The following is a 56,945-nucleotide window of genomic DNA, read 5'->3' as shown; positions in this document are numbered from 1 at the left end:
TTGATGTAAGAACTTGAATAATCATAAATTGAGTTTGAGGGCTTGTTGTACTCCTTCACTTCAACACTTGGTTTCCCATACTTTAAATCGGTCTGTTGTTCAATCTCGGCCTTGTTACTTACTACTAATTGGTCACCAACCTTCAATTTCATCGGGTCAGCATCATACTGCGGGTTCAAATCAAGTAACTGTTTCGCCGACAAACCATATTGCCCTGCAATGGTTCCCCATGATTCCCGTTGGTTGGTTTTAGAGTCAGCCTCAACGATATGCGTCTCTGGTTTGGTCTCTGCTTTATCTGTTTCCACAGGTTGAGTGGTTTGCCTTTCCACGACAGGCTGTTTGGGTGTAGCAAGCAGTTCGTTGATATCAAGTTTGATACCATGTTGCGCCAACCAATCCTCATTAAGACTATCAAGTTCTTCTCGGGTAATTTGCTTTTCTAAGTAAATCAGATGTTGGTTATCAATCTCTTTGCCTTCGAGCTTCCAGTAAACCAGAATGGCACTTTGGTAGACGTTGTAACCCTGCTCGTCATTCAATCGTTCATGAGTGGAGCATGTAGCATAGAACGCCCACTTGCCCTCACCAAGCAGCCTGTATTCTTGAACTAATCGGTCGTTATGAAAATGGTAATAGTAACCTTCCGTTGGCAGTCCTAAACGCTCCCCTAGCTGCACTGATGGGATGACTGGAATAAAAGCCTCCCTCACTAGACCTGAGCCTATCGGCTTGACCTGCACACTTTCAGGCACACTAATACCCATTGAGCTGTCTGCCACTTTAGCAAACAATTTTTTCGGCTCATCAAAGGCAGTATGAGCGATGTATTTAGTACCGTATTCTGTGGGCTCCGTCTGCCAGCGACCAATCATGGCTTCTTGCTTAGTCTTGCCCAGTTGAAACGCACACCCTACGCTTTTTCTAAACGTCTCATCCGAACAAGCCACTTCAAAGCAACATTCGTATTGCAGTTTTAGTGGTGCATCTAAGGTATCAGGTTTTACGGGCTCAGGAACATAGGTCTCTTCAATGTTAGGCGCATAACCAGCGGCGCTTTGAGTGGGCGCAGCACTGCCCGCAGCACCAACAGACATCTTCGTTCTTGAAAGGTAGGCACTTTTCGCTTCTGGCGATAACGCCTCTTGTCCTTCAGCCGACAAGCTCCACGATTTGCTCATACTATCTCGGAGCATCACAGGCTTAGATGGAGTGTCTGTCAGCAATGCTAACTCACCGCTTTTGAGCTTCTCCACAAAACGAGAGAAACTCATTCCATGAGGCAGTACAGAGCCTAAAGATCGCTCATTTAGCTTTTTTATATCCCCTTCGACTTGCCCGAACTCATATGTCATCAGTTCGGTTAACCGTACCACTCGATAACCCACAGTTAAATCCATCCGCTACTTTCAATGGATGTATTCTACCTAACCAGCGGGAGTTGCAGGATTTATAACCATAAGTTCGGTCTACCAATTGCAGACATTGTGATTTTCACCCACTGAAACCAAACCCATTGATAATGACTTAATCATTAACCAACTTAGCCCAAACTATAAATTCTTGTATTAGTCGGCTTCCGCTGCTTCAACCGCCAACAGGTCAGCTCTTTCATTCCCTTCAATACCCGAATGTGCTTTGACCTTAAATACCTCGACATACTTCCTAGAACTCAGCTCATCCACTTGTTGCCAAAGCTGGCGGTTTTTAACTGGTTTCTTATCCGCACGGCGCTAACCTCGGTCTTTCCAATCGTCCATCCAGATGTTGAAACCTTTTACACAGTAAGCACTATCTGAGTAAATAACGTCCCCATCTTCTGCGTACTCCAACGCCTCAACCAAGGCCAGTAGCTCAAGCTCAGCACTATTAGTTTTGCGGTCAATAGTGATGCTCTCTTCATGCACAATCTCATTGTCTTCATCCATGACCACCAGCCCGATGCCACCTCGTGTACAAACGTGTTGATTGTTTGGGGCTGCGCCGTCTACGTAAATTGAATAACTCATTTTTTATCTCTCATTGAAAAAGGGCGCATGACTTTGCTTAGTCAGCGCCCCGTTGATGGTGTGATTGATGTTTGTGTTACTGAAAGAATTCTGTGTTGTCTCGCATGCTCAGACGCGATTCCATCCATTCCTCGATTTCACTTTCTACCCAAGCTACAGCCCGTCCGCCGAGTGGTACACTTTTAGGAAAGTCGGTTTCATCAGCCATGAACTTGTAAATAGTTGAACGGCCTAACCCTGTTAGTGACATCACGTCTTTAAGTCGTAGAAATCTCATGGGAATTGTCTCCTGTATTTTGTATATACCCATGTGATAAGCCGCCACTGTAAAAAAATGCAGTCGTTCACTCTGCACTAGAGCCAAAGAAGTAACGCACTTCTTTCCATGCTTCAGCAAGACTACTCATGCGATGAAAGACAGTGCGTTTGATGTTCGTATCCTGCTCCCTACAGCGTGTCCCCAAGCCATAATTGCCTCGGTCATTGAAAAACACCAATGAGCGCGCTTCGCCGCTGTAGTGCTTTTCTATAGCTTCTTGCCAAGCCGTATTAAGGTGCCCGACCAATTCATTGCGCTTGTCCCAACAAATAGCGGGACCAAAGTGCTGGCTATAGTCAGTAAACAGCACCACTCGATAGTTGTGTGACGGCACCTTGTCTTCTCGCTTGCGCCATACATAGAACAGTGAATCCGTCTCAAGCTTTTGTTTAAGCAGATTAAAGTAATCGTTGAGGATACTGAGGTCGGTATCTTGATGGTCTTCTAGCAAGAACAAATCCAAACGTGTGGCGAGAGCGACTTCAAACTGACTGAGTGCCTATTCAAAGACATCGACCATCGAGGTCAATGCTGACTCATATAACCCCTTGTCACTGAAAAACACTGGGTAGTCGTTGAACGTTTTTGAATGGGTAATGTTAGGAAGGTGAGTGTTGTTTGACATGAGTAGTTTCTCTGAATCTGTGAATGACATAGAAATTGCTCACGCTGTATTTTTTAAGAGGAGTCATGACTGCAACCAAAACTCATGCTGCGATTATAGATGTGTTTGGTGACTAGGTGCCTCTGAACGACTATGAGTAGCGCTGATATGATTAAGCATTCTAGTTCTGTGGTCTGTTGTTCATCCCACAGGGACTGTGACTACCGATACTTTTTAGCTGACTAACAGCTAGTGCCAAAGTTTCTCGCGTTTCCCTCGTGAACCTTTGAGTAAGGTTTAGCGAAATAGCACACTCTTTTGAATAACTCATTCTTCGAACTCTGAACATCAGATGAGTTACGATTTAGGTAGTACACGCCATTCTTGCAGAAATGGACTAGTGCAGGTTTATCCTGTTTGATAGCACTACACCAAGCTTGCTTCATTAGAGCAGCTAAACACCCTTCTGATGCACCTACGTCACCGAGTCGATGATAAATGTCTTTATTCAAGAAAATAGCCACATGGTAGTGATACTGCTCAGAGGTATTCTTCTCTTTTGCCCATACGTAACTGGTCTTGTTACTTAAGCTCCTTCCCCAGCTTTTCTCTTTGCGTTTGATATCCACAGCCAGTTTGGCATTTAGAGATTTGAAGAATCGAGTAATGACTTTCGAATCTGCATCATCGAAATCTTCGGGTAAGTGTAGGTCTATCCGAAACACGGATAGCCTAGAGTGATACTTCAAAGCTTTCTCTATCAATTGAGAAATCTTGTAGAGGTGAAACTTGCGGTAGAGGAATCGTTGCTTTCGTTTCGTTGGTTGAGGTAGGTCGTAGTTGTTGAACTTGTCTTCAGATGTGTACTTGTCATTCATGGTGTTGTTATCCCTATTCGTGTCTCTCTCATACACACAGGGAGTAACGTTAATTTTAATGGTGAGAAGATTAAGTATATTACCAATACCGACAATCTAACTTTTAGCCATTACCCTCACAATGTCACAAGCACGCCCATGGACCAACTAAAGTAACTTTAATCACCCTACCCCTCGCATTTTTCACTCCAAAAAAACGTTAAATCATTCTATTTTTCCACTCGAAAGTTATAACCTTCCTTAACCCTCTACTAAGAAGCAAAAATATCACCTAACAGCACTGCTATATATAGCTTTTTCACACCACCCCACAAATTTTAAAGAACTTTTTTACTACAATATAGATACTTTAATTAGTCTATATAGCTATTTTTGTTATACATTTATCTCAAGGATAGTAGCTCACAACATAAGGTGATAATAAAGTGTTATCGATACAGCAAAAACTCACAGATATGGGGTTAATAAAAGCCGGAAATAGTCGATATTTACGCTTCTACCTTTCTTACCTTGTAACGCATTTTGATGTTGCATTCAGTGTTGAAAGCCAAGACAAGGAAGAGCTACAACTTAAGGTTTATCGCGCTCTCATTACACATCTGGATTCACAGCAGAAAGAGCTTAGAGTTAATGAGCTGAACAAGTGCGTATTGGAGCACCTACTGCCTAATAACTCTTTTGATTGGATTGATAAAAATGAAGATAGGATCGTCTATTTTGTCTGGTCAATGCTAAGGCTCATGACGACAACCAAAATGAACATTGACGATAACCAACATGACCTCAACTACACATTTAGGCTTAGCGAATGCCTCGAATTCATGAATAAAGGACAACGAAACCTGTATCAACGAGTGGGTGTAAACAAGCTCCCTCTGCATCGTTCGGAGGCGTTGATCGCCATTTATGATTTCTTTGATCAATGGAAAGCAAATGCGGCTGCCAAAGAGCGCCTAATGAATATTCTAAAGGAGAAGTGGTTGTACATCGCAACAGAGATACGACCAGACTATTCATGGCTAGAGAGCAGAAACAAACAACAGAATATTTGGTTGAATCACTACATCAAATCAAAGCTGGAGTATCTTCCCCACATGCCACCACCGGTATCAGCAACGCAATATCACAACGTCAATATTGCTTTAATTGATACCCTCTTCACTCTAAAAAAGGGCGTGATTAGAAACCCCATAGAAGAGTCTAAGAAGGAAAAAGCCACTACTATAAATAAACCTTATCAAGAGTATTTAACTTGCCACGAGGTACTACACAACATGATGAAAGCTTGGAAACAAAAATTGTATAGGAAGAACCATAGCAAACGCTCAAGTAAGTCTTAGTGACTGTTTTGATAACTACATCCTTCCCACTCAATATTTCTAAGCCATATTAGCTGAGGGTAATGGATGCACATTGGCTTGCATCAACGATTGCAACTTGTTGCCCCATGCCTCCAGAACCTTCAATTGCTCATCGATATAATCATGATGGTTATAGACTCTGAGCATACCTGGAAGCTGGTGGCCGACTGTCTTTTCAATCGCTACGATATCTAACCCCATTTCACTACAACGACTGATAAAGGTACGGCGCAAGTCGTGAGGTGAAAAGCGCTCAAAATCGATAGGTAGATTACGTTTGATCAATGCTCGTACTGCCGCAGGTTCTTGCACTTTATCGACCATTAGCTGAGGCCATACCAACTTCCACTTACTTGGCACGCTGTCACGCTGCTCTTTTAGAAGTGTAAGCAAATAGCCACTTAAAGGCACTTTACGTGCATCTTGGCTTTTAGTGTGTCGTTCTTCTGAGCTGGCTGGTAACAGCCAAGTTCCCTCTTCAAAATCTAACTCACTCCAACGCATTTCTAGTACAGCACTAATTCGCTGTCCACAACCAAGTAAGAACTGCATTAAACGAATGTTAGAGGGATCTGTACGCCATGACGGCATACTCATTAACAGAATCTTTAACTCTGAAAAGCTTAAATTACGTTTTGTTACTTTAGAGCCGCCGCCAACGTCTTTTGCTTTCAACTGTGGTGCAGGATGAGTATCAAGCATATTTAGTGCTAGGGCATGGTTAATCACTTGATTGATGATTTTATGACAAACCCCAATAGCACCCGCCATACGCTTACCGTCTTTATCGACCTTCGCATCAAAGACCCGGTTAAGGTCATATATGCTCAAATCAGCCAATTTGATGCTACCGAGAATCGGCTTGATATCTCGATAGTAAATGGTCCTCGACTGGTCACCACGAAGCTGTTTTGAAAGACGTTTTTCATCGAAGCTAATAAACGCATCGTCAAAGGTCTTCGCCTCATCTTGCGCTCGTTTCTCGATATCCAACTCAACCTTTGGGTTCTTACCATTCTCCAACCAACTACGATAACGACCCGCTTCCTTTCGCGCCTGATCCAATGTCATCCCGCGCTCTGGTTTGATCTTAATGTATCGACCCATAGAGATTTTTTCGTGTTTCTTCCCTACTTGAAAACGAAAGATCCAAGTCATTGTGCCTGTTGGACGAACTCGAATGTTCAATCCTTCGACCTTCTTATCGGGGATCGAGTATTCCTTATCCTGTGGCTTCAATGCTTGCAACGTTGCATTGGTACTGATTCGTTTCGTCATCGTTGGAAAACCTCTACATTTCTGGGTACGGCGTGGGGTACGGCAAACGTCGAGTTTCTATTGTACGGCTTTGGACTCCACCGGACAATACGATTACAAAAATCAATAAAAATCATCAATTTAAGTTCAAAAAATATAACTCTATAGACTTTGGCGGATTAAAGGTTCGATTTACCCACCATATGGAAGCGGGCGTGTTGCTAGAACGCAAAGCGTAACTACTCAAAACAAAAAACGTCAAAACAAAAAAACGAGCCATTTGGCTCGTTTTTTATTTCTGCGTTTTAAAGCTTAAGATTGTGCTTTTTCAGAAGATGGGGTTAAGAAACCTAATTTCTTTGCCACCCACACCAGTAAGCCTAGAGTGATAAAGATGGCTAACATATTTGAGCCAGCGTCTGGGTGCTGCGCCTTGATAAAGGCAGAATGGCCAAAGGCACCAACAAAGAAACACGCTAGGCCAACGAGCGGAATATCTTCAGATACTGGGTTGTTTAGGTATTCTTGATAAAGAGCTTGTACTGATAGAACAAGCGCAATCAGTGGAAAAATAGAGAAAGAAACTTCGCTCATTGTCAGCCAAGACAACATTGCATCACCACACATACCCGCAACCAGTGCCAGTACGAGCGTTTTTTTCTCAGAACCACGATTAACTTGGTTTATTTCATTCGACATTAATCTATCCCACCTTTTAATCGGTTACGTTCACGTTCTTTGCGATACCAGAAAGCCCCTTTGGCTATCATTCGCAATTGCATTATTAGGCGCTCGGCAAGTTCATCTCGCTCATGCCCACCAAGATCCAACGCTTCCGCGCCAGAACTGAAAACTAAAGTGACTGACGCTTCCGCTTGGGTAAACGCTTCATCACGAGCCATACCTGTACTGATCAGGTATTCGGTCATCTCGGCCACAAAGTGCTGCATTTCTCTTGCAACCGCAGTACGAAATTCAAATGAAGTACCCGAGCGCTCACGTAATAATAGTCGGAACACGTTAGGGCTACTTTCAATAAACTCCATAAACGTTTCAACCGAAGTACGAATCACACTGCCCTCTTTGACAATGCGTTGGCGAGCTTGGCGCATCAACTGACGCAGCAACAAACCACCTTCATCTACCATGGTCAAACCTAGCTCATCCATATCCTTAAAGTGGCGATAAAATGAGGTAGGAGCAATGCCAGCTTCACGCGCAACTTCACGTAAACTTAAGTTGGAGAAACTTCTATCGGCACTGAGTTGGCTGAACGCAGCATCAATCAAAGAACGACGTGTTTTCTCTTTCTGCTGTGCTCGGATTCCCATGGATTTCATATTCGTTTTCTACTTCGTACTTCGATGGTCATTAATATACAACGATTGACTTAAGGAGATAACCCAAAATCTCTCGCTTTGACGCTCGAGAGGCAATTAAACCGAGTTCCGTTGATTTTTCAATCTTTTCGCTCTTAATTAGAGACATACGACATACCCTTTAATCTATTTGCTTGATTCTACGTGATCCCGCCGACTCTCCTAGTGTGCTTTTGGTGTACGCTGCAGCGGAATCAGTTAAAATCTCGCTACAGCAATGTTAAGACAATATAACAAGGAAGAAGCTATGGTGGAGAGTAACCACTTTGATGTAATCGTTATTGGTAGTGGCCCAGGTGGTGAAGGGGCAGCGATGGGATTAACCAAAGCGGGGCTAAATGTCGCCATTGTGGAAAAAGAGAGCAGCGTCGGTGGTGGTTGTACTCACTGGGGTACCATACCTTCAAAAGCACTTCGCCACGCGGTTAGTCGTATTATCGAGTTCAATAACAACCCTCTGTTCTGTCATAACAATACCAGCCTACATTCAACCTTCTCGAACATCCTTGGTCATGCCAAATCTGTCATCGATAAACAAACTCGTCTACGCCAAGGCTTCTATGATCGTAACCAGTGCTCACTGATTTTTGGTGCGGCGCGTTTTATTGATAAGTACACCATTGCTGTCATGCAAAGCGATGGTACTGAAGAGACGTACAGCGCAGACCGTTTTGTCATTGCTACTGGTTCGCGTCCATATCAACCTGAAGGCGTTGATTTCACCCACGAACGTATCTACGACAGCGACTCGATCTTGAGCCTTAAACACGACCCTCGACATATCATTATCTATGGTGCGGGCGTCATCGGTTGTGAATACGCTTCTATCTTCCGTGGTTTAGGGGTCAAAACAGACCTGATCAATACCCGTGACCGTCTACTGGCGTTCTTAGATAACGAAGTGTCAGATGCACTTTCCTATCACTTCTGGAACAGTGGTGTGGTGATTCGTAATGATGAAACGTTTGAGAAGATTGAAGGCACTGAAGATGGTGTGATTGTTCACCTAGAATCTGGCAAGAAAATGCGTGCCGACTGTATTCTTTACGCCAATGGCCGTACTGGTAACACAGATAAACTAAACCTAGCAGCTGTCGGCCTAGAAGCAGACTCGCGTGGCCAGCTAAAAGTCGATGGCAACTATCAAACTGAAGTTGACCATGTCTACGCAGTGGGCGATGTGATTGGCTACCCTAGCCTTGCAAGTGCCGCTTATGACCAAGGTCGATTTGTTGCTCAGGCAATTAACAAAGGCCAAGCTGAAGGCCATCTTATTGAAGATATTCCAACCGGCATCTACACCATTCCAGAAATCAGCTCAGTGGGTAAAACGGAACAGGAACTAACCGCAGCGAAAGTGCCTTACGAAGTTGGCCGTTCTTCATTTAAACACCTTGCTCGTGCACAGATTGCCGGCAAAGACATTGGCAGCTTGAAGATTCTATTCCACCGTGAAACCAAAGAGATTCTTGGTATTCACTGTTTCGGTGAGCGTGCCGCTGAGATCATTCACATTGGTCAGGCGATCATGGAGCAAAAAGGCGAAGCGAATACCATCGAGTACTTCGTTAACACCACGTTCAACTACCCAACTATGGCGGAAGCGTACCGTGTTGCGGCGTTGAATGGCTTAAATCGCCTGTTCTAAATATTGTCACAAACCAAAAAAGCCGCACTTTATTCAGTGCGGCTTTTTATTATCTATAAGTACGTTAATGACTATGGCCTTGAGAGAGGTTAATCAATACAACTCCAGCGGCAATCAGTAACATACCGACCCAGACAGTAGTATCAAGATGTTGGCGATAAACAAAGGTCGAGATTAAGCTAACGGTGACAATCGCCAATCCAGCCCATAATGAATGGACAATACCAACTGGCAAATCCTTCATCGCTTGGCCTAAAAACAGAAAAGCAGCTAAGTGACCCGCAATGACCATAGCAGCAGGCAACGGCTTAGAAAGGCTAAACCCATCCGTTGCTTTTAGTGCAACGTGTGAAAGCGCTTCGGCCATCACGCCCATTAGTAAGAAAAACCAACTCATAATACGACTTCCTATTATTAATTTTACGCGGCAAGGGCTGTTTTTAGGCACAAAAAAGCCTGCACCGATTAAGCGCAGGCTCATCAATGAATTCGGGTTATTGATTTAAGTAAGCAGCGTGAAACTCTAGGTGCTCATCAATAAAGCTAGATATGAAGTAGTAGCTGTGGTCGTAACCAGGTTGAATACGAACTTCCACATCTGAGTCGTGCTCTTTTGCCGCAGCTTGAAGCATTTCAGGTTTAAGTTGCTCGACTAAGAAATTATCGGCATCACCTTGGTCAACCAAAATTGGTAGTTTTGCTTGCGCTTGTTTAAGCAATTCACTTGCGTCGTACTGCTTCCACGTTTCGAAGTCATTACCCAAGTAAGCATTAAATGCTTTTTGACCCCAAGGACATTGCATTGGGTTACTGATCGGGCTGAATGCTGAAATTGAGCGGTAACGCTGAGCATTTTTAAGACCAATGGTTAACGCACCATGACCGCCCATGCTATGACCAGAGATCGACTTAATGCGTGATACTGGGAAGTTAGCTTCGATCAGTGCTGGCAACTCTTCTGTCACGTAGTCATACATATGGTAATGGCGTGACCAAGGTTCTTGCGTCGCATTAAGGTAGAAACCCGCACCTTGACCAAGATCGTAGCCTTCATCATCAGCGACATCTTCGCCACGAGGGCTAGTGTCTGGTGCAACAATAGCAATACCCAGCTCTGCAGCTCGGCGGAAGGCTCCTGCTTTTTGCATGAAGTTTTCATCGGTACAAGTTAAACCTGATAACCAATAAAGAACCGGTACTGGCTTGGTTTTCGATGCGTTTGGCGGTAAGAAGATCGCAAAGCGCATATTGCAGTTCAGCGTTACAGAGTCATGTGTGTATTGTTTGTGCCAACCACCAGCAACTTTGGCTTGGCTAATATTTTCGATAGTCATTGAATAGGCTCCATAAAGCTGACGGTTCAATTAAAAGGCATTCACTTTGTTAAAAGCGCAGGTAAAGACACTCTTAACAAAGGGAATGTCACCACCTCCCGGGCGAAAGGTGGCGAAAAAGATGTCTGGGTGAACAGACGGTCTCTTATCGACAGGACAGTGAGCCAATAAGAGACCTAAGTGAATTACTTATCCATGTGTAGGACAGTACGGATAGATTCACCTTTGTGCATTAGTTCGAATGCTTCGTTTACGTCATCTAGGCCCATTGTGTGAGTGATGAACTCTTGTAGTCCGAACTCACCTGCCATGTAACGGTTTACGATTTCTGGAAGTTCTGAACGGCCTTTAACACCACCGAAAGCAGAACCACGCCATACACGACCAGTCACTAGTTGGAATGGACGAGTAGAGATCTCTTGACCTGCACCAGCAACACCGATGATTACAGACTCACCCCAACCTTTGTGGCAACACTCAAGTGCTTGACGCATCACGTTTACGTTACCGATACATTCGAATGAGTAGTCAACACCACCGTCAGTCATCTCAACGATAACGTCTTGGATTGGCTTGTCGAATTTCATTGGGTTGATGACGTCTGTCGCACCAAGTTGTTTCGCTAGGTCGAATTTGCTTTCGTTAATGTCGACACCGATGATGCGGCTTGCACCAGCCATACGAGCACCGATAATTGCAGAAAGACCGATACCGCCTAGACCGAATACAGCAACTGTGTCGCCTTTTTCAACTTTAGCTGTGTTAAGTACCGCACCCATACCAGTCGTCACACCACAACCTAGAAGACAAACTTCTTCAAGTGGCGCTTCTTTGTTTACTTTCGCTAGTGAGATTTCTGGTAGTACCGTGTACTCAGAGAAAGTTGAACAACCCATGTAGTGGTAAATTGGCTCACCGTTGATAGAGAAACGGCTTGTGCCATCTGGCATTAGACCTTTACCTTGAGTTTCACGCACTGCCTGACAAAGGTTAGTTTTTCCAGACTTACAGAACTTACATTCGCCACATTCTGCGGTGTAAAGTGGGATAACGTGGTCACCAACTTCAACGCTAGTCACGCCTTCACCAACCATTTCAACAATACCGCCACCTTCATGACCTAAAATCGAAGGGAAGATACCTTCTGGATCGTCACCAGATAGTGTGAAAGCGTCAGTGTGACAAACACCAGTCGCTACGATACGAACAAGAACTTCACCTGCTTTAGGTAGTTCAACATCAACCGTTTCACGCTTTAGAGGTTCGCCAGCTGCCCAAGCAACCATTGCTTTTGATTGGATATGAGTTTGACCTGGTTTGAGTTCAAGTGTCATTGGATGTTTCCTTCAAATAGGTATTTAAGATGACGTAGTAAGCGTAGTAGAGCTTTCGTCTCACTTCTGCGTCGTTTTGTTGGTTGCCATTTTAGGCGTTTCACAGTAAATGATAATCCCATCAAATCGAAAATCATTTTTACACATACGTAATAATAACCTCGATAAACAAAAAAACCGGGCCTATAGCCCGGTTCATCATTAACAATCATCTATTAAACGAGGAACTCTCCTCTGCGCCACTGGCGAGTTAATATCAAACCAAGTGTCACGCCGCGCATTGCCATAAAGCTCAGCATTGCCAACCACAGCGCATGGTTACCCCAGCCCATTGCGAAGTAAAAGATAATAAAGAAGGCGCAGGTAGAGAAAAACATACTGTTGCGCATCTCTTTGCCTTTGGTCGCGCCGACAAAAATGCCATCAAGCAGAAAGCACCACATCGAGATAAGTGGCATTGCCACCAGCCAAGGCAAATAATTGAGCGCAATGGCATGAACAGTTTCAATGTCCGTGATCAAGCTGATCAGGCTCGATCCCGCAAACGCAAAGGCGATAGTCAGTCCGATACAAATCACCAAACTCCAGAAGAAAGTACCAATCAATGATTGATTAAGTTGATTGGGGTCCTTGGCACCAATCGCTTTACCCACCATTGCTTCCATCGCGTAGGCAAAACCATCCATGCCGTAGGAGATCATCATCAAGAAGCTCATCAACACCGCATTGGCAGCGACAATCTCATCACCAAAGCTAGCACCTTGGAAGGTCATAAAGGTAAAGGTCATTTGCAGACACAGTGAGCGCAGAAAGATGTCGCGGTTAAGTTTCACAAATCGACTGAGGCCATTAGTGGTATCTTTAATTAAGCCAAGTAGTGGAGGTAAATTATCTTGATGCCACTTGCGCCATACACACCACAGACCAAAGCTCATCCCGGTATAGTCGGCAATGACGGAGGCCAGCGCCGCCCCTTCGACTTTCCAACCAAAGCCAATCACAAACAGCACATCTAGCGCTATGTTGGTCACGTTGGCAATAATCACCATCCACATTGGCGCTTTGGCATTTTGTGTCCCAAGTAGCCAGCCGAGTAGAACAAAATTGGCTAATGCCGCTGGTGCACTCCAGGCACGAATTGAGAAATATTGTTCACCGTAGTGTTTTACCTTGTCACTGGCATCACTAAAGCTAAATACCCAGTCCGCAATGGCCTGGTGGAATAAGAGAAACAACCCAGCGAAGCCCAAAGCCATCGCCATCCCTTGAGTAAAAACCAGCCCCAATTGATGCTTATTAGTCGCACCATAAGATTGCGCCGCTAGACCCGTGGTCGACATACGTAAAAAACCGAGTAGCCAAAAGGTCACACTGATCATCGTGCTTCCCAGAGCCACACCACCGAGATACCAAGCGTGGTCAAGGTGACCGATCACCGCAGCATCGACCAAGCCCAACAGCGGAACGGTAATGTTAGAGAGAACCATAGGGATCGCGAGCAGTAGCACTTGTTTGTGCACATCGCGATTGGAGAGAGTCTGAAGTATTTGCACGTTGCCACTCGAATAAAGATTGAATGGCAAGTGTAACGGGATCACCAGCGAAGCTGAACCACTACTGGTGTTAAACGTTGTTTTAAGAAGTTAACTTTGTTGAGCCAGCGCTGCCAAAGCTTCCATCGCCCGCAGTTTTGCTCTAAAGGTTGATAGGTCTTTGCCCAGCGTGCCCATGGTAAATAACCCAGCATCGCCTCACCCGGCGCGCTGTAGCCATGACCATAATGATCGGAGCCAAGTTTCTGACCTAGCTTGGTATGGGTAAGGTCGCCCGCCAACACGATGCAGGCGCGCGCACTATCAAAATGACAGCCCAAAGCCTGAATGAACTTCGCGACCTGTTTTTCTGAGCAATCGAGTAATGCATGCTCACACACGATCATCAGCGGAGTTTTTTCTGGCACTGGTAGCTGCTCAAGCCAACTTAAATCATCAACGCTACCGCAGACATGATGATAGCGTTCACTGTTGTGGAACAGTTTCTGGCGCCAAAGTAGGTTTTCCGTGACATCAAGTTCGAGCCAATGACAACGACCATTATCGACGCGGTAAAAACGGGTATCTAATCCAGCGCCAACATTAACGATCCAGCCATCTGGATTACGTTTAATAAAGTCGGAAACGTGCTGATCGCACAATTGGGTAAGGGTGGCGTGAAGGAGCTGTTTTTGGTCGATGTCACCAGAAAAGCACTCAGGTGCTAATTGGCAACGCTGACACGCGCGGGCAGCGATAGGGTCATACACCAAGCCATTATCAACCAAACTTTCACGGCTACGAAGCCATAAGGGTTTCAGTAAATTACTGGGTATTTGATAGCGATGTTTAGCTGATGTTTGATTGGCGGCCATTATCATCTTCCTTCTGTAGCCAGAAATTAGATGATAATGAATATCAATTACAAAATCAACAAGTGAGAACTTATCTCAAACAGAGATTACATCCAATCGGTGTTGCGAATAATGCCAACAGCTAAACCTTCAATCGCTAGGTGCTGACTGGTCAAATCCACTTTAATTGGTGCAAACTCTTCGTTTTCTGCATGCAGTAATACCGTTGAGCCTTTACGCTCTAAACGCTTCACCGTTACGTCATCATCAACGCGTGCAACGACAACCTGTCCATCACGAACATCTTGCGTCTTATGCACTGCAAGTAGATCGCCATCCATAATACCGATGTCTTTCATACTCTCACCGTTAACACGTAGTAAGAAGTCCGCTTGTGGTTTGAACATACTCGGATCGACTTGGTAATGAGTTTCTACGTGCTCTTGAGCCAGGATCGGCTCACCTGCGGCTACTTGACCAATCAATGGTAAACCTTCTTCATCGTTGGCCGCATCTTCTAGTAAGATACGAATACCACGAGAGGCACCAGGAATGATTTCAATCGCTTCTTTACGAGCAAGCGCTTTTAAATGTTCTTCAGCAGCATTGGCTGAACGGAAGCCGAGTTCACGTGCAATTTCAGCACGAGTTGGCGGCATACCAGTCGATTCAATTTTGTTTTTGATCAGGTCAAAAACTTGTTGTTGGCGGGGCGTTAACGGCTTCATAAGTCACCTGTCTTTTTATACAGTTAACTGTGAGTATATCCAGTAATTGGTTAAATGAAAAGCCAATTGATTGTTTTTTGGTGAGTTTAGAAAAATAGGATTTCTAGCCAGGTGTAACCCGCCAATAACATGGTCACCATAACCGCTGCGGAGCCGATATCTTTGGCTCGTCCAGATAGCGGATGGTGCTCCTCACTAACCCGATCCACCACAGCTTCAATGGCACTATTGAACAACTCCGCGATTAATACCATCACCACTGTCGCGATCAGCAGAATGCGCTCAAGCTGGCTGTCAGCAATAAAAAATGCCGCGGGAATCATCAGGGATGCGAGGATAATTTCTTCTTGAAAAGCAGGCTCATGTTTAAACGCGGCTCTTAATCCTTGGCATGAGTAGCGGGTGGCATTTCTCAGCCGTTTAAATCCATGTGTCGTTTTTGGCTTCAAGCTCTTTTCTCTATTTTATTTAGCAAACAATTCATTCAGAACAAAGATTGATGTTTTCATAATCAATTATAAGTAAAAGGTTCGACCAGTTTCTGTTATCCTTGCCGGCTATAAAAATACCCGCTTGGGTGCATTCCCACTTCTATAGTTAGAGAAATGGAAATGCGCTTATGCAAAACATCTATTTCGAGGCTAAGAACCTTATGTCTTCTGGACGAATGTTATCGCGTTCCTTACTAAAACTGCCGATGTCAGTGTTAGTGAAAGGGACCACAATTCCTTCAAACCCTATTGAAGATCATAGCATTGATATAAACAAGCCTATTGTCTACGCTTTGCCATACCGCTCAGATGTCGACTTACTCGCGCTGCAAGCTCAGGTAATGAAACTAGGTCTACCTGATCCACTTGAAGCGGTGGAAATTAATGGTAAGCAATTTAACCGCTACGTTTTCACCTCTTATCGCCAAACCGTCATGGGTAACGACCAAGACGTGCCGAGCGATTCGATCACCCAATTTTCTGATCTGCTCGAACTACACAAATTCGATAGTGAGTTGGATGTTCAAGTCATTCCAACTACTGTGCTGTGGGGGCGTAAGCCGGGTAAAGAGTCACAGCAAAAGCCATATCTGCAATCATTAAATGGGCCACAAAAAGCTAAAGCGATGCTACTGGCAGGCCGTGACTGTTTAGTGCGCATTAGCCCAGTGGTGTCACTGCGTTACATGGCGGACTCACACGGTACTGATACTTCAATTGCCCACAAGTTGGCACGCGTGGCTCGTATTCACTTCTCGCGTCAGAAGCTCGCCGCATCAGGCCCTAACTTACCAAGTCGCCAAGCTTTGTTTGATCGCTTAATGCAGTCAAAAGCGATTGAAAAAGCGATTGAAGATGAAGCAAAAGCGAAAAACATTCCGATAGAGAAAGCGCGTAAAGAAGCGCAAGCAATCATGGATGAGATTGCCGCTGACTTCTCTTACTCACTGATTAAAAATGGTGAACGTCTGCTGGGTTGGCTGTGGAACCGTATCTATCAAGGTTTGAACATCACTAACGCCGCGACTGTGCGTAAACTGGCTCAAGATGGTCATGAGATTGTCTACGTACCTTGTCACCGTAGCCACATGGACTACTTGCTGCTTTCTTATGTTCTATACCGAGAAGGCATGGTGCCACCGCATATCGCTGCGGGTATCAACCTAAACTTCTTCCCTGCTGGACCTATCTTCCGTCGTGGCGGTGCGTTCTTTATCCGTCGTAGCTTTAAAGGCAACAAACTTTACTCGACGATCTTCCGTGAGTACCTAGCTGAGCTATTTGCTAAAGGTTATTCAGTGGAATACTTCAGTGAAGGTGGTCGTTCACGTACTGGTCGTTTGCTCCAAGCGAAAACCGGCATGCTGGCGATGACGATTCAAGCGATGCTGCGTGGTCTTAACCGTCCAGTGACGCTAGTGCCTGTCTACATTGGCTATGAGCACGTGATGGAAGTCGCGACTTACGCCAAAGAGCTACGTGGTAAGCGCAAAGAGAAAGAGAACGCGAGTTTAGTACTGCGTACTATTCGTAAGCTACGTAACTTTGGTCAAGGCTACGTGAACTTCGGTGAGCCAATTCCGCTTAACCAATACCTCAATGAGCAAGCACCTGAGTGGACCAAAGATATCGACCCTATGGGCTCTAGCAAACCACAATGGTTAAACCCTGTGGTCAACGATCTTGCCACTAAGATGATGACGCACATTAATGACGCGGCAGCAACCAACGCACTAACACTGTGTGCCACTGCATTGCTTGCTTCTCGCCAACGTGCGCTCTCTCGTGACAGCTTAGTCAATCAGATCGACTGCTACCTTTCGATTCTGAAAAATGTTCCGTATTCATCGACTTATACCGTGCCGCAAGATGATGCTGAATCTTTGGTTAAGCACGCGGAGTCATTGGATAAGTTCATGCTCGAAGCGGACAGCATGGGTGATATTGTCTCTCTCGATCGTAACCAATCGATCTTGATGACTTACTATCGTAACAACATCATTCACCTACTGGCCCTGCCGTCGTTGATTGCTCAGATGCTTGTGCGTCACCAACAGCTATCACTAGCGCAGATCCAGCAGAATGTGGCGTTGGTTTACCCATTCTTGAAACAAGAACTGTTCTTGAGTGTTGAAGAAGAAAACTTAGCTCAGCTAACCGAAGCGTATATTGAAGAGCTGGCTGGCCAAGGCTTAGTGACCATCAATAGTGAACAGCAAGTGTCAATCAACACCGCTAACAGCCAAGTCCTTGTTCTGCTCGGTCGTACCATCACAGAAACTCTGCAGCGCTACTCAATTGCACTGAATCTGTTGGTAGCGAACCCAGAGCTGGGTAAATCTGACTTAGAGCTTAAGAGCCAAGATATCGCTCAGCGACTTGGTCGCCTACATGGTATTAATGCGCCTGAGTTCTTCGACAAAGGGGTATTCTCTGCTCTGTTTACCACGCTAAAACAGCAAGCCTACCTTGATGTTGATGGTAACAGTGACAGTGCTAAGAATGAGCAGCTGGCTTCGCTACTCTACTCAATGCTCTACCCTGAAGTACGCTTAACGATTGAAGAGAGCATCTACCAAGCGGTAGAAGCTAAGCAAGCGTAATAAGATTACTCGCTTTGAAAATCAAAAAGGGCATCCAATGGATGCCCTTTTTTTATTACCAGAATGCGATAAACAGACCTATGGTGACTATCATGCCGACATAGTTGTTATTGAGGAACGCTCTAAAGCATAAGTCACGCTCGCGGTGACGAATCAAATGCTGCTGAAATACAAACAGTGCACCGACCATCAATAGGCTCCAATAGTAGCTTGCACCGAGCTGGTACCAAGTACCAACAAACATCAGCATGGCTAAAGTGATCAACTGCAAGACACCAATCACCATCTTGTCGAAGCGGCCAAACAGAATCGCAGTCGACTTAATCCCTATCTTAAGGTCGTCATCTCGATCAACCATTGCATACTGAGTATCGTAAGCAATCGTCCATAAGGCATTAATGGCAAAGATAAACCACACCATCATCGGCACTTCGCCAGATTGCGCCGCCCACGCCATTGGGATTGACCAGCTAAATGCCAGGCCTAAAAAGAGCTGTGGTAGATGAGTAAAGCGCTTCATAAATGGATAGATAAAAGCCAGCACTAGACCAACGAATGAGAGCTGAATCGTCAGCGAATTCATGCTCAAGACCAACACGAATGAGCTAATCGCGAGAACTAAAAATAGACCAATCGCTTCTTTCGAGCTAACACGTCCCGATGGCAACGGGCGCTGCTTAGTGCGTTTAACGTGTCCATCAACCTTACGATCAGCAAAGTCATTAATTACGCAGCCAGCGGCACGCATAAAAATAACCCCAAGCACAAATACCAGCAGGACTTTAAAATCAGGGATGCCCTGAGCAGAGATAATCAACGCCCATAAGGTTGGCCAAAGCAATAGCAAGGTCCCGATAGGTTTGTCCATTCGCATTAACTGCCAATACGCGACAGCCTTGTCCGAGGTCATTTAAATACTCTCCTGTGTATAGATGGGCGCGGTAGGCAAAAACAACTCAGCAACGAGCATCGGCTTATGGTTCATCCATAAACGGGAACGACGCGCGAGTAACACTTCGTGATTCACTTCGACAACGCCTACTTGAAGGGCGTCTCGTTTAACATCATTAGCACTAAAGACGGTTAGCCCTAACGGAATTTCACCTTGCTGAGCCAGATCGAATTCTTGGCCTTGCATGGAAGATTGAGGAATTAGGGTACGACCTAACACCCAAGCTTGACCGTCACCTTTAAGCACAACTTTACGCAGTAAACACGCCTCTTGTGCTAATAGGGAGATTTCTTGGTCGTTCAGCTTCTCTGCTTTGACAATTTTGTTATGGAGTAGATCTACATTCAAAGATTGGCAATAAGACTCTAATAAACGTGACAATGAGCCCTGTTCTAATAACCATTTTTTTGCACTTTGTGTAGGAAAGCTAAAATTATCAGGGTCTTGCCATTTAGTCTGGCGTAAAGCTGATAAATAAAGCGCAGTCGATTGATTCATACTAGTATTCAATAAGTAGCCTTATCATCGTACAATAAAGCTTCGATCTCTGATGTTAACCACTACTTCGAGTGCTTAACGCATTTTTATTACAAATAGATGCTCCATTGTAACAAGACTCAGGCGATTCGAATATCGTGATTGGAAGAAAGAAAAGTTATAAATATGATTAAACGTTACCTAGCCCAAATATTTTGCCTCTTGAGCCTTGTTATTAGTTTGCCGACTTTTGCAGAAGAAGAGTCTGTCCCTCAGTTAGCCTATTTTACCCTTGAGCCTGATTTAACCACCAACTTTTACACCAAAGGTAAAAAGCTCGGTTATATCCAAGTGCGCATCGATATCATGGTTGCCAGTGAAGCCGATTTAAAAATCATCGAGCTACACCAACCTTTGATTCGTGATGCGGTGATTGAGCTATTAGGCAAACAGTCCGAAGATACCATTACTTCATTAGCAGGGCGTGAAGACTTACGTAAAACCCTTGTGAGCCAACTCAATGAAACCTTACTGCCAGAAACCGGTAAAACCATCATTGCTGACTTACTGTTTACCAAGTACTTATACCAATGATTCAAGTAAACTCGTGATACAAAAAAGCGGCGCTCAACGCCGCTTTTTTATTAGCTATTGTTTGGCATTGACTCGACTTGCATCGACTAAGCCAAACACCACGCCAGATAACAAACCGACTAAATGGGCAGTATTGGCGATGGCCATAAACGGCTGCATAAAGCCAAGTATCAACCACACCAACATAAAGCCAATAATAGGTTTAGGCATACTCAGACCGACTTGCGGTGCTTTGTAGCCTAGCATCCATAAGTAGCCGACCAAGGCGTAGACCACACCGGATAAGCCACCAAAGTTGGCCCCTTCGACCCAGTATTGTCCTGCGCCCGACAAAGCCGCTGAAACCAAAAACAGTTGAATCAGCTTGGTTGAACCTAACCTTTGCTCGATATCACCCCCTAACTGCCACCACCAGAGTAAGTTAAAGGCGATGTGCATCACCGAGAAATGCAATAAAGCATGGCCGAACCAGCGCCACAGTTGCCACTCTTGACCCGCAAGAGCTGGAAAGTGTAACGCCTGAAAAATGGCATTGCCCATACCAAGCTGCTGCAAGACAAAGATCACCGTACACACCAACATCACCAATAAGGTCATCGGCCCCGCTTTGGCTTTGATCATCGCCAACATACTCGGTGAATTGTAGCTAAAGTGACTTTTACGTGACTCTGCCATATCCCAAGAGGCAGCTTGATATTTGCTGGCATTAGGGTTGGCGAGGAAGTGATCGAGCTCGGATTGAGCCTCAACCTGATGTTGGCCGTCCGTTAGCCATAATGCGAATTGCCCTTCTCCCTCAGGCATCATCTGAATATCAATCTGACGTGAGGCCATATAATCGATAAAGGCCTGCGCCATACGCGGATTATTGAGAGAGATGAGTCTATGCATAAAGTTATCCTAGATTGGATTGCGTCGGTAATTGAGCTCTTTGCCAAGCTTCAAAGCCACCATCAACACTATACACCTGCTCAAAGCCTTGGTTAACCAAATACTGAGCGGCACCTTGGCTACTAACACCGTGGTAACACATCACCAATACTGGCTGCTCAAACTCCACTTCATCCATAAAAGCAACCATAGTGTCGTTGGTAAGATGAAAGGCATCTTTGGCGTGAGCAACGGCAAAAGATTGTGGGTCACGGATGTCGACCATAGTTGCGTCACCTTGCTCCAGCAAGCGCTGCGCGCCATCGACATCAATATGTTTAAACTGGTCCATCAAACTTTCTCTTTTCTGCTTTAATTATCGACCGTCATTGTAACCTATCCAGTGATTAACAAGTACACGGAGTGAGTAAGGTTATCCACTAGCGATCATATTTCGACCATCTGTGGATAAAACTGTGGATTGCGTTGATAAAGTGTCTATTTGATCATGGATCCACAATATATAGTGATGATCCTTATTTGAATGTGTGTAATCAAGAAACTATCCCCATCAACAACTTGCCTCGAATGCCTTTATTTACCCTGCTTGCTGACAGATAGCAAAGAAATTTACCACAGAGTTACCCACAGGCAATTGCATCAAGATTAGATCCCGTTATCGCGTTCAAATTCCATTTATGATCGGCAATAAAAAAGCCGAGATCATAGGATCTCGGCTTCTTAAAAATTCAGGGGGAGAGATTAAAACTCGCCAACCGCAGCCTTAAGCTTTTTCATCGCATTCTTTTCAAGCTGACGAATACGCTCAGCAGATACGCTGTAAGTTTCAGCAAGCTCTTGCAGGGTCGATTTTTTGTCATCTAACCAACGAGAACGAACAATGTGCTGACTGCGATCATCTAGACTCTTAAGTGCTAAGCTCAAACGGTTATTAGTGTGAGCTTCCCAGTTTGATGCTTCAACATGGTCTGCAACGTCTGACGCTTTATCTTCTAGGTAGACCATAGGCGCAGTGTACGAGGTACCCGTATCATCATCGTCAGTCGGCATCTCAAACGTTGCGTCTTGCGCAGCCAGTCTAGATTCCATTTCACGCACTTCTGATGGCTCTACACCAAGCTCACGAGCAACGGTTTCTACTTCACCGTTATTGAACCAACCTAGACGTTTTTTCGACTTACGTAGGTTAAAGAACAATTTACGCTGTGCTTTGGTCGTTGCGATTTTCACAATGCGCCAGTTACGTAGCACATACTCGTGAATTTCAGCTTTAATCCAGTGCACGGCGAAAGAGACCAGACGAACACCCACTTCTGGGTTAAAGCGCTTTACCGCTTTCATCAGGCCAATGTTACCTTCTTGAACAAGGTCAGCCATTGGTAGGCCGTAACCTGAATAACCGCGAGCAACGTGCACAACAAAGCGCAGGTGCGAAAGGATCAATCCTTTTGCCGCCTCAATTTCGCCGTCGTAATGCAGTCTCTCTGCTAAATCACGCTCCTCTTCAGGAGTTAGCATTGGGTAGCTGTTTACCGAGCGAATGTAGCTATCTAAGCTATCTTGGGTTACAGCTGCCATTGGGTATGCTTGACTTGTCATTCAGTTCCTCATCAATCTCTGATCTGGAGTATTTTTAACCCATCAATCTTGAACCTAAAATGAACAGGTTTCAAGCAGGGGAAAGTTATTATGCATAAACAAACTGTCTATACAAGATAAAAGTATACGGTAGCGTGTACTTTTATCAATAGTATGACAGCGTCATAATAAACAGGTTCAATTTAAACTGGTTCTATTTCTTTTAGATGACGCTGAGCAGAAACCTTCGCTGCAAGGCAACCTAAGAAGGTACCTAACATCACTAGGAGCAAGGACTCATCCCAGCTCAAGCCGACCAGCCTGAAGCGACTATCATACAGTAGCGCCAATTGCTCAACACTGTTGTTGAGTATAATTGTGATAACCGCTGTTAAAATCCAAGCAATCGTTGCACCGAGCAATCCAAACCACATACCGGAGTATAGATACGGACGTAAGATATAGCTGTTGGTGGCGCCAATTAGCTTCATGGTTTGGATTTCGTCTTTGTTCGCCAGTACGTTAAAACGCAAAGTGTTACCGACAATCAAGAATACCGAGCCCAACATAAGCACAGATAGGGTAACGACGATACCGCCAACAAGGTTCTTAATCGCATCCAAGCGCGTCAGCCAGTCCTCATCGAGACGTACGTCAGTAATGCCTTCTTCTTTCGCCACGCGCGCGGCTAACTGCTTGATCGATTCCTTATCTTCCATACTTGGCGTAATCACTAACACACCCGGCAGAGCGTAATCATCCAGCATGGTCAACGCACGCTCAAAGCCTGAGTATTGGCTAAGGTCATCCAAGCCTTGCTGCGGAGATACGTACTCCACTTTCGCCACATCCGCCGCACTCTCGAGCTGGTCTTTCAATACCATCACACGTGCTTCAGGCGTTTGTTCTTTTATGTAAGCACTCACTTGCGAAGGGCTAGTAACATCACTAGACGCTTCAGAAATATTCTTACCGAGTAAATAAAGCGCAGAAGGCATCGCTAGCGCCATTGAGATGACGGCTAAAGTGAGAATATTACCCATCGGGCGCAGCCAAAGCTCACCTAGTGAGGCCTTAGCTTGCTTAAGATGTACGGTGAAGAAGCTGTCGCGCTTAACGCGATTTTTGGCACGGTTTGAATTACTCGTTTTTTTACGAGGATTAATGGCCATAGTCTTCGACCTCACTCAAGAAACCTTGGTTTAACTCTAGGTGACGATATTGTGGGCGAGTGTTCACTAACCCTAGATCGTGAGTAGCCAGTAGGATGGTCACTCCAGCACGGTTAAATTCTTCAAACAGCTTTAACACGCGATTTGATAAGTCTGGGTCTAGGTTACCTGTTGGCTCATCGGCCAATAATAGCGTTGGTCGATTAACAACCGCACGCGCAATGCCGACCCGCTGTTGCTCACCACCCGACAATTGGCTCGGTAAACACTTGGCTTTATCAAGTAAACCCGTCTTATCTAACGCCGCAGAGACACGACGTTTAATCTCATTTTCTGCAATTGACTCAATACGCATAGGCAAAGCGACGTTATCAAATACGCTTCTATCCATCAGTAGTCGATGATCTTGGAAAACAATCCCGATATTGCGACGTAAGAAAGGGATGTCTTTACCTGGGATCCGAGTGATGTCGTGATCATTGAAACTGATTTTTCCATCAGTTGGGCGCTCAATGGCACAGATCAACTTTAGCAGCGTACTCTTACCGGCACCCGAATGGCCACCGAGAAAGGCCATTTCACCTCGACGGAGATGGAAATCGACCTTCTGTAAAGCTTGTCGACCACCTCGATAGGCTTTACTCACTTGCTGAAATTTTATCACTCGAAATCCCTCTTAACTGAGTTTCTTCAAATTGCTTGTTAGGTTGATGATTGAATTAGTCTTCTCGACTGAATAGTGCGTCGATAAATTCTTGCGTTTCAAATGGACGTAGATCGTCAATACCTTCGCCTACACCGATATAACGAATAGGGATTTGGAATTGATCAGCTAACGCAAAGATCACACCACCTTTCGCAGTGCCATCGAGCTTAGTTAGCGTGATACCGGTTAGAGGCGCAACATCGCTAAACAGTTTTGCTTGGCTAATCGCATTCTGACCCGTACCCGCATCGAGCGTTAGCATGATTTCATGCGGAGCAGAGCCGTCGACTTTTTGCATGACGCGGACGATCTTGCGCAGCTCTTCCATTAGGTTAGCTTTGTTCTGTAGACGACCGGCGGTATCAGCAATCACCACATCAACACCTTTGGCTTTCGCTGATTCAATCGCATCGTAAATAACCGAAGCACTGTCAGCACCGGTATGTTGAGCCACAACTGGGACGTTGTTACGCTCACCCCATACTTGCAACTGCTCTACCGCTGCAGCGCGGAACGTATCACCTGCTGCCAGCATCACTGACTTGCCTTCGGCTTGGAATTGTTTCGCTAGCTTACCGATAGTGGTCGTTTTACCTACGCCATTTACACCCACCATCAAAATAACGTAAGGCGCTTTGCTGCTATCAACTTCAAGTGGCTTCTCAACGTTAGACAGAATCTCAGCCATTTCTTCTTTGAGAAGGCCGTATAACGCTTCGCCATCTTTCAGGTCCTGTCGAGACGCTTTCTCTGTCAGGTTATCAATAATTTTAAGCGTGGTATCCATACCGACATCGGCGATGAGTAGCTGCTCTTCTAGTTCTTCGAATAGCTCATCATCGATCTGTTTGCCTTTAAATAAGCCAAAGAAGCCAGCACCAATGTTAGCTTTGGTACGCGCTAGGCTGCGTTTAAGACGCGCAAAAAAGCTTTCTGTTGGTTTTTCTTGTTCTGCAACGCGAGGCTCGGCTGGCGCAGCAACTTCTTCCACAGCTTGTTCAACTTCAACAACTGCTTCTGCTTCTGCTTCTGCTTCTGCTTCTGCTTCTGCTTCTGCTTCTGCTTCTGCTTGCTGAGTTTTAGTTTGTTCTACTTGCTCGTCAACAGTTTCAAACTGCTGTTGTTCAAGTTCTTCAGCAGTTTGTTGTATTTCTTCAACGGGTTGTTTTGCTTGTTCTTCATCACCAAAACCAAGCCAAGAGAGTAAACCGCGCTTCTTTTTTTCCGTCATCTGGGGCTATCCTAGATCGTCTTAATTAAATCAGACTCTTTTCTGGCGGCTATTATCGCTACTCAGAAAAGACAAATGACAACAAAGTGAAAAGTTTTCACTGATAAAGCGATGGTATACACTTTGTTATCAACAAATTTGGGCTGTATGTTAGCGCTCAACAGCAGAGCGACTGGCTATAGTATCACTTTATTAGCGGTCAAAAAATCTATGGTAAGACGTCGCCAGCAAAACACATCACAAAAAAAGCCATCGGCGGGCTTTGTTCGTATTATTAGCGGCTTATGGAGAGGCAGAAAACTGCCTGTTCACGATGCTGAAGGTCTTAGACCAACAACCGATCGCGTAAAAGAAACGCTATTTAACTGGTTAGCGCAAGACGTGCCACGTGCTAAGTGTCTTGATCTATTTGCCGGTTCTGGTGGTTTGGGTTTTGAAGCCGCCTCTCGTCAAGCTGAGATGGTGACGCTCATTGAGTTAAACCCACAGGCCTTCAAGCAATTACAAACCAATATTGCCTCATTAAAAGGCGATAATTTGCAAGCGGTCAACAGCGATGCACTCAGTTACTTGAAGCAACCGGGAACCCCCCATCATGTGGTGTTTATCGATCCTCCTTTCCGTAAAGGATTACTCGATGAAACTGTCGCTTTGCTGGAAAGTAATGGCTGGCTAGCGGACGACGCTATGATTTATATTGAAACAGAAAAAGAGTTGGCTTTGGAAGGCATTCCGGCACACTGGCACCTCCACAGAGAGAAAACCGCAGGACAAGTCTGCTACCGACTGTTTGAACGACAACAAGACTAAATAGGACGTCGATATGAAAGCGTTATTGTTACTCGCAAAAGCCGCGATTGGCTTTGTGTGGTTTATTTTGATTTTTAATATCTTTCACCCTTTCCCAGGGAATTCTGCGATTGCGCTCTACATCATGACCGCATTCCTGTTCATCATGCATGGTCTACAGATGCTGATCTTCATCGGCGCATTTGGTGACAAGATCAGCATGAGCCGCTGGGAAAAATGGTCGATTCTAATTTTTGGTATTTTTGCTCTGCTCGATATCCGACGCAAACATATGATGTAAACAAACGCCGCTCAAATGAGCGGCGTTTTTGTTTTTAACCTAAGTACCCTTTGACCCCATCAAGGAACATCTGGGTAGAGATCATAATCAGCAATAAACCCATCAGCCTTTCAACCGCCTTTAAGCCTCTTTCACCCAAAATGCGGTGGAAGAAGTTATAGAACATCAAGATAAAGAAAGTCGCGCCCCACGCCAGCATCACCGCGCCAGATAGCTCAAGCAACTTATCTGGGTGTTGACTAGAAAGCAGCAAAATCGACGCAATCACCGAAGGACCAGCAATCATAGGAATAGCCATCGGCACAAAGAATGGTTCTTCACCCGCTGCTAAGCCAACGATACTACCACCACTTGGGAATATCATTTTAATCGCGATGATAAACAGGATGATACCGCCTGAAATACTCAAGGTCTCAGGTTGAACATGGAGGAAGTTAAGAATGCTTTTACCCGCGAAAAGGAACAACAACAAAATGCCGAGGGCAAAACAAAGTTCACGTACCAGAACGATACGACGGCGCTTAGGATCTAAGTGCTTTAATATAGAGAGGACGATAGGTAAATTGCCGAGCGGATCCATGATAAGAAAGATCATGGTCGCGGCAGAAAGAATGTCCATGAATTAAGCCTCCAAAATGTTATAAATCAAGCGCACAAAAAAGTCGGCGAAGTATAACAATCTCATGTTGTAATTTGGAGGCACAGGCGTAATTAATCTCAATCACTTAGAGATTAATGACTCTTTCAGTTAATGACTACAGACTCGCTCAGCGTTGATCTGCCAAACCCCTTCTTGAACAATCACTTTTTCGCGCTCAATAAAGAACTCTAATAGCGTATCTAGCGTGAAGCCATTGCATTTACAGGTTCTAAAACGCGCTTGCTCACCAAACGTTTCATTCACCACTGATTCCAATTCTGATTTGGACATCGGGCGTTCTCTCAATAAGTTTAGAACGTTGTGAGCATGAATTTCAGTCGACATAATGTTTCCTCAACAAGGTTTGATGTGTTGAGGATAACCAATCGGAGAGTTTTTTCTTTGATTTTAAATAACCAGAGAAGCGGTAATCAAACTGTGAGCAAGCAGATAACTGCCAGAGATCAGGTAGCGTCCTTGATGCAATGGATGTTTATAGTCATGAATGGCAAGTAACACGGCCGATAGCGTAAGGGTAACAGAGCCAATAAAGCCAACCGCACTCGCTGCCCCACCATGAATAAGCCATACCTCTCCAGTCGCCCAATTCAGTTGCAGCAACACTATCCCCATCATCACTACCGGAAATATCAACTGATCAATCTTAGGCAGCAACAAGAAAAAGCTCACCACACCAATTCCAAGCAGCAATGCAGGCAACCAAAGTACCATGTCGCCTGACAGTTTGAACCAAAAAGATACGCTATAGCAAAGTTGAGCGGCAATAAAGCCGGCAAAGCTCAACCTAAGGTGTTTCTTAACCAGATAGAGTCCGTCAGCCACCATCGATATCGCTAATCCTAGCGATACCCACCAAGCCGCGGCACTCATTGGCACACTGTGACTCCAAAGCATCACTAACAGCATAAACAGCGACATTGTTTTAAACATCACGGCTTGCTTTAAATGATTATTTTCATTGGCGGAAATACTGATATACCCAGAAAGGGCAACCGATAGCCAGCTCCACATTCGAACACCTCAATAAAAATGAGCTGCTAGTGTAGGCAGACCGACCTAGATGTCTAGCCACAGAAAGCAAAACTTGGATCTTGATATGACTTCTCTATTTCTCTTTACCGACATTAAACAGTGCAAGCCCCCATTAACAAGCTAAGGAAAAACCAATAATACTCGACAATTTTATTTAATTGTCTCGATTACAAAGATCAAACCATTAAAAATGCCATACCAATAACGAAAAAACAAAATCAATCAATAAAAATCAATTACTTAAATAAAAGTCGAGATTAAATCGCATTTGAAAAATAGCAATTTCCATTAAGTTCACCTGACAATCTGGTGACAATTGAATGCCACTGTCATAAAAACATCAGAAACAGAAAGCATTTTCAACGTAAAACAAACTGAAATATTACCTGCAAAAACCAAGCAGGCAAAAACAAAACAAAACTGTCATTAACAATATAAAAACACCAAATAAATCAAACAAAATCAACATCTTACTACATGGTGCAACTTAAAAAGATTAAGAAATGAACAAGTTATATTTTTATAATTCACAGACAACCGCAGCAATTTGACCACATTCAACTAAGAAAAGTTATACTTTTGGAGCTTAGGCAATAAAATACTTGATCAAACCACCAAAACACTGCTATTCTAAAAAACATAGAATAAAACATCACATTAAAGGAGCAGTGCTATGATTTCTTCTTCACAAAAACAAGGACTTGTAATGATCGCAGTAGTCGTAGGCCTAATGACACTGCCGATGATGTACTAAGTCAAATTTAAAAACAAAAAGGGACGCAGATGCGTCCCTTTTTGTTTTAATCAACATTTCTCATGGCATTTTTGATTTAATTATCAGCGACATGTCTAGTTTTGACACAATCACTAAAACCACCATTTTTAAGCTTTAGGCTATAAATGCTTAGATAACACGTCCCAATGCGCATAATAGAACAGTAGTGCCGCTACGGTAATCAGCGTCATTAGCGTAATTGCAGCGCGCCAGACAAAACGACTACTTCTCGGCGTGAGCTCTTTTTCACATTCATCACATGTGGTTAAGAAATCTTTGCGGCTATCAAGCTTAAAATCTTCTTCATGCACCACTTTGTTACGAATCGTCGCAATGTATCTCAGCTTACCAATCACGTCATGCGGAAGCCGTTCTTCACAGCTCGTAATGAGCTGATGCAACCCCCTGCCATCAGCATGATATTGAGTACGGAGAAGCTTCTCGATACGACGAGTGCGTGTAACCACTTTTTCGATATCAGACATAGTTTCCCTCCATTGCTACTAAGTTTAGCGGCATTTGCTCCATCTATTACCTACTCTCCCATTTTTTATCCAAGTTGCAAGAAAATTTGTGCTGTAGAATCAATACTTAAACCCTCATCCCAACTTTTTCCTGCTTGAATTGATGTGATATGGCTCGAATAGTTTTTGGCACTTGAGTATTTTATCTTTATAGCAAGACTCATACCCAGAATAGAGTCTAAAATCTCGCTATCATTAAGCTAAACCCATTAGAGGCCGTGAAACATGCCTGTAACGCTATTCATTACCGTTGTTATTTTTGCCCTTGCTAGCGGCTGGGCGTTTGTCCACTTCTATCGCAAGCACATTCAAGGTGAAGACGCGCCCGAACAAACCGCTGATGTCACCGTGTTGGACAAGCAATCTATCGATATAGAGAACACTCAACCCGGACAAGATGACCAAGAATACTGGATCTACGTGCAAAAAGGTCGCTTAGGCCCTAAACGTGAATTCCAAGTTGGTGTGCACTATTTCCACGCCCTAAATCCTGGCGATCAGGGCACGCTCACCTATCAGGGAGACAAGTTTCTCCACTTTGCTCTCAAACGTTAAGGCAGTAGCCAACGGGTTTTATCAGATTTAGACAACCACCAGCTCATCATTAACGCACCGCTGCCACTTAACACAATCCATAGCGGGATAACCCAAGCTGGGTGTCCCTGATACCAGCCAAACTCCTTCATCGGCCATAAGAAAATAGGGTGAAGGATATAAATCCCCAGACTGTGCTGGCTGATAACACCAATCACCTTATTGGCTTGCGCCGACAAACCTTCACCAAAGTAGCGGCATAGCATAAAGATCATGCTCGCCGCTAGAATCACATTGAGTGTTTTGTAGGATAACCAACGTCCGACCGTGTACTCGCCAACCAGTTGGCTGTTATGAATCACCATATAAGCCGTCGTCGCTAATGCCGCTGCCCCAAATAGGGTAAACAGCGCAACATAGCCTTTCGACAAAGGTACTCGTTGATAAAGCAGGTAACCGAGTGGTAAATAGCCACTGTAAAGCCACAGTTGGTTGCTCCATGGCCCATCGATTTTAAACAAGTACATCAGAGAAGTTACGAGCCATACTGCGACAAAGCCATATAAGGCGCTCGCACCATAGCGCTTAACCACCAGCTGAAAAAACGGGATAACGAAATAGAGCGGGATAAAGTAGTAGAAGAACCCAAGATGGTAGTAAGTCGCGTGCGAAGGGCTATCAGCCAATACTTGCTGCGTGACTGAAGCGTCGTAACCACTGCTTGTTAAGCCAGAAAGAACAGCATAAAACAGCGACCAAATGAGAAATGGCACTAATACTTTGCCCAAACGCCGTTTGACATAATACTTGGCATCAAAGGGGCGCTTGTCACTCAACATCAAGGCACCAGTAATCAGAATGAACACCGGAACGGCCCAGCGAGTAACGCTATTTACCCCTACCGCGGTCGCCCACTCACCGAAAGAGATCACGCCAAACTCGTGTCGATACGGCGCAAGCACATGAATCGCAATCACTGCCACCGCAGCCACGCAGCGGAGCAAATCAAAAAACAGAACCCTTTCTCTCATACTTCCACCTTAGAAAAATAACCTCTTGAATATAGCAATAAAAAAACTGACCGCATTAGAAACTTGGTCAGCTTTTAGTCAATAAATACTCCGCTTAGTTAGGCGATTGCGGCCTGTTTCACTTTCGGTAGCTTGAGGGAAATCAGCGTGGTTAAGACGAGGAAGACAAAGGATACCCACAAACATGCCGATAAACCTGCCATTTGGAATACTAAGCCAGATAGAATCGTGCCAATCAGACGACCCATTGCATTCGCCATGTAATAGAAGCCGACATCTAAAGAGACCCCATCGCCTTTGGCATAGCTAACGATAAGATACGAATGGAGCGATGAATTGACCGCAAAAATAGCGCCAAACACCATCAGACCACCGATGATCACTAACTCAGGCTGCCAACCAATTTGTACTGCATACGCAATGGTAGCGGTCACTACCGCGAGTAATCCTGCCCACACCAGCGCTGCATGACCATCTGGCACTTTGCCTTGTGCTTTACCGGTAATTTTAGGCGCAACGCCCTGCACTACACCGTAAGCAATCGTCCACGCGGCGAGGAAACCGCCAACCCAAGCATGATCCCAACCAAATACACTACCTAAATAGATAGGTAGAGCAATGACAAACCAAACATCACGTGCGCCAAATAAGAACATGCGCGCCGCAGAAAGGATGTTGATCGGCTGAGACTTTGAAAACAGCTGGCTAAACTTAGGCTTAGTTTTCGCTTTGCCCATATCCGCCTCAAGGCTGATAACGCTACCAATAAACACCAGTGTTAACACCGCTGCCATGGCCAATACCGCGTATTTGAAGCCGATTAGTGACAGCAGTAAACCGCCAACAAAGAAACCTGCCCCTTTAAGCGCATTCTTCGAACCGGTTAAGATAGCGATCCACTTATACAGAGCACCTTGCTGATCATCAGGTACCAAGGTTTTAATCGCACTCTTAGCACTCATCTTATTCAGGTCTTTAGCAATACCCGACAAAGCTTGCGCAGCCATCACCCAAGGAATGGTCAACATCGCACTTGGTACGGCAAGCATACTTAGCGCAACGATCTGCATCCCCAAGCCCAAGTTCATGGTTTTATTAAGACCTAATCGAGCTCCTAGCCAGCCACCAATAAGGTTTGTCACGACACCAAAGAATTCGTAAAAAAGGAACAGTGAAGCGATCTCGAGTGAACTGTAGCCTAAGTCATAAAAGTACAGCACCACCAGCATTCGAAGGGCGCCGTCAGTCACAGTGAAGTTCCAGTAATTGAAAGTCACCAGCATGTATTGGCGAACGCTTTTGCTTAGGTTTGACAACATAACATCCTACCGATTGAGTGGAAGAATTCAGTTTGAGGGGAGATAGTAGAGCTTTTGGAACATGATGATCCAAAAGCTCTTATCGCTGAACAAGGGATTACTTCTGCGCAACCGCGTTGATGTAATCGACTTGAATTGGTTTGGTAAAAGCACCAGGGCGCAGTGCCTGAACTTCTTGAACAATCTTGTCCAAATCCCAACCTTTTTCGAGCAGTAGGTGAGCTGCGAATAGCCCTGTGCGACCAGAACCACCCATGCAGTGCATCGCAACCTTGCCACCGTTGTTCACAATCTTGTGTAACTCAGGACTCGCAGCTTGCCACTTGGCAGCAAACTCCGCACCCGGCGCGCAATCATCTTCGATTTCGATTTGGAACCACTGCATACCGAGGACACGGGTTTTCTCGCCCAGTGCTGCTACGTCTTTGCTCGCTAGCTCTGCATCATCTAACGCAGTGACAATCGCTTCAACGCCTTGCTCTTTTAGCTGAACCAATGAAGCGTCAAGGTCTGTATCTTTTGTTCCAGGGCACGGAGTCAGGACCAACGCACCAGCGTCTAAATCAAGTTGCCATGTAGGATGTGACATATTCATTCCTCCTTATGCCAAACCAACATTACGCACTAACTCAGCAGTACGTGTCGCGTAGCCCATTTCGTTATCGTACCAAGCGTAGATCTTAACCATGCGCTTACCCACCAGCATGGTTGAAAGCGCATCAACAATCGTTGAACGTTGGTCACCTTTGTAATCAATCGAAACTAATGGACGCTCTTCAAAACCTAGAATGCCTTTAAGTTCATTCTCAGACGCTTGTTTGAGAAGCGCGTTAACCTCTTCCGCGGTGGTGTCTTGCTTCACTTCGAAGATAATGTCAGTCAGAGAAGCGTTCGCTAGTGGAACACGTACTGCGTGGCCATTAATGCGGTTTTCTAGCTCAGGGAAGATCTCAACAATCGCCTTAGCACTGCCTGTGGTGGTTGGGATTAAACTCATCCCACAAGCACGAGCACGACGTAGGTCTTTGTGCGGCGCGTCTAAGATAGTTTGGGTATTGGTTAGATCGTGAATCGTCGTGAATGACGCGTTCTCGATGCCAAGCTTCTCGTTGATCACTTTAACCACAGGTGCGATACAGTTCGTGGTACAAGACGCTGCCGTTACGATTTTGTGTCCTGCTGGGTCGAAGATATGGTCATTGACACCGACAACGATATTCGCCACACCTTCCTCTTTAACGGGGGCCGATACTACAACGCGCTTCACGCCTTGCTCTAAGTATTTGTTTAGGAATGAAGTCTTGCGGTGAACACCCGTCGCTTCAATCACCACATCGCAGCCAGACCAATCAATCGCATCAATATCGCGCTCTTGAGTGGTTTTGATGCGCTGACCGTTGATGACCATCTCGTCACCTTCTGATGTCACTTCATGGTGCCAGCGCCCTTGCACTGAATCGAATTCAAGCAGATGTGCCAAAGTCGCCGTATCACCTGCAACATCGTTAATTTGTACAAACTCCAGCTCTTGCCAATCGAAAGCGGCGCGAAGTGCCAAGCGGCCGATACGGCCAAAACCATTAATACCTACTTTAACTGCCATGTCTTTTATCTCTCAGTTAGTATCCCCAGTCTATTTGGGAATAAAGTTTTAGTGATTCTTTAAACGCAACATTGAGGGCGAGAAGTCATGGCTTCTAGGCGTTCAATGTCATTTTTATATTCATTTTTCAAACAGTTAGATGCGATTAAGTCATCAATCAGCTTTAACATCCAACCAGGTAAATCTTTTGATAAGCGGTAAAACACCCATTGTCCCTGCCTAACGTCAGTCAAAATGCCGCTCGAACGTAATTGAGCAAGATGACGAGATATTTTCGGCTGACTCTCTTGCAGCGCTTGGGTGAGCTCACCGACCGATAAGCACTCTTGGCGCACAATCAGCATTAAGCAGCGCACTCGTGTCTCATCAGATAACAGTTTAAAAAATTGGTGAGGAAGCATAGTCATATACTCATATCTGGATATGCGCATATATTAGACAACAAAACATATACGTCAATCCATATATATAGATTGTCATAAAAGTTTCATTTAGGGGGGTAACAGAGATTAGATGATGGTATTGAGCTCTTGGCTCCAGCGCTGAGCCTGAGATATACGCGGCATGACATCATTTACTGACACATTAAGCTGCTGACATACCGCCTCCACGCCGAGCCAATCAGCTCTTTCATAGCTCTCTTCAAGCTGAAGCAGCAAGCCATACGGACCTTCACGATTCAGCAGAGCCTGCTTAATCCCCGGACTGAGCGGTAACTGCTCAACCAACTCTTGGAGTGACACATCGAGCAAAGCATCCAGTAGAGAAAACAAGCCGATCAAGAAAGCCTGCTCTCGATACTGGCTGAAAGGATGATCGTGCGCCATCAGCATAAAGAACTGCGCACGTTGAAGTGACAAGGTATAGAGCTCTTTGGGTTTATTCACTGAGACAAACGACGCGACCGCCAGTGAGACAAACATCTTCAGTTTATCTTGGCCTAAGTAGACCAAAGCTTGCCTAAAAGAGGAAATCGGTACTTCGATGCGATCCGACATGGTATTGACAAAGCGCAGCAACTTATAGGACAGCGCAACATCTTTAGCAACAATCGCCTCCACCTTAAGGAAGTCGGCCTCTGGCTGGCACACTTCGCGAAATAGCTCCATTGCAATCAACTGCTCAGGACTTAAATAGCGCTGACGGACGATCTCTGGCTTACTGAAAAAGTAACCTTGGAAAAAACTGAATCCCGCTGACCTTGTTGCTAGGTACTCTGCTTCAGATTCGACCCGCTCCGCTAAAAACTTTCGCTTCGAGCTTTTGACTTGCAGTTCTTTGACCATGATGCAGGCTTGCTCTAAGCCCATCGCCATAATGTCAATTTTCACAATGTGAACGAAAGGCAAAAAGCGCTCCCATTCAGGCGAATAGACAAAGTCATCCAGCGCAATCAGGTATCCATGAGCATACAATTGCTTGATCGCCTCAAGCAGCTCGTCGTTAGGTGTGCAGGTCTCTAACACCTCAACCACAATGCGCTCTTTGGGTAAAGAGAGCGGCAACAGGCGAACTAAGCTCTCATGCGGAAAGTTAATAAAGCAGCGAGATGCTGATAACGTAGGATTACTCCCAATGGAGAGGAAGTTTTCAACAATCAGTCGATAGGTCGCCCGATTGGGATCAATATGTGCTGGGTAAGAATTCTTTTCACCGTCACGAAACAACAACTCATAGCCGAGAGTTTGTCGCTTAGCATTAAGGATCGGCTGACGTGCGACGTAAGTTTCTTTAATTCGCTGCGGCATCGTGACAGTATGTTCGGTTACGCTTTGGCCGCGGCAAGCAATGCACCACAGCCCATAAACATTGAGCCGAATACCTTGTTGATTTTCGACATAATCTTATCTGAACGAATAAAGCGGCCCATTTGCGAAGCCAAACTGGTGTAGCCAAGCATAACCACCGCATCAATAACGACCGTTGTGACGCCTAATACCATTAGCTGAGTCAGCTGGTCTTTGGCAGGGTCAATAAACTGTGGAAACAGTGCAACTAGAAAGACAATCGATTTAGGGTTAGTCAGGTTGATCAGAATCGCCTTGCGCATCAGATTCATGCTCGATAGGTGCGCGCCAGCTTCAGCGGTCGCAATGCTTGAGTGATCACGCCACTTTTGAATACCCAACCAGATCAGATAAGCCGCGCCGACCCATTTAATCACACTAAACGCAAATGCAGACTGAGCAACAAGTGCGCCAATGCCGGCACCAACTAACATAATATGGATCGCGAGGCCGACTTGAAGCCCTGCAATCGCGGCAAGCGAACGCCTTGTGCCATAGCTCAAACCATTACTGATCGAGTTAACCGTACCCGACCCAGGAGCAAGACTGAACACAATTGCGGTTACCACATAAGCAAGCCAAACATGCATATCCATAGTATTTCCTCTCGACTAAACGCCCTTAGCCACACATAATCAGTTCTGTTGCAAAACTCAAACCACAATCAGGCTTTACTTCACCATGAATGATTCACGCTCCAACATTAGTCCTTCTTATACTCAAGAGTCCAATTTTGAGCAAGTGATCAATAGTAATATTGCCAACTTATGGCGCTCTCGTGAAGAAGGCTACCTTAAATCGTTTGATAAGAAAGCACTTTATTGGATCAAGCTGACTTCACCTCAACACGATAAAGCGATTGTCGTGGTTAATGGACGCATCGAATGTACCTCCAAGTACCAAGAGCTTTTCTACGATCTCTTCCAGCAAGGCTATGATATTTATTCGTTTGATCATCGCGGCCAAGGCTTGTCTGATCGCCTAATTGAAGATAAACAAATGGGCTTTGTCGGCGAGTTTGAAGATTACGTTAAAGACTTAGATAGCATGATCGAACATTTCGATTTGTCCGCTTATAACAAGCGCTATCTACTTGGCCACTCAATGGGCGGTAATATCGCCACCCGCTACTTACAGACTCGCGATGCCAAGTTTGATGCCGTTGCCCTCAGTGCGCCTATGTATGGGGTTAACCTACCTTGGCACCTCAAACCTATTGCTACCGTATTGGGGCAAGTACTCACTGCGGTTTACCCAAAACCAACCTTTGCTCCGGGGCAAGTCGCCTATTATCCAAAACCTTTTGCCGGCAACCTGCTCAGTCAGAGCGATGCTCGTTATCACTGGTTCCGCAATTGGTATGAACAGCACCCAGAGCTGAAAATTGGTGGCGCCAGTACCCAGTGGGTATGGCAAGGATTGATGGCGTGTAAGCAGTGCTATCTGATGACTCGCCATATCAAAACTCCGCTGTTGGTGATGCAGGCTGGAGATGATCAAATCGTCTCAAACCAAGCTCAAACCCAGTTTATGAAGAAACTCGCTAAAACTCATAGCCAATGCGAGTTCAAAATTATTCATGACGCCAAGCATGAGTTGTTGTTTGAAAAAGACCAATATCGCAACCAAGCACTCGATGCGACGTTGCAGTTCTTTGGCCAATACTAAAATAGGAAATAGCACAGGGTGATCTTTACCCTCTTTTTCCCCTTTATGTTCAAGTAAAATACCCACTCTACCCAAATGGGAAACTAATCGCTGTACATACGAGGGTGATATGACCGAAGCACGCAAAGATACTCCTTTTCACATTGTAGCCTCAGATCTCGATGGCACTCTTCTCGCACCAAACCACCAGCTTAGTGCCTACTCCAAAGAGACATTAAAATCACTACATGAGAAAGGCTTCACCTTTATCTTTGCTACCGGCCGTCACCATGTTGATGTGGCTGGAATTCGTGAGATTGCAGGTATTCCGGCTTATATGATCACCTCTAACGGTGCGCGCGTTCATGACCAGAACGATCAACTGATGTACAGCAAGAATATCCCAGAAGAATTGGTTCAGCCTGTGATCGATGTGATCCGCCAAGATCCCAACATTTTTATCCACATGTACCAAAATGAAGATTGGTTACTCGACCGTGACGATGAAATGCTGGCGAAATTCCACAGCGAATCAGGCTTTGCTTATAAGCGCTTTGCAGCAGATTCAGCGCCTACTGACGGCATTGCTAAAGTGTTCTTTACTCACCCTGAGCAAGACCATGACCACCTAGTGACTTTCGAACAAAAACTGCGTGACGCATTTGGTGACAAGTTGAATATCGCTTTCTCTACCCCTTGGTGTCTAGAAGTAATGGCAGCTGAAGTCTCTAAGGGCCACGCTCTAGAAGCTGTTGCTAAGTCACTCGATCTAACCTTAGACAACTGTATTGCGTTTGGTGATGGTATGAACGATGCAGAAATGCTAGCAATGGCAGGCAAAGGATTGGTGATGGGCACTTCACACCATAAAGTGAAAGAAGCGCTGCCAAACAATGAAGTGATCGGCAGTAACGCAGACGATGCAGTGGCGCACTATCTGCAAGATAACCTGCTATAACTGCACGCTTTTATCTTAATCAGGCAGCACTATCGCTGCCTGATTGTGTTTTATGGCTCTAACGCTGGCTCGGCAGCTTTTCTTTATCCAAAATTGCCAACCACTCTTGCTCACTGACAGGCATTATCGAAAGGCGGTTACCACGCTTAACTAATGGCATGTTTTCTAACTCTGGCATCGCTTTCATCACCGTCAGCGGGATCAGACGCTCCGTTTTACGCACAAATTCAATATCGACCATTACCCACCTTGGGTTGTCTGAGCTCGATTTCGGATCGTAATAATCACTTTCTGGATCAAAAGCAAAATGGTCGGGGTAAGCCTCTTTGGTCACCTTGGCGATACCCGCAACGCCCACTTTCTTACACGATGAATGGTAAATCAGCACTAAATCGCCCTCTTTTACCTCATCTCGCATCATATTTCGCGCTTGATAATTGCGTACACCTTCCCAGCAAGAGCTATTTTGTGTTCTGAGAGTGTCAATAGAGAAGGTGTCCGGTTCAGTTTTGAATAACCAATATGCCATAATAGAATCCGCCAGTTTCTGAATAGGGAAGATATAGCATGAAGGCGCTTCGAAACCCAGTCGCTATCGTGACATTACTTGCATTACAAGCTTGTTCGATTTCAACACAGCCAAGTTCTGAGTCGACATCGACCGCTCCTGCTGCCAGCTTAGATAAACCTGCCACTATCAAACCGCAGACGTTCATTATGCGTGGCGAGGTCGTTCTCGGTCATGAAGTACGAACCATTACCCCTTGTGGTAGCCAGCAACAATATTGGCTTGAACTGCCAAACGATCGCTTTCAACAAGCCATGTCTTTAGTTCGTCGTCCTTATGAGCCCCTATATGGTGAAGTGATTGGCCACTTAGAAACAGGACTGACCGATGGCTTTGTTGCCGATTACGCTGCGCGCTTTGTGGTGGATTCGATCAATATTCTTACAGCAGAAAACCCAAAACGATGCCAACAACCAACTAACCCAACGCGCGCTTTTGGCACCGAACCTTTCTGGTCGATGAGCTTTGAAGGCAACCAGCTGGCTTTCCAGAAAATGGGCGAAGAGAAACAACTGTTAGAGCTTAGTTCAAGCCGTATTGAAAGCGACCAACGTCGATACCAGTTTGAAGGCGGTTCGTTGGAGCTCAACCAGCGCAGCTGTGTCGATAATATGAGTGATTCCCTTTATGGCTGGAGTTCGGAACTGGAACTTAACGGCGTCAAATATCAAGGTTGCGCGACCTTATCCAACCGAGATGGTACACAAGGTTGGACAGGTTATTACCAAGCAAACTCGACCAAAAGCAGTGATTTTTCAATCTCACTACAGCTCAAGCACGATCACACAGCCAAAACCTCATACAGCTACAACAATGGCGAGTCTGACTCGGTGGAAACAGGTTACTGGCAACAACTTAACCCAGAGCAAGTTCAAGTAGTGATGACCCATCATCAGCAGCAGCCATTACTATCAGAACGTCTTTTCTCGCGTAAAGGTGAGCAGTTAACGGCGACCAAAGAGAAAGTTGGCAATGTGATTTATCCGATTGCCGATGGTGGCGTGACGTTATTTAAAAACTCTGCAGAGCAAACACTAAGCTCACAGCAAGAATCGCCGAATCAAATCCCATCTTCAGTGGAGTTTAATCCTAAGGTGGATAAAGCGCTGCGCAACTATTTTGCCAGCACGGAAACCGACCCGACAGGTACACGCTACCGCTGGCTGAGTTACGATTTAAATGGTGATGGCAATAAAGAGCTTATCACTCAACTTGATTGGTGCGGTTCGGGCGGTTGTACACTGCTGATCTTTGAAAACCATCAAAATAGTTGGCGTTTTAACAGCCGAATTACCTTAGTCAGCACACCGATTAACCTTGGTGTAAGCACAAATGAGGGTTGGCAGGATATGGTGTTTTTCGTCAGTGGCGGCGGCGCAGTGCCTAACCAACATATTCTCAAGTTCGATGGTCAACAATATCCGCTCAATCCAAGTACGGCCCCTGTTGCGAACTACGACGAGATCAGTCCAATCCAACTCTTCTCTGATGGTTTAACGCCCCATCAAGAGGGTATTACTCTGTGACGCTATCGACTAACCACGAGGGTATGCTAACACCCTGCCCTCAGTGCCAGCTACGTCACCAATGTGTCTGCAAGCAGTTACCGACTCTCACATCGGCCTGTCATCTCGCGCTGTTAATGCATGAGAATGAGCAGCAACGTGACACCAATACGGGCCAGTGGTTAGTTAAGAGCTTACCCACATCGACCAGTGTGCATATTTGGCAACGTAAAACCCCGCCCCCTGTACTGCTCGAACTGTTGAACAATGACCAGTTTCAGCCCTACTTGTTATTTCCACATGATGAGAGCGTACCGGTAAGCCAAGCATCACAGCAGGCAGACAAGGCCGAAAAAGTACCACTGTTTATTATTCTTGATGGCACCTGGCAAGAAGCGAAGAAGATGCTGCGCAAAAGTGCGTGGCTCGAAAGCTTGCCCCTTGCGCACATCACTCCAAGCCAAGCCTCCAACTATCAATTACGTCGCAATCAAGAAGATGGGCACTTATGTACCTTAGAAGTGGGCTGTGAAGTATTAAAGGCGCTCGGAGAAGAGCGCCAGTCAGAGCAGTTGTTGAGTTTCTTTGGCCACTATATGCAAGCGTTTAAAGCCGACAAAAGTGGTCATGCTTTAGAAACTAAAACAAGCGGCTAGGCTCAGCAAGATAGAAGCCTTGCAGATAATCGACACCAAGATCTTCGGCAATTTCACACACCTCTCGGTTGTGGACAAACTCAGCCACGGTCTTCGCATTTAGCACTTGGCAGAGCTGAACCAACTGACCGGTAATCTGACGCTGTTTCGCATCACGATCTATGGTCTTAATCAAGCTACCGTCAAGCTTGATGATGTCCGGCTCTAGACGAATAATCTCATCAATGTTCGAGTAGCCTGAGCCAAAGTCATCAACCATTAAGCGCACACCCATGTTTTTGAAGTGGCGACAGATTTCAGACATTCGGCCAAAGTCTTTAATTTGCTCCGACTCCAATACCTCTATCCCTAAACGATACGGATCATTGAGCTTAGCAATCGACTCTTCCAACAAATACAGAGTTTTATCACTGAGCATGTCTTGTGGCGACAAATTAATAGAGAAAGAATCTTGTTTGTCCGCCATGTAACTCAAGGTCGAAGACAACATAAAGCGGCTTAAGCGGGTATAAAGGTGCGTGCCCTCAATGATAGGTAAAAAGCGCCCAGGCGAGATGATATTGCCATCATCTTCGATTCTCACTAAACACTCTTGAGATATCTGCTCGCGAGTGTGTGCGGCAAAAATCGGTTGGCTGTAGGTGATAATGTTCTTTTTAAGAATCGCCCGACTGACGACGCCCATAAGCTCAATTTTGTCGTGCTGCTGCTCTGGGGTGATCGCACAATCTTTAGCATTAAAGAAGTGGGTATTACGCTCTTTGCCAGTTCGTCTTGCATCGATAGATTTAAGCAGTAACTCATCCCCGGCGATATCAGGAAAATCACTGGCACTGGCGATACCTCCGGTAATCGAAACCGAAAGAAAGTCGACATCTGGTAACCCATAGGGCTCAAAATTAAGGCGCTCTATTTGGTCGGCAAAGGCTGAAAAGTCTTGTTGAATCTGTTCACTTGGAACCAGTGCGGTGAAGACGACCGCCCACTCCGCCGTACCGATGTAATACAGGTTCTTAACGAACTCGTGGCCACGCAGACGAGCGAGGCGTTCAATAAAATGATCACTCAAGTCACGGATCAGCTCATCCGCGACTTGATAGCCATACTTTTCATTAACCTGATGAAAGTTAGACAGCTTAATGGTGATCACATGCTCATGATTTTTAAATACTTTAAGCCGCTCTTGCAGCGCAACACGATTTTTTAGCCCGGTATGTTTATCAAGACGATAACTTTCTATCAGCTTTTCTGTCTGCTTAGCTAATTTGTCCTGCATCCCTTTCTGAGCTTGGTTGAGCTCATCAATAGAGTGGCGAATCAAATGAAATAACGGCGATACTGGGAATTCATCTTGCTCCCCAATCACAATCGCCGGACGCTGAGTATCTTCACTGAGCGCAAGATAGGTCATGCTGTGATGAAGCGTTTCCTGACTATCGCCGCGGTAGAACTCGCCCATGCAGTAAGAGCCATTGCTACATTCAAGTTGCTCAAACGGCTTGGTCTCACTGACCCCCTCAAGAAACTCCAATCGAGATTCACAGTTATAGATAAATACCGATTCTGGATTACTCCGCGCCAACTGCACCACGTCATAACGAACTTGTTCCAGAGTCAATGAAGGGTGGTTGTAACAGATTCGTACTTCATCACCGATATTAACCGGATTATCTAACCGCATACTGCCATCGGAATAAATCTCGCGCATGCTACTGATTTGGCCGCTACTCGCTTGAAGAGGGAAACTATACAGTTGCTCTAACGTGATCGGACGGTCTTCCGCCAGTCGCTGCTGATAAACGGTATATATCGATTGATAGTCTAGGGTTTTGAGTACATACCCTTGGCTATCCGTCACCCTCAATGTCCCACCAATCGGCGTCCATTCAGAAAACGCATTGCGATGTACTGTCAACTGTTCACTATGTAGCGCAACAAATACCGAAGCGTTTCGATAGGTTTGATTTCCAAATAGGATCCACTCGTGGCCTCCATCAACACTGGTAGCAAGCCCGCCACTAATTGGGGTTTCTACCGCTTGACCTAGTGCTTGATAAAGCCCACTGGCATGAGCAGAAAAGCTGATCATCACTTTAGATGTCATACCCAGTTCAAGCTCTTCGCATAATGCTTCGACTTGAGATTCTAAGTTGCTATCGATCTGCACTCGTGCCGAGGTCAGTGAAGTGTGTTCGAAACAAGAAACGACAATGAGAGTGCCATCATGATGGAGAACTCCATCACACATAGTATGGCGAGTGCTGTGGCCAATGATATGGCAATTAGGGAGGTGTAATTTAAGCCGGTTTGCATAGTCACAAACAACTTGTTCAGTATCGGTCGATAATACTTGGACCAAATACGAAGCCGAATCTCTCACAGGGATACCCTGGAGAAATAACTGAAGTTGCTGACCATTTGCAACTAGTGCGGAATAGGTGCGCATTCTTATAAGCCTGAGACGTGATTATTTATATAGTATTTTTCTATACCGTAATCCATGTGCCCCGATATGAAAAGCGTTGTTTTTATACGCTACTATTTACATCTCACTCAATAGTAACAACTGATGCAAACGGTTTACTTCTACATCTGGTAAGATGCGGCTTTTACTGCATGTGTAGATATCTTGACCTTGGTCGTTGAACCAACAAGCTTGGAAGCCGCTGCGTTTAGCCCCTGCTACATCGGAAATTAAATGATCTCCTACATGAAGGATATTTCCAGCCGGTAGTGATAGAAATGACTGAGCTTTGTCAAATAGCTCGCGATGAGGTTTGGCATAACCATCAGGTCCTGCTTTTAGCACCAATGAAAAGTAACGCGCTAGACCAATTTTCTCCACATCCACATTACCATTAGTAATTGCCACTAGCGGTAACCGACTCGCAAGCAGCTCTAACACCTGATGCGCTTCCAATGGCACGGCAAAATCACTACGTAGCTGATGGACTTGCTCTATCGCTTCATTGGCTGCTTGAGTCGCCTGAACCTGTGAATAACCCAATTCCATCAGCCCAGATTCAATCTGCTTAAAGCGCCATAAGGTGACATCATTGAGTAACCAGCTATCTTGCTGTGCCAAACGCATTTTAAGCTCATGCCACCAGCCAAGCGGCTTAGTCGCTGAAACTGGGTGATAGTGATGCATCCATTGCGCCATTTGCGCCTCAACCTGACGAATGATTGGGCGATTATCGTAAAGGGTGTCGTCCAGATCGAACGTCATCGCTTTAATCGGATTCAAATGGCGGTAGAATTTCATTGGTCACTGCCCTTCTTTTTCGCTCTTGGGTGAGCTTGGTCGTAGACCTCAGCAAGGTGCTGGAAATCTAAGTGAGTATAGATTTGGGTAGTAGAGATATTCTCGTGGCCCAATAGCTCTTGAACGGCACGTAAATTATTACTCGATTCAAGCATATGGGTAGCAAAAGAGTGACGCAGTTTATGCGGGCTGATATGACTGGCAACCGCCTGCTTTTGTCCCCACTCCGCCATACGCTTTTGCACGTTGCGATGAGAGATACGCACACCAAGCTTGGAGACAAACAACCCAAGTTCATCGCTATTGGCTAGACTTGGACGAACTCTTAGCCATTTACTCACCCACTCTGCAGCCATACCAGTAAAGGGCACTTTACGTTCTTTATCCCCTTTACCCACCACTCGTATCTCTCCAGACGAAAGGCCGACATCTTTAACATTAATGCTAACCAGTTCAGCCAAACGCAATCCAGCCCCATACATCAGCTCCATCATGGCGCGATCGCGTATCGCCAATGGATCATCTTCATTGACTTCAAGCAGTTGACCCACTTCATCAACATCAAGGTTTTTAGGTAGTGGGCGTTTTTTACGTGGCGCAGAGACCCCTTTAGCAGGATTAGCACTCATCTCGCCACGTAGCATCATAAAATCAAAAAAGCTGCGCAGTGATGAGAGGCGAGTCGCTAAACTGCTCGGTTTCATTCCTTCACGCATGCCTTTACTGGCTAATTGACGTACCCAGCCCGCATCCACTTGTTGCCACTCTTTTAGACCAAGCTGAGCTAAATGACCCGCCATGGTTTCAAGTTGCTGTTTGTAATTACGCTGGGTGTGTAGACTCAGCCCCTTTTCACTTCTCAAGTATTCATAGAAGCGTTCAAGAGGCTGTTGTAGACCATTAGGCAGAGGTACTGCTGATTCGCTCATTTGACTCACATTGCCAAGGAAGTGTTTCGATAAGGTGAGAAAGTACAAGGGCTAAGTGACGTAAGAATAAGGTATCCATATGCGGCTGGAAATGACCGCCGTCACTGCTCGAAAATGCCAAAATACCTTGCAGGCCTTTATTGTGTAGCGGTAATACCACGTAAGAGCCCATTTCTGGAGCTCGGGAGTTCTCTCCCAGCAGTAATTCGCGGTCAACTTTGCGCATTCGACCGAGATAAGAATCTTTGCCATTAAGGTGATTGGTTGCGAAGCGTTGATAGTTGGTTTTATCCAGCGAGTAATAGCTCGACTCACTATCCACTAAGCGTACGTAAGCGACTAAGCCGAGAGCCTTAGCTTTCTCTTCAATCGCTTTAATCACCGACAGCAATGCATCTCCTCTTAAGATTTGCTCTTGCAAATCCATAAATTCATGGAAGGTTTGATCATTGCTTTTTGCCAGTGACATCAAGGCCGTGATCTCTTCTTCAAGCTCTTCGATACGTTGACGTTGACGGTTCATCTGAACATGAACAAGAGAAACTGCACCTTGCTCTTGCACAGGCAGAGCTAAACGATCCACCAGCTCACGGCGATGGCTAAAAAAATCAGGGTTGTCACGCAGGTATTCCGCTACGACTTCAGCCGTCAGCGCATCTGCTTCGATATGCGACACGATTGTTCCTTTTATTATTATCTACCCAAAATAGTTGGGGGTTCAGCTAGGCGACAAGTCAATTCAACCCTATGAGCATAGGTGCTCTATGTGATTAGGGCGGCCGGCGTTCCGGGGAATTGATGCAGTCAACGACGCTGAAGCTTCAAATATGCAGGGTATATTAGCAGCTTAGTTGCCCATCAAAGACATGCGTAGCCGGGCCTGTCATATAAAGTGGTTTGCCTACTCCTTGCCACTGAATATTCAGCGAACCACCAGGTAAGTTTACTTGCACATTCTCATCAAGTAAGCCTTGCACTATGCCAACCGCAACGGCACCACATGCACCGCTACCGCAGGCTTGGGTTTCACCCGCGCCACGTTCATAAACACGTAGATTCACTTCATTGCGATTAACTACCTGCATAAAGCCTGCATTGACTCGTTCAGGGAAACGCTCGTGAGATTCTAGTAGTGGACCTAGCGTATCCACATCTGCCGTCGCTACGTCATCGACCACGGTGACAACATGAGGGTTACCCATACTTACCGCACCACAGAACAAGGTCTTATCTTCAGTACGTAAAATATAGGTCTTCTCTGTTTGCTTGGCTTTGAAAGGAATTTTGCTCGGTTCAAACTCAGGCACGCCCATGTTGACCGTCACTTGATCATCTTCTTCGATGCTCAAGACCATTTTGCCTTTCTTAGTGCTGACGCTGATGCTGTATTTATTGGTCAGCCCTTTCATGCGTACAAAACGCGCGAAACAGCGAGCACCATTACCACATTGTTCCACTTCACTGCCATCGGCATTAAAAATGCGGTAGTGGAAGTCCGTTTCTGGGTCATAAGGTGCCTCTACCACCAGCAGTTGGTCAAAACCAATACCAGTGTGACGATCCGCCAAGCGGCGGATCAGGTCAGGGGAAAAGAAAATATTTTGAGTAATGCAATCAACAACCATGAAGTCATTACCCAAACCGTGCATTTTAGAAAAATGGAAATGCATAAGACTTCAATTACTCCGGAAGTACGTTTTCAAGCGCCCATAGGCTAGAGAGTTCTTCACGCTGACGGACTAAATGGGCTTGCTTACCATCAACCATCACTTCCGCAGCACGAGAACGTGTATTGTAGTTCGATGACATCACAAAACCATAAGCGCCAGCAGAGCGAACCGCAAGAAGGTCATTTTCAGCTAGCACGAGCGCACGATCTTTACCTAGGAAATCACCCGTTTCACAGATTGGGCCAACTAGATCATAAGTCACCGCTTCGCTTTCACGAGGTACAACCGGCACTATATCTTGCCACGCTTGGTAAAGCGCAGGACGCATCAAGTCATTCATTGCCGCATCAATAATGGCAAAGTTTTTGTGTTCAGTGTGCTTTAAGAACTCAACCTTGGTCAGCAACACGCCCGCATTAGCAGCAATGGCACGACCTGGCTCAAATATTAGCTCTAAGTCTTGGTGTTTCTCAAGGCGACCAAGCAGCGCTTTGGCGTACTCAGATGGCTGAGGAGGTAACTCATCACGATAAACCACACCTAAACCACCACCAACATCTAGGTGTTCAATAGTAACGCCCTGAGTTTTAAGATCATCAATCAGTGCCAATAAGCGGTCAGTCGCATCAATGAAAGGTTCAATGTCTGTCAGCTGAGAACCGATGTGGCAATCAATGCCTTTAACATCTAAGTTTTCTAGGCTTTGAGCAAATTGGTACACGGCAGGCGCGCGGTCAAAAGCGATACCGAACTTGTTATCACGCAGGCCAGTAGAAATATAAGGGTGGGTATTGGCATCAACATCAGGGTTAATGCGCAGCGAAATTGGCGCTTTCACACCTAGCTCACCGGCTACTTTGTTCAAGCGCTCAAGTTCAGGCTCTGACTCAACGTTAAAACATTTGATACCTAGCTCAAGCGCGCGCTTCATTTCAGCTTCAGTCTTACCAACGCCAGAGAACACTACTTTCGCTGCGTCGCCACCAGCAGCAATCACTCGCTCTAGCTCACCGCCAGAAACGATATCAAAACCAGAACCTAGGCGGGCCAGTGCATTTAGCACACCAAGGTTTGAGTTTGCTTTCACTGCGTAACAAACTAAATGAGGGTGGTCACCTACCGATTTATCAAACGCGTTCCAATGGCGCTCTAAAGTCGCACGCGAATAAACGTAAAGTGGTGTACCAAACTGTTGTGCTAGTTCCGTTAGTGAGACATCTTCAGCCCAAAGCTGGCCATCATCCTGATAGTTGAAGTAATCCAAAATTCTTTCCCTTATATTCTGATTCTATTTTATTGTGAAGGCTGCTCGTTCTGCTGAGCATCTTCAGGCATGTAAAGAGGTCCAGTTTGACCACAGCCAGCTAAGCCAAGAAGCGAAAAGATAAATAGCGCTAAGAGTGATTTTTTCATCGGTTGTATCGTGATTATTCTGTCAATGCCCCCTATAATCGCACCACACTCAAGAAAAGCAATAGGATAGATTGGATGAACGAGACTGAATTTCATCAGTTAGTAGATGTTCAAATGCAAATCATCGAGGAAATGATTGATGATTCAGGCGCGGACATCGACTACGAGACCTCTGGTAACGTGATGACCCTAGAGTTTGAAGACCGTAGTCAAATCATTATTAACCGCCAAGAACCAATGAAAGAGATTTGGTTAGCGTCTAAGTCAGGTGGTTTCCATTTCTCGCTTATCGATAATCAATGGACCTGCTCTAAGACTCACCTAGAGCTGATTAGCATGGTTAAGCAAGAGTGTGAAAAACATTGCGATGAAGAGATTGAGTGGGTCTAACCCTTAATCGGACAGATACAAAAAAGAGCATCATTGATGCTCTTTTTTATCTATTCGTTAGGCGTTGACGATTTTACTCGGCCTAGAGTAGCTAGCGCCGTCATTACGATAAGGGACAATATAAGGTTCATCATCCTCAGGGCGCACAATTTGATAGTACTGCGGCAAGTTGAAGTTGATTAGCTTCGACGATAGCGGGTTCTCATCTTGCACCGAGGTGTAGAAACTGTTCACGCTGGCAATCATCTCATCTTTTTCACCTTTGAACTGGTGATAAACTTCAACGCGATTGGATTCATCGAGCACATAAATATTGAAACCTTGCTCGCCATCTTCAAAGAAGAACTGAACTAAGCCTTCACTGGCAAAGCCATCCACCACTTCCGGCAATTGGTAATCCTGCTCTTTATCGAGCATGAGCAGTGGTGAACCCTTGAGTTTATTGGTCGAAATACTGCGATAGAAATCCACCGAGTTTTCTAGCATCTGAACCGATACACCACGACGCTCAAAGAACAGACCATAGGTTTGCTGACCAATACGTAGCGCTTTAAAGCGGCGACGTTTTTCTTGCTCAACCGGCTTCAAACGCAGATCAATACACTCAGCCAGTAGCTGATAAACCATATTACGCATCACACCACGCAAGTTTTTGCTGTAGCAGAATACATCCACCGATTCTGGTGGGATCGCATCTTGGTGCATCTTACCCAGTACGGTTTTCAGTGCATCAAGCATCGCCGTCTCGCCTTTAAAGTGCAAGGTGCGCACTTCATGCCATGAGTTGCGATAAACCAGATCGACACTGCCGACTAAGCATTTTTGCTCGGGGCCAAAGCTGAAAATATCAGTGCTCTTTGGATCGAGCTTGAGTGATTTGCCACTCAGCTCTGAGGTTGGATCATTTTCAAAGTTGATGAACATCGCTAGCTGGCTAATCTCACAAGGACTTGCCAATGCTTGCATAGTAGGGCGACGTTTACGCAGTGAGAAGGTATTACGTAAGTCACTCACCATTTGGTAGAACTTATCGATATCTAAGTGCGCATCACGAATCACCGAATGCAGACGTGTCGATTCAGTAATCAAACCATTGAAGAATGACCAAGCCACCAACTTACTCAGGTATTCATTGTGCTCAAGCGGCGCTTGACCAAGAATACGATGCGGCGTCAGTGGTTGCTTGTAAAGATACCACCCCGATTTATTGGTGCGCCCAGGGCGAACCTCAATAAACGTCAGATCAGATTCATGTAAGTCAGGTGAAATCTGCGGGTTAAGCAGAGTAACTTTACCCGGTAGTACCTCAAACGCAGCATAAAGCTTACGAGCGAGAATACTGATATCTTGTGGGCTGATAGCCGACGTAATGTCATTACGGCGCGCAAACTGAATTAAGTTACGGTAGCTCTGCATTAACGCATCAAGCAAGGCATGGTGAACCACCTTAACCTGCTCTACCTTCCAGTTACGGCGATCATCAAGCTCAGCAATCACCGCTTCTGACCAATCCCATTTTTGCACCATGTCGGTCATGGCTTCACGGCGCCAAGCTACCGAGCCGTTACTTGGTTCACGAGAGAGCTTTTCATGGGTTTTGAGGTAGAAACAGCGACGAACTAAATCCAAACGCGTGGTATCACCAATACGTTCTAGATAACGCGTCACCTTCTCAAGCATTAGATAGTACGCATCCATGCCGTAGAGATCAGGCTCATGAGCGAAAAAGCGACGTTTGGTATCTAAGCTAAGAAGTTGAGTATTTGGGTACTCCCACGAATAGGCTTCCAGTAAGATAGCTTTAAGAACAGATTTATACGGCGAGTCGATACTCTTATACAGCTGCCATAAGTTCGAGCCAAAATACTCCTCTGCCGGAATACGATTGAGCTGACCGAAATCGATCCACTTAGAACAATCAATATATCCTTTGCTGCAAAGGTCATTCACATATTCGTCGTAGCACTCTTCCATCTCAGGCGGCACGATTTGCCACAATAGGCGCTGGCCCGCAAGGCGGACGGCACTGCGATAGAATTCATCAAGTAGTAGTAAGTGTTGAGATGAGCCACAGTTATCACCGGTCATCTCTTCAGAGTGGTTTGAGCGGAAACGCTGCTCATCCATTAAGAAGAAGTTAGCTTCAACCCCCTGAGTCTGTGCCCAGTCAGTGATCAGTAGACATTTATTGGTCAGGCTTTCACGCTCATCTGAGCTCATATTAGGAGAGACGCACACCCAAATATCTAAATCACTGGATGTACTTTGACCAATAGAAGACGTACTGCCCATCGTATACAAGCCGAGGATGGCTGGGTTATGCGATGTCGCGAGCTCTTGACCAATCGTTAACTGTGTATCTTCTACAAACTGCTGCTGAATTTCATTCAGTTCGAAGTCACACACACCAAACGGAACATGTGCGTCGAAATAGCCAGGCATAACTGGATGATTGAAGTGAAGCAGGGTTGGAATAAGATGGAATACACGCTGGCTTGATAAATCCATAAGCGCCAGCGCACGTTCAATACGTTGCTGGTTAAGGTTATCAAGTCTTTTAGTTAGCGTCTTGGTGTAAGCCTGCAAGAGAGCTTCCTTGGTTCATATCCTAGATAGTGCCTTGACTATTAATTGTTCTAAAGCACCAACAAAACGTGATCAATCTAACACTTTTCTTCGAGTTGGTAAAGAAATGTACGATCGATTCGACACAATTTTGCCCACCTGAAATTATCGCTCTTAGTGTGGTACGTAACTCCTATTAATAATAATAGCCTATTTTACAAACGAGACCTTAATCACACTCTTTTAATGATTTTATGCTAGCGAACATCAAACTTGAATTCGATTTGATAAGCAATAATGCTTTTTTAACCGACAGTGGTAGGATTAGCTCATTATTTTGTTTTCAGTAGAACGCTATGACTCAATCAACTCCTATTCGAATCGCAACACGTAAAAGCCCACTTGCTCTTTGGCAGGCACATTTTGTTAAAGACGCACTTAAAGCGGCTCATCCAGGTCTAGAAGTTGAGCTAGTCACAATGGTCACTAAAGGAGACATTATCCTTGATACCCCATTAGCAAAAGTTGGTGGTAAAGGTCTATTCGTTAAAGAGCTAGAAGTTGCGATGCTTGAAGGTCGAGCTGACTTAGCGGTTCATTCAATGAAAGACGTACCGGTAGACTTCCCTGAAGGGCTAGGGCTAGTGACGATTTGTGAACGTGAAGACCCACGTGATGCATTTGTTTCGAATACCTACAACAACATTGATGAGCTTCCGCAAGGGGCGGTAGTCGGTACTTGTAGCCTACGCCGTCAATGCCAACTCAAAGAGTACCGCCCAGATCTTGTGATTAAAGAGCTACGCGGTAATGTCGGCACACGTTTAGGTAAGCTTGATGATGGCCAGTACGATGCCATCATCCTTGCTGCTGCGGGTCTAAAGCGTTTGGAACTTAAAGAGCGTATTAAGAGCTTTATTGAACCAGAACAATCGTTGCCAGCGGTTGGTCAAGGCGCGGTAGGTATTGAGTGTCGCTTAGATGATGAGCGTCTAATTAAACTACTAGAACCACTAAACCACAAAGAAACCGCCGATCGCGTTCTATGTGAACGTGCAATGAACCTTACTCTAGAAGGTGGCTGTCAGGTACCAATCGGTAGCTACTCATTAATTGATGGTGACAACATTTGGTTACGCGCGCTAGTTGGCGAGCCTGACGGTTCTAAGATCATCCGTGGAGAGATCCGTGGCTCACGTGCTGATGCAGAGACACTAGGTGTAGAGCTAGCAAATCAGCTGCTTGATGACGGCGCAAAAGAAATTTTGACCAAGCTATACGCAGAGCACGAGTAATCATGTATGGCAGTACTGGTCACTAGGCCGGGAAAGCAAGGCCTTTCACTATGCCAACAATTATCAGAGGTGGGGATCGCTAGCCATCACCACCCTCTGATTGAAATCCAATCCGGCGAGCAACTATCCGGATTGGAAGATCATATCTCTTCCTTCGACATTATTATCGCGGTTAGCCAGTACGCTGTTAGCGAAACTAGCCAACATCTGACTCAAAAATGCAAAAGTTGGCCGACAAATCCCATCTATCTTGCCGTTGGTCAAAAAACTGCACACGTTTTAAGCAAAGCGACCACACAACAAGTACACTACCCCGATATCAGTGACAGTGAGCATTTATTAAAGCAGGAAACACTTCAGCATGTCGCCAATAAGAAAATCCTTATTTTGCGAGGAAATGGCGGTAGAGAACTGATCTTTGAGACTCTGGCCGAGCGCGGCGCTATTGTAGAGTATCGGGAAGTCTACAAACGAGAAAACCTAGCTTTCCGCTCAGATTTATTAGTGCCTCTCTGGCAAGATGAACAAATAACCCAATTAGTCATAACCAGTTCAGGTCAACTTGAGTATTTTATTTCTCAATTGAACAGCGCAGAACTGAACTGGTTGTTTGCGCTTCACCTTTATGTACCGAGTGAGCGTATTGCACAGAATGCACGTGAGGCTGGTTTTAAAGTTGTCACCAATACCTTAAGTGCCTCTAACCCAGTGTTGTTGGCTGCTCTCCAGCCAGATAGAACAGGACAATAAGTAATGACAAGCAAGAATAAAAACGAAAACATTGCCCCTGACCAAGACAAGCAATCGGCAGAGGATAACAACAAGGTTGAATCGACCACATCTGACGTTGAACAAAAGATGACAAGTGAAGCAAGCGTGGAAGAGACCACGACACAAACACCTGAAGCTAATCAAGCACAACCTTCTCAACCCGCATTCGAAGAAAAACAAGGCAAGCGAGGGGTTAAACTTGGCACTGTTGCTATTATCATCTCTATCCTTATTGGGGGCGGCTTAACGTTCCAAATGCAGCAAAAGAACGCCGAGTACCAAGCTCAAATCAATGCCCTGCAAACCCAGCTTAAGCAAACCCAAGATAACATCAAATCAGAGTTAGACTCGACGCAAAAGCGAGCTATTGAAAAAGCGACTGAAATTACCCATCGCGCTGAAACCGTTCTTGCCCAGCAACAGAAAAGTATTGTTAGCCTTCAGGTCGCAATGGCTGATGTGAAAGGCCGTCGTCCAAATGATTGGCTGCTAGCAGAAGCAGATTACCTAGTAAAACTTGCTGGACGTAAGCTATTCCTTGAGCATGACGCCGTAAGTGCGACCAAGTTAATGGAGTCCGCCGATCAGCGAATTGCTGCGTTGAACGACCCAAGCTTAGTCCCACTAAGAAAATCGATGGCTAATGACATTACTAAGCTAAAAACCATCCCATTGATTGATAGAGAAGGGCTAGTTCTAAGAATCACGGCACTGCAGCAGCAAGTTGATAAGCTACCACTCGCCAATGCTCTGCTACCTGAAGCGCAGCAAGAAGAGAAACAGGTTGTTTCTCAAGATGTCTATGACTGGAAAGATAACCTCATGACGTCATTAAAAGACTTCTCTGAGAACTTTATTACCTTTAGAACTCGTGATGGTAACGTCATTCCATTGCTATCACCTCAACAGCATTTCTACTTAAAAGAGAACATTAAGGCCAAACTAGAAACAGCAATTAAAGCCGTCTATGTAGAGCAGCAAGAGATCTATTCGACAGCCTTAACAACTGCTGACAAGTGGTCTACAACTTTCTTTAACCAGGATTCAAACGAAGTCATCGAGTTCAATAAAGCACTAGAGCTATTAAGTAAGCAGACAGTACAAGTTGAATACCCAATTAAGCTAGAAACTCAACAAGAATTATCTGACGTCATTCGCGATCGTCTACGCCGTGAAGTGACTACCCTAGTAGCGGAGGATAAATAATGTTTCGACTGATTTTCCTTTTCGTCGTCCTAGGACTGGGATTATTTGCCGGCACGCAATTTTCAGGTCAGCAAGGTTATGTCCTGATCTCCGTCGCTAGCAAGACCATCGAAATGAGTGTTACAACACTAGTTATATTCATTATCGCTGCATTGGCTGGTCTGTTTGGCCTTGAGTACCTAGTCAAAAAAGCCTTTTATGCGAGTTCAGCAACTTGGAATTACTTCAGTGTGCGTAAGATGCGCCGTTCGCGCCGTTACACTAACGAAGGCATCATTAAGCTACTGGAAGGTGACTTCAAAGTTGCCGAGAAGAAAGTGACTCGCTGGGCAAATCACCACGATATGCCACTACTATGTTACTTAGTCGCCTCTGAAGCTGCTCAAGGCATGGGCAACACTGAGCAACGTGATCGCTACCTTGAACTAGCAGCAAAACAAGACAACTCGATACTTGCTGTGGAGCTTACGCGCGCAAAGCAATTGATTCGTGAGGCAGACTACAGCGCAGCGTTTGATACGCTATCTAGTCTCAAGTCTAGCTACCCAAATAATGCAGTTGTGCTTAACCTTCTTAAGCAGGTATACATTGAGTTGAAGCTATGGCAGCCACTACTCGACCTGCTGCCTAAGCTCATCAAGCACAAAATCGTACTTAAGGAGGATCAAGAGCCTTTAGTACAACGAGCTCAATGTGGATTACTGCATGAAGTAGCGGTACAAAAAGGCAGTGAAGGTCTAGTTGCTCACTGGAATTCGCTACCACGTAAAATAAAGGCTGACACCCATTTGATCGAGTGCTTCGCTAAGCAACTGATCTCGCGCCAAGCCGATAGTGATGCGTTCACGTTACTTAAAGAAACCCTGAAAAAGCATCCTAACTCGGACTTATACGCACTTCTTCCCAAGCTTAAACTAGCCGATAGCCACCCTGCGGTTACGTTTCTTGAAAGCGTACTACGTAAAGATGGTAACAATGCGGATGCTCATAGTGCACTTGCTCAGTTCTATCTGCGCAGCGAGAAATGGCCAGAGGCTCAAGCACACTTTGAGAAGGCGTTATCTGTACGCTCAAACGTTGCAGACTATGGTTATCTCTCTGACGCACTAGAGAAGCAAAACCTAACCAAAGCTGCTCATGAAGTATCGAAGAAGGCGTTAACTCTTATCAACGAGCCTGCAGCCTTATAGACAATCAAACAAATCAAATAGAGCCACTCTTAATAGAGTGGCTTTTTTGTACCTATAGAACAGCCGTTGAATATCTACGACGGACTAAGTAACTGGTTTAAGGTGAAATTAAGTTAATTGGTTATGACCGCATGGAAAAGGATGCTAACGGGAAAGCGTTAAAGATGAGACGTCCTTACCTATATCAAGAATGATATATGGACAGCTAGGAAGTACTGATACTAGTTGAAACCCTGTAGAGGCTCCCTACTCACCCCTTCGTCGTTCAATGGAATGGCAATGTGTCTGTCGAAGGTCGAGGGAAAGCAATCTCGTAGTCCCAAGAAGTGTTACCGAGGACTGAGACTATTCCTTATTCCTTATCCCTTAAACGCCAAAAGCCCGTTGCGTCAGCAACGGGCTTCTATACGACGAAAGCCTAGTCGTAAGACGAGACTTTCTAAATAAGTGGCGGGTCGGCCGGGCTTGCGCTCAAGCGGGACTCGTTGGTCGCAGACCAAATTAACCTTATAGATACGAAAAAGCCCTAGCATTTCTGCTAGGGCTTTGTCTGAATAAGTGGCGGAGCGGACGGGACTCGAACCCGCGACCCCCGGCGTGACAGGCCGGTATTCTAACCAACTGAACTA

The 56,945-nt window shown here is 45.3% G+C and carries 57 protein-coding genes and 2 pseudogenes (1 of these 59 running past the window's edge); 16 read left to right on the top strand and 43 right to left on the bottom strand.

All coding sequences use genetic code 11. From position 1 onward, the window contains the following. The 5 genes and pseudogenes from ACHUFZ_RS19315 to ACHUFZ_RS19295 form a co-directional block, all read right to left on the bottom strand. Positions 1–1,400: the 5' portion of a LysM peptidoglycan-binding domain-containing protein gene (locus ACHUFZ_RS19315; RefSeq protein ID WP_394128413.1), read on the bottom strand. The gene continues 1,216 nt to the left of window position 1, outside the view; only the first 1,400 of its 2,616 coding nucleotides appear in the window; the start codon lies at positions 1,398–1,400; the stop codon falls past the left edge of the window. A 168-nt stretch (positions 1,401–1,568) separates the two neighbouring features. Further along, positions 1,569–2,009, bottom strand: a pseudogene (locus ACHUFZ_RS19310) (RNase H family protein). A gap of 76 nt (positions 2,010–2,085) precedes the next feature. Then, positions 2,086–2,286, bottom strand: a complete 201-nt coding sequence (locus ACHUFZ_RS19305; RefSeq protein ID WP_394128412.1) for an AlpA family transcriptional regulator — start codon at positions 2,284–2,286, stop codon at positions 2,086–2,088. 67 nt (positions 2,287–2,353) lie between these two features. After that, positions 2,354–2,953, bottom strand: a pseudogene (locus ACHUFZ_RS19300) (YagK/YfjJ domain-containing protein). A 221-nt stretch (positions 2,954–3,174) separates the two neighbouring features. Beyond that, on the bottom strand, positions 3,175–3,810 hold the full coding sequence (locus ACHUFZ_RS19295; RefSeq protein WP_394128411.1) for an inovirus Gp2 family protein: 636 nt from the start codon (positions 3,808–3,810) through the stop codon (positions 3,175–3,177). Between the two features lie 425 nt (positions 3,811–4,235). On the opposite strand from ACHUFZ_RS19295, the gene ACHUFZ_RS19290 reads away from it, so the two are divergent. Further along, on the top strand, positions 4,236–5,150 hold the full coding sequence (locus ACHUFZ_RS19290) for a hypothetical protein (RefSeq protein ID WP_394128410.1): 915 nt from the start codon (positions 4,236–4,238) through the stop codon (positions 5,148–5,150). A gap of 39 nt (positions 5,151–5,189) precedes the next feature. Here the strand turns inward: ACHUFZ_RS19290 and ACHUFZ_RS19285 are convergent, their stop codons facing one another. The 3 genes from ACHUFZ_RS19285 to fabR form a co-directional block, all read right to left on the bottom strand. After that, positions 5,190–6,449: a tyrosine-type recombinase/integrase gene (locus tag ACHUFZ_RS19285; protein ID WP_394128409.1), complete on the bottom strand. Its 1,260-nt coding sequence runs from the start codon at positions 6,447–6,449 to the stop codon at positions 5,190–5,192. Between the two features lie 291 nt (positions 6,450–6,740). Then, entirely contained in the window at positions 6,741–7,127 is a 387-nt protein-coding gene (locus tag ACHUFZ_RS19280) for a YijD family membrane protein (protein WP_134837265.1), read from the bottom strand. After that, positions 7,127–7,768, bottom strand: coding sequence for an HTH-type transcriptional repressor FabR (gene fabR / locus ACHUFZ_RS19275; RefSeq protein WP_004417952.1), 642 nt, complete (start codon positions 7,766–7,768; stop codon positions 7,127–7,129). The genes ACHUFZ_RS19280 and fabR overlap by 1 nt, the downstream gene beginning before the upstream one ends. Before the next feature lie 256 nt (positions 7,769–8,024). Here fabR and sthA point away from each other — a divergent pair, with 256 nt between their 5' ends. After that, a complete protein-coding gene (gene sthA / locus ACHUFZ_RS19270) occupies positions 8,025–9,455 on the top strand; it encodes a Si-specific NAD(P)(+) transhydrogenase (RefSeq protein WP_134837266.1) in 1,431 nt (476 codons plus the stop codon). Positions 9,456–9,519: 64 nt separating this feature from the next. Here the strand turns inward: sthA and ACHUFZ_RS19265 are convergent, their stop codons facing one another. The 7 genes from ACHUFZ_RS19265 to ACHUFZ_RS19235 all read right to left on the bottom strand — a co-directional run bounded on the left by ACHUFZ_RS19265 (position 9,520) and on the right by ACHUFZ_RS19235 (position 15,686). Then, positions 9,520–9,852, bottom strand: a complete 333-nt coding sequence (locus ACHUFZ_RS19265) for a DMT family transporter (RefSeq protein WP_394128408.1) — start codon at positions 9,850–9,852, stop codon at positions 9,520–9,522. A gap of 97 nt (positions 9,853–9,949) precedes the next feature. Then, positions 9,950–10,789, bottom strand: coding sequence for an S-formylglutathione hydrolase (gene fghA, locus ACHUFZ_RS19260; protein WP_394128407.1), 840 nt, complete (start codon positions 10,787–10,789; stop codon positions 9,950–9,952). Positions 10,790–10,974: 185 nt separating this feature from the next. Beyond that, on the bottom strand, positions 10,975–12,123 hold the full coding sequence (locus tag ACHUFZ_RS19255) for an S-(hydroxymethyl)glutathione dehydrogenase/class III alcohol dehydrogenase (RefSeq protein ID WP_394128406.1): 1,149 nt from the start codon (positions 12,121–12,123) through the stop codon (positions 10,975–10,977). A gap of 215 nt (positions 12,124–12,338) precedes the next feature. Then, positions 12,339–13,676 (bottom strand): MATE family efflux transporter DinF, encoded by a 1,338-nt coding sequence (gene dinF / locus ACHUFZ_RS19250; RefSeq protein ID WP_394128405.1) that lies wholly within the window; start codon positions 13,674–13,676, stop codon positions 12,339–12,341. 41 nt (positions 13,677–13,717) lie between these two features. After that, positions 13,718–14,530, bottom strand: coding sequence for a class I SAM-dependent methyltransferase (locus ACHUFZ_RS19245; protein ID WP_394128404.1), 813 nt, complete (start codon positions 14,528–14,530; stop codon positions 13,718–13,720). Between the two features lie 86 nt (positions 14,531–14,616). Then, the gene (gene lexA / locus ACHUFZ_RS19240; RefSeq protein ID WP_394128403.1) at positions 14,617–15,237 is read right to left on the bottom strand and encodes a transcriptional repressor LexA; all 621 of its coding nucleotides are present in this window, start codon (positions 15,235–15,237) and stop codon (positions 14,617–14,619) included. A gap of 86 nt (positions 15,238–15,323) precedes the next feature. Next, a complete protein-coding gene (locus ACHUFZ_RS19235; protein ID WP_394128402.1) occupies positions 15,324–15,686 on the bottom strand; it encodes a diacylglycerol kinase in 363 nt (120 codons plus the stop codon). 203 nt (positions 15,687–15,889) lie between these two features. Between ACHUFZ_RS19235 and plsB the strand changes: the two genes are divergently transcribed. Next, positions 15,890–18,331 carry a glycerol-3-phosphate 1-O-acyltransferase PlsB gene (gene plsB / locus ACHUFZ_RS19230; protein WP_394128432.1) on the top strand — a complete coding sequence of 814 codons (2,442 nt, stop codon included), beginning with the start codon at positions 15,890–15,892 and terminating at the stop codon, positions 18,329–18,331. 55 nt (positions 18,332–18,386) lie between these two features. Here the strand turns inward: plsB and ubiA are convergent, their stop codons facing one another. Continuing rightward, complete coding sequence (gene ubiA, locus ACHUFZ_RS19225; RefSeq protein WP_394128401.1) at positions 18,387–19,241, bottom strand: 4-hydroxybenzoate octaprenyltransferase; 855 nt, start codon at positions 19,239–19,241, stop codon at positions 18,387–18,389. After that, on the bottom strand, positions 19,242–19,781 hold the full coding sequence (locus tag ACHUFZ_RS19220) for a chorismate lyase (RefSeq protein WP_394128400.1): 540 nt from the start codon (positions 19,779–19,781) through the stop codon (positions 19,242–19,244). A gap of 165 nt (positions 19,782–19,946) precedes the next feature. Here ACHUFZ_RS19220 and ACHUFZ_RS19215 point away from each other — a divergent pair, with 165 nt between their 5' ends. After that, complete coding sequence (locus tag ACHUFZ_RS19215; protein WP_394128399.1) at positions 19,947–20,354, top strand: flagellar basal body-associated protein FliL; 408 nt, start codon at positions 19,947–19,949, stop codon at positions 20,352–20,354. Positions 20,355–20,408: 54 nt separating this feature from the next. Here ACHUFZ_RS19215 and glpG read toward each other — a convergent pair whose 3' ends face one another. The 6 genes from glpG to ftsY form a co-directional block, all read right to left on the bottom strand. Continuing rightward, positions 20,409–21,245: a rhomboid family intramembrane serine protease GlpG gene (glpG, locus tag ACHUFZ_RS19210; RefSeq protein ID WP_394128398.1), complete on the bottom strand. Its 837-nt coding sequence runs from the start codon at positions 21,243–21,245 to the stop codon at positions 20,409–20,411. A 4-nt stretch (positions 21,246–21,249) separates the two neighbouring features. Beyond that, complete coding sequence (gene glpE / locus ACHUFZ_RS19205) at positions 21,250–21,576, bottom strand: thiosulfate sulfurtransferase GlpE (protein ID WP_053441693.1); 327 nt, start codon at positions 21,574–21,576, stop codon at positions 21,250–21,252. A gap of 410 nt (positions 21,577–21,986) precedes the next feature. Continuing rightward, a complete protein-coding gene (rpoH, locus tag ACHUFZ_RS19200; protein WP_134837026.1) occupies positions 21,987–22,844 on the bottom strand; it encodes an RNA polymerase sigma factor RpoH in 858 nt (285 codons plus the stop codon). Between the two features lie 182 nt (positions 22,845–23,026). Then, a complete protein-coding gene (gene ftsX / locus ACHUFZ_RS19195) occupies positions 23,027–23,995 on the bottom strand; it encodes a permease-like cell division protein FtsX (RefSeq protein WP_394128397.1) in 969 nt (322 codons plus the stop codon). Then, positions 23,985–24,659 carry a cell division ATP-binding protein FtsE gene (ftsE, locus tag ACHUFZ_RS19190; RefSeq protein WP_394128396.1) on the bottom strand — a complete coding sequence of 225 codons (675 nt, stop codon included), beginning with the start codon at positions 24,657–24,659 and terminating at the stop codon, positions 23,985–23,987. The genes ftsX and ftsE overlap by 11 nt, the downstream gene beginning before the upstream one ends. Before the next feature lie 55 nt (positions 24,660–24,714). Continuing rightward, the gene (gene ftsY, locus ACHUFZ_RS19185) at positions 24,715–25,932 is read right to left on the bottom strand and encodes a signal recognition particle-docking protein FtsY (protein WP_394128395.1); all 1,218 of its coding nucleotides are present in this window, start codon (positions 25,930–25,932) and stop codon (positions 24,715–24,717) included. A gap of 210 nt (positions 25,933–26,142) precedes the next feature. Here ftsY and rsmD point away from each other — a divergent pair, with 210 nt between their 5' ends. Together rsmD and ACHUFZ_RS19175 are read left to right on the top strand one after the other, a co-directional pair. Continuing rightward, on the top strand, positions 26,143–26,742 hold the full coding sequence (rsmD, locus tag ACHUFZ_RS19180; RefSeq protein WP_394128431.1) for a 16S rRNA (guanine(966)-N(2))-methyltransferase RsmD: 600 nt from the start codon (positions 26,143–26,145) through the stop codon (positions 26,740–26,742). Between the two features lie 13 nt (positions 26,743–26,755). Next, positions 26,756–27,022, top strand: coding sequence for a DUF1145 domain-containing protein (locus tag ACHUFZ_RS19175; protein WP_053441659.1), 267 nt, complete (start codon positions 26,756–26,758; stop codon positions 27,020–27,022). Positions 27,023–27,056: 34 nt separating this feature from the next. Here the strand turns inward: ACHUFZ_RS19175 and ACHUFZ_RS19170 are convergent, their stop codons facing one another. The 4 genes from ACHUFZ_RS19170 to ACHUFZ_RS19155 all read right to left on the bottom strand — a co-directional run bounded on the left by ACHUFZ_RS19170 (position 27,057) and on the right by ACHUFZ_RS19155 (position 29,975). Beyond that, positions 27,057–27,641 carry a YhgN family NAAT transporter gene (locus tag ACHUFZ_RS19170; RefSeq protein WP_394128394.1) on the bottom strand — a complete coding sequence of 195 codons (585 nt, stop codon included), beginning with the start codon at positions 27,639–27,641 and terminating at the stop codon, positions 27,057–27,059. Positions 27,642–27,770: 129 nt separating this feature from the next. After that, positions 27,771–28,007, bottom strand: coding sequence for a YecH family metal-binding protein (locus tag ACHUFZ_RS19165; protein WP_134837022.1), 237 nt, complete (start codon positions 28,005–28,007; stop codon positions 27,771–27,773). A 63-nt stretch (positions 28,008–28,070) separates the two neighbouring features. Then, entirely contained in the window at positions 28,071–28,694 is a 624-nt protein-coding gene (locus ACHUFZ_RS19160) for a lysoplasmalogenase (protein WP_394128392.1), read from the bottom strand. A gap of 915 nt (positions 28,695–29,609) precedes the next feature. Then, positions 29,610–29,975 (bottom strand): hypothetical protein, encoded by a 366-nt coding sequence (locus ACHUFZ_RS19155; protein ID WP_053441663.1) that lies wholly within the window; start codon positions 29,973–29,975, stop codon positions 29,610–29,612. Positions 29,976–30,239: 264 nt separating this feature from the next. On the opposite strand from ACHUFZ_RS19155, the gene ACHUFZ_RS19150 reads away from it, so the two are divergent. Continuing rightward, a complete protein-coding gene (locus tag ACHUFZ_RS19150; protein ID WP_134837020.1) occupies positions 30,240–30,569 on the top strand; it encodes a DUF2500 domain-containing protein in 330 nt (109 codons plus the stop codon). On the opposite strand, the gene ACHUFZ_RS19145 is transcribed toward ACHUFZ_RS19150, so the two are convergent. The 7 genes from ACHUFZ_RS19145 to rhtB form a co-directional block, all read right to left on the bottom strand. Beyond that, positions 30,566–31,579: an acyltransferase gene (locus ACHUFZ_RS19145; RefSeq protein WP_394128391.1), complete on the bottom strand. Its 1,014-nt coding sequence runs from the start codon at positions 31,577–31,579 to the stop codon at positions 30,566–30,568. The genes ACHUFZ_RS19150 and ACHUFZ_RS19145 overlap by 4 nt on opposite strands. Positions 31,580–31,677: 98 nt before the next feature. Beyond that, the gene (gene arsJ, locus ACHUFZ_RS19140; protein ID WP_394128390.1) at positions 31,678–32,898 is read right to left on the bottom strand and encodes an organoarsenical effux MFS transporter ArsJ; all 1,221 of its coding nucleotides are present in this window, start codon (positions 32,896–32,898) and stop codon (positions 31,678–31,680) included. 97 nt (positions 32,899–32,995) lie between these two features. Beyond that, positions 32,996–33,487, bottom strand: coding sequence for a cyclin-dependent kinase inhibitor 3 family protein (locus tag ACHUFZ_RS19135; RefSeq protein ID WP_394128389.1), 492 nt, complete (start codon positions 33,485–33,487; stop codon positions 32,996–32,998). A 12-nt stretch (positions 33,488–33,499) separates the two neighbouring features. Beyond that, positions 33,500–34,501 carry an ArsJ-associated glyceraldehyde-3-phosphate dehydrogenase gene (locus ACHUFZ_RS19130; RefSeq protein WP_394128388.1) on the bottom strand — a complete coding sequence of 334 codons (1,002 nt, stop codon included), beginning with the start codon at positions 34,499–34,501 and terminating at the stop codon, positions 33,500–33,502. 59 nt (positions 34,502–34,560) lie between these two features. Next, the gene (locus tag ACHUFZ_RS19125) at positions 34,561–34,902 is read right to left on the bottom strand and encodes a metalloregulator ArsR/SmtB family transcription factor (RefSeq protein WP_394128430.1); all 342 of its coding nucleotides are present in this window, start codon (positions 34,900–34,902) and stop codon (positions 34,561–34,563) included. Between the two features lie 108 nt (positions 34,903–35,010). Continuing rightward, complete coding sequence (locus ACHUFZ_RS19120) at positions 35,011–36,237, bottom strand: EAL and HDOD domain-containing protein (protein WP_394128429.1); 1,227 nt, start codon at positions 36,235–36,237, stop codon at positions 35,011–35,013. Positions 36,238–36,266: 29 nt separating this feature from the next. Next, entirely contained in the window at positions 36,267–36,884 is a 618-nt protein-coding gene (gene rhtB, locus ACHUFZ_RS19115) for a homoserine/homoserine lactone efflux protein (RefSeq protein ID WP_394128387.1), read from the bottom strand. An 85-nt stretch (positions 36,885–36,969) separates the two neighbouring features. On the opposite strand from rhtB, the gene ACHUFZ_RS19110 reads away from it, so the two are divergent. Both ACHUFZ_RS19110 and ACHUFZ_RS19105 read left to right on the top strand, forming a co-directional pair. Next, positions 36,970–37,956: an alpha/beta fold hydrolase gene (locus tag ACHUFZ_RS19110; RefSeq protein WP_394128386.1), complete on the top strand. Its 987-nt coding sequence runs from the start codon at positions 36,970–36,972 to the stop codon at positions 37,954–37,956. Positions 37,957–38,065: 109 nt separating this feature from the next. Beyond that, a complete protein-coding gene (locus ACHUFZ_RS19105; protein WP_394128385.1) occupies positions 38,066–38,893 on the top strand; it encodes a Cof-type HAD-IIB family hydrolase in 828 nt (275 codons plus the stop codon). 58 nt (positions 38,894–38,951) lie between these two features. Here the strand turns inward: ACHUFZ_RS19105 and ACHUFZ_RS19100 are convergent, their stop codons facing one another. Continuing rightward, positions 38,952–39,422, bottom strand: a complete 471-nt coding sequence (locus tag ACHUFZ_RS19100; RefSeq protein WP_394128384.1) for an EVE domain-containing protein — start codon at positions 39,420–39,422, stop codon at positions 38,952–38,954. Positions 39,423–39,460: 38 nt separating this feature from the next. Between ACHUFZ_RS19100 and ACHUFZ_RS19095 the strand changes: the two genes are divergently transcribed. Further along, positions 39,461–40,987 (top strand): COG3650 family protein, encoded by a 1,527-nt coding sequence (locus ACHUFZ_RS19095; protein ID WP_394128383.1) that lies wholly within the window; start codon positions 39,461–39,463, stop codon positions 40,985–40,987. Then, entirely contained in the window at positions 40,984–41,622 is a 639-nt protein-coding gene (locus tag ACHUFZ_RS19090; protein ID WP_394128382.1) for a tRNA-uridine aminocarboxypropyltransferase, read from the top strand. Before ACHUFZ_RS19095 ends, ACHUFZ_RS19090 begins: the two co-directional genes overlap by 4 nt. Here the strand turns inward: ACHUFZ_RS19090 and ACHUFZ_RS19085 are convergent. The 7 genes from ACHUFZ_RS19085 to lptM all read right to left on the bottom strand — a co-directional run bounded on the left by ACHUFZ_RS19085 (position 41,606) and on the right by lptM (position 48,899). Beyond that, complete coding sequence (locus ACHUFZ_RS19085; protein ID WP_394128381.1) at positions 41,606–44,068, bottom strand: bifunctional diguanylate cyclase/phosphodiesterase; 2,463 nt, start codon at positions 44,066–44,068, stop codon at positions 41,606–41,608. The genes ACHUFZ_RS19090 and ACHUFZ_RS19085 overlap by 17 nt on opposite strands. Before the next feature lie 96 nt (positions 44,069–44,164). Then, positions 44,165–44,887, bottom strand: coding sequence for a 5-amino-6-(5-phospho-D-ribitylamino)uracil phosphatase YigB (yigB, locus tag ACHUFZ_RS19080; RefSeq protein ID WP_394128380.1), 723 nt, complete (start codon positions 44,885–44,887; stop codon positions 44,165–44,167). Beyond that, on the bottom strand, positions 44,884–45,816 hold the full coding sequence (gene xerC / locus ACHUFZ_RS19075; RefSeq protein ID WP_394128379.1) for a tyrosine recombinase XerC: 933 nt from the start codon (positions 45,814–45,816) through the stop codon (positions 44,884–44,886). Before xerC ends, yigB begins: the two co-directional genes overlap by 4 nt. Next, positions 45,788–46,492 (bottom strand): DUF484 family protein, encoded by a 705-nt coding sequence (locus ACHUFZ_RS19070; RefSeq protein WP_394128378.1) that lies wholly within the window; start codon positions 46,490–46,492, stop codon positions 45,788–45,790. Before ACHUFZ_RS19070 ends, xerC begins: the two co-directional genes overlap by 29 nt. A gap of 163 nt (positions 46,493–46,655) precedes the next feature. Further along, complete coding sequence (gene dapF, locus ACHUFZ_RS19065; protein ID WP_394128377.1) at positions 46,656–47,486, bottom strand: diaminopimelate epimerase; 831 nt, start codon at positions 47,484–47,486, stop codon at positions 46,656–46,658. A 10-nt stretch (positions 47,487–47,496) separates the two neighbouring features. Continuing rightward, entirely contained in the window at positions 47,497–48,750 is a 1,254-nt protein-coding gene (gene lysA / locus ACHUFZ_RS19060; protein WP_394128376.1) for a diaminopimelate decarboxylase, read from the bottom strand. A gap of 29 nt (positions 48,751–48,779) precedes the next feature. Further along, complete coding sequence (gene lptM / locus ACHUFZ_RS21250) at positions 48,780–48,899, bottom strand: LPS translocon maturation chaperone LptM (RefSeq protein ID WP_004409613.1); 120 nt, start codon at positions 48,897–48,899, stop codon at positions 48,780–48,782. Positions 48,900–48,974: 75 nt separating this feature from the next. Here lptM and cyaY point away from each other — a divergent pair, with 75 nt between their 5' ends. Beyond that, complete coding sequence (gene cyaY, locus ACHUFZ_RS19050; protein WP_394128375.1) at positions 48,975–49,289, top strand: iron donor protein CyaY; 315 nt, start codon at positions 48,975–48,977, stop codon at positions 49,287–49,289. Positions 49,290–49,346: 57 nt separating this feature from the next. Here the strand turns inward: cyaY and ACHUFZ_RS19045 are convergent, their stop codons facing one another. Next, positions 49,347–51,875, bottom strand: coding sequence for a class I adenylate cyclase (locus tag ACHUFZ_RS19045; protein ID WP_394128374.1), 2,529 nt, complete (start codon positions 51,873–51,875; stop codon positions 49,347–49,349). Between the two features lie 335 nt (positions 51,876–52,210). On the opposite strand from ACHUFZ_RS19045, the gene hemC reads away from it, so the two are divergent. From hemC to ACHUFZ_RS19025, 4 genes are read left to right on the top strand one after another with little or no spacing between them, the layout of a single operon-like run. Continuing rightward, positions 52,211–53,149 carry a hydroxymethylbilane synthase gene (hemC, locus tag ACHUFZ_RS19040; RefSeq protein ID WP_394128373.1) on the top strand — a complete coding sequence of 313 codons (939 nt, stop codon included), beginning with the start codon at positions 52,211–52,213 and terminating at the stop codon, positions 53,147–53,149. A gap of 6 nt (positions 53,150–53,155) precedes the next feature. After that, positions 53,156–53,899 (top strand): uroporphyrinogen-III synthase, encoded by a 744-nt coding sequence (locus tag ACHUFZ_RS19035; protein ID WP_394128372.1) that lies wholly within the window; start codon positions 53,156–53,158, stop codon positions 53,897–53,899. Positions 53,900–53,902: 3 nt separating this feature from the next. Next, positions 53,903–55,126 (top strand): uroporphyrinogen-III C-methyltransferase, encoded by a 1,224-nt coding sequence (locus ACHUFZ_RS19030; protein ID WP_394128371.1) that lies wholly within the window; start codon positions 53,903–53,905, stop codon positions 55,124–55,126. Then, on the top strand, positions 55,126–56,316 hold the full coding sequence (locus ACHUFZ_RS19025; RefSeq protein ID WP_394128370.1) for a heme biosynthesis protein HemY: 1,191 nt from the start codon (positions 55,126–55,128) through the stop codon (positions 56,314–56,316). Before ACHUFZ_RS19030 ends, ACHUFZ_RS19025 begins: the two co-directional genes overlap by 1 nt. Positions 56,317–56,945 lie beyond the last annotated feature (629 nt).

Source organism: Vibrio hepatarius, from assembly GCF_043642085.1.
Classification (GTDB): Bacteria; Pseudomonadota; Gammaproteobacteria; order Enterobacterales; family Vibrionaceae; genus Vibrio; species Vibrio hepatarius_C.
The sequence above is the reverse complement of the archived record's forward strand: the minus strand, read 5'-3'. Positions and strand labels throughout refer to the sequence as shown.

What these genes read in the sequence shown, in the direction of transcription:
- ACHUFZ_RS19305 (WP_394128412.1), bottom strand. Translation starts at nt 2,286, where the DNA reads ATGAGATTTCTACGACTTAAAGACGTGATGTCACTAACAGGGTTAGGC.
- ACHUFZ_RS19295 (WP_394128411.1), bottom strand. Translation starts at nt 3,810, where the DNA reads ATGAATGACAAGTACACATCTGAAGACAAGTTCAACAACTACGACCTA.
- ACHUFZ_RS19285 (WP_394128409.1), bottom strand. Translation starts at nt 6,449, where the DNA reads ATGACGAAACGAATCAGTACCAATGCAACGTTGCAAGCATTGAAGCCA.
- ACHUFZ_RS19280 (WP_134837265.1), bottom strand. Translation starts at nt 7,127, where the DNA reads ATGTCGAATGAAATAAACCAAGTTAATCGTGGTTCTGAGAAAAAAACG.
- fabR (WP_004417952.1), bottom strand. Translation starts at nt 7,768, where the DNA reads ATGAAATCCATGGGAATCCGAGCACAGCAGAAAGAGAAAACACGTCGT.
- sthA (WP_134837266.1), top strand. Translation starts at nt 8,025, where the DNA reads ATGTTAAGACAATATAACAAGGAAGAAGCTATGGTGGAGAGTAACCAC.
- ACHUFZ_RS19265 (WP_394128408.1), bottom strand. Translation starts at nt 9,852, where the DNA reads ATGAGTTGGTTTTTCTTACTAATGGGCGTGATGGCCGAAGCGCTTTCA.
- fghA (WP_394128407.1), bottom strand. Translation starts at nt 10,789, where the DNA reads ATGACTATCGAAAATATTAGCCAAGCCAAAGTTGCTGGTGGTTGGCAC.
- ACHUFZ_RS19255 (WP_394128406.1), bottom strand. Translation starts at nt 12,123, where the DNA reads ATGACACTTGAACTCAAACCAGGTCAAACTCATATCCAATCAAAAGCA.
- ACHUFZ_RS19245 (WP_394128404.1), bottom strand. Translation starts at nt 14,530, where the DNA reads ATGGCCGCCAATCAAACATCAGCTAAACATCGCTATCAAATACCCAGT.
- lexA (WP_394128403.1), bottom strand. Translation starts at nt 15,237, where the DNA reads ATGAAGCCGTTAACGCCCCGCCAACAACAAGTTTTTGACCTGATCAAA.
- plsB (WP_394128432.1), top strand. Translation starts at nt 15,890, where the DNA reads ATGTCTTCTGGACGAATGTTATCGCGTTCCTTACTAAAACTGCCGATG.
- ubiA (WP_394128401.1), bottom strand. Translation starts at nt 19,241, where the DNA reads ATGACCTCGGACAAGGCTGTCGCGTATTGGCAGTTAATGCGAATGGAC.
- ACHUFZ_RS19220 (WP_394128400.1), bottom strand. Translation starts at nt 19,781, where the DNA reads ATGAATCAATCGACTGCGCTTTATTTATCAGCTTTACGCCAGACTAAA.
- ACHUFZ_RS19215 (WP_394128399.1), top strand. Translation starts at nt 19,947, where the DNA reads ATGATTAAACGTTACCTAGCCCAAATATTTTGCCTCTTGAGCCTTGTT.
- glpG (WP_394128398.1), bottom strand. Translation starts at nt 21,245, where the DNA reads ATGCATAGACTCATCTCTCTCAATAATCCGCGTATGGCGCAGGCCTTT.
- glpE (WP_053441693.1), bottom strand. Translation starts at nt 21,576, where the DNA reads ATGGACCAGTTTAAACATATTGATGTCGATGGCGCGCAGCGCTTGCTG.
- rpoH (WP_134837026.1), bottom strand. Translation starts at nt 22,844, where the DNA reads ATGACAAGTCAAGCATACCCAATGGCAGCTGTAACCCAAGATAGCTTA.
- ftsX (WP_394128397.1), bottom strand. Translation starts at nt 23,995, where the DNA reads ATGGCCATTAATCCTCGTAAAAAAACGAGTAATTCAAACCGTGCCAAA.
- ftsY (WP_394128395.1), bottom strand. Translation starts at nt 25,932, where the DNA reads ATGACGGAAAAAAAGAAGCGCGGTTTACTCTCTTGGCTTGGTTTTGGT.
- rsmD (WP_394128431.1), top strand. Translation starts at nt 26,143, where the DNA reads ATGGTAAGACGTCGCCAGCAAAACACATCACAAAAAAAGCCATCGGCG.
- ACHUFZ_RS19175 (WP_053441659.1), top strand. Translation starts at nt 26,756, where the DNA reads ATGAAAGCGTTATTGTTACTCGCAAAAGCCGCGATTGGCTTTGTGTGG.
- ACHUFZ_RS19170 (WP_394128394.1), bottom strand. Translation starts at nt 27,641, where the DNA reads ATGGACATTCTTTCTGCCGCGACCATGATCTTTCTTATCATGGATCCG.
- ACHUFZ_RS19165 (WP_134837022.1), bottom strand. Translation starts at nt 28,007, where the DNA reads ATGTCGACTGAAATTCATGCTCACAACGTTCTAAACTTATTGAGAGAA.
- ACHUFZ_RS19160 (WP_394128392.1), bottom strand. Translation starts at nt 28,694, where the DNA reads ATGTGGAGCTGGCTATCGGTTGCCCTTTCTGGGTATATCAGTATTTCC.
- ACHUFZ_RS19155 (WP_053441663.1), bottom strand. Translation starts at nt 29,975, where the DNA reads ATGTCTGATATCGAAAAAGTGGTTACACGCACTCGTCGTATCGAGAAG.
- ACHUFZ_RS19150 (WP_134837020.1), top strand. Translation starts at nt 30,240, where the DNA reads ATGCCTGTAACGCTATTCATTACCGTTGTTATTTTTGCCCTTGCTAGC.
- ACHUFZ_RS19145 (WP_394128391.1), bottom strand. Translation starts at nt 31,579, where the DNA reads ATGAGAGAAAGGGTTCTGTTTTTTGATTTGCTCCGCTGCGTGGCTGCG.
- arsJ (WP_394128390.1), bottom strand. Translation starts at nt 32,898, where the DNA reads ATGTTGTCAAACCTAAGCAAAAGCGTTCGCCAATACATGCTGGTGACT.
- ACHUFZ_RS19135 (WP_394128389.1), bottom strand. Translation starts at nt 33,487, where the DNA reads ATGTCACATCCTACATGGCAACTTGATTTAGACGCTGGTGCGTTGGTC.
- ACHUFZ_RS19130 (WP_394128388.1), bottom strand. Translation starts at nt 34,501, where the DNA reads ATGGCAGTTAAAGTAGGTATTAATGGTTTTGGCCGTATCGGCCGCTTG.
- ACHUFZ_RS19125 (WP_394128430.1), bottom strand. Translation starts at nt 34,902, where the DNA reads ATGCTTCCTCACCAATTTTTTAAACTGTTATCTGATGAGACACGAGTG.
- rhtB (WP_394128387.1), bottom strand. Translation starts at nt 36,884, where the DNA reads ATGGATATGCATGTTTGGCTTGCTTATGTGGTAACCGCAATTGTGTTC.
- ACHUFZ_RS19110 (WP_394128386.1), top strand. Translation starts at nt 36,970, where the DNA reads ATGAATGATTCACGCTCCAACATTAGTCCTTCTTATACTCAAGAGTCC.
- ACHUFZ_RS19105 (WP_394128385.1), top strand. Translation starts at nt 38,066, where the DNA reads ATGACCGAAGCACGCAAAGATACTCCTTTTCACATTGTAGCCTCAGAT.
- ACHUFZ_RS19100 (WP_394128384.1), bottom strand. Translation starts at nt 39,422, where the DNA reads ATGGCATATTGGTTATTCAAAACTGAACCGGACACCTTCTCTATTGAC.
- ACHUFZ_RS19095 (WP_394128383.1), top strand. Translation starts at nt 39,461, where the DNA reads ATGAAGGCGCTTCGAAACCCAGTCGCTATCGTGACATTACTTGCATTA.
- ACHUFZ_RS19085 (WP_394128381.1), bottom strand. Translation starts at nt 44,068, where the DNA reads ATGCGCACCTATTCCGCACTAGTTGCAAATGGTCAGCAACTTCAGTTA.
- yigB (WP_394128380.1), bottom strand. Translation starts at nt 44,887, where the DNA reads ATGAAATTCTACCGCCATTTGAATCCGATTAAAGCGATGACGTTCGAT.
- xerC (WP_394128379.1), bottom strand. Translation starts at nt 45,816, where the DNA reads ATGAGCGAATCAGCAGTACCTCTGCCTAATGGTCTACAACAGCCTCTT.
- dapF (WP_394128377.1), bottom strand. Translation starts at nt 47,486, where the DNA reads ATGCATTTCCATTTTTCTAAAATGCACGGTTTGGGTAATGACTTCATG.
- lptM (WP_004409613.1), bottom strand. Translation starts at nt 48,899, where the DNA reads ATGAAAAAATCACTCTTAGCGCTATTTATCTTTTCGCTTCTTGGCTTA.
- cyaY (WP_394128375.1), top strand. Translation starts at nt 48,975, where the DNA reads ATGAACGAGACTGAATTTCATCAGTTAGTAGATGTTCAAATGCAAATC.
- hemC (WP_394128373.1), top strand. Translation starts at nt 52,211, where the DNA reads ATGACTCAATCAACTCCTATTCGAATCGCAACACGTAAAAGCCCACTT.
- ACHUFZ_RS19035 (WP_394128372.1), top strand. Translation starts at nt 53,156, where the DNA reads ATGGCAGTACTGGTCACTAGGCCGGGAAAGCAAGGCCTTTCACTATGC.
- ACHUFZ_RS19030 (WP_394128371.1), top strand. Translation starts at nt 53,903, where the DNA reads ATGACAAGCAAGAATAAAAACGAAAACATTGCCCCTGACCAAGACAAG.
- ACHUFZ_RS19025 (WP_394128370.1), top strand. Translation starts at nt 55,126, where the DNA reads ATGTTTCGACTGATTTTCCTTTTCGTCGTCCTAGGACTGGGATTATTT.